We start from the raw sequence: 55,703 nt of genomic DNA on the forward strand, positions 1-55,703 counted from the left end.
CCCCGCGCCTTCAGCGCCGCGTTGTAGGCCTTCCAGTTCGTCGTGCGGTACTTCGTCCGCTTCTTCTTGGCTTCGCTCACCGCGTCAGTCTACGAGCGCTCGGACGCTCGCTTTGTGCAACAGAGCCGTTCACGACCTGGGACAAGCCCCGCTGCTACTGGCGCCTTTCTGAGCTGCCTACCCGGCAGTTCACCTTGACTTGGGCTTTCTTGCCGTCCGGCGTCATTTCTGAGCTGCCTACCCGGCAGTTCACGCAACCGTGCCGCACGTCAATCCTGATCGTCTGTTTCTGAGCTGCCTACCCGGCAGTTCACGCATGTGCTGCGCGCCCCCGGGGCCGCCGAATTTTCTGAGCTGCCTACCCGGCAGTTCACGCCGAGACGATGCCTCGCTGGCAGGCGCTGCTTTTCTGAGCTGCCTACCCGGCAGTTCACATCCTGGAAGACCTCGAGCTCCTTCTTGTACTTTTCTGAGCTGCCTACCCGGCAGTTCACTAGAGCTGGCAGACGCCCAAGTGCTTGTCGCGCTTGAACATTCTGCCAGAGTCTGGCGCGAGACCCTCTTTCGGGGGCCTGCGCTAAGTGCTTGATTTTTAAGGAGCGGAGGCTGCCGCCCCAAAAAAGGGTCGTCGTCAGAACCAGGGCACGGTGGCGCTGGTGCTGAGGCCGTAGGCGTTGAAGGCGCCGGGCACCGGGGCGTCCTGCAGCGGGCCGTGCTGGATGAACAGCCGGAAATGCTGGCCGGTGCTGCTGCTGCGCACCTGCAGGCTCGGCAGCCTCAGGAAGGTGGCGGCCTGGTCGGGAATGCGCTCGCGGGCCGTGGCCTCGTCGATCTGCTGGCGACGCATCAGGCGGCGGCGCATCCGCTCAGGGCTGCTGTGGGACTGCCGCCGCGACACGCAGCAATGCCGCGTCTGCGTCGGCACCGCACCGATTTCGCCGACCGTCAGGTGATCGCGCATGCCGCGCAGCCACGCCGTGCCCATCAGCGCCGCCAGCGCCTCGCGCGAGCCGTGCAGCCGCAGGCACAGCCCCAGCTCCAGCGCTTTCACCTCCGGAAAGCTCACGCCGATGTCGGTGCAGCCGCCTGCGGCCAGCGCCCGGTGCAGCTTGGCGTAGAGCGCCTCCATCAGCGCCAGCGGACCGAACTCGGGGTCCGGCAGCAGCCGGAGATCGAGGTGGTGATCCATCGTCATCCCCGCTCAGTCAGTCCTTGCTGGCGTCGCCGAAGACGCCGCCGCGCACCAGCGTGGCCATCACGAAGTGCTGGTTGTCCACGCTCGGCGCCTGGTCCTTCAGCAGCCAGCTGTCCAGCAGCGTGTAGAAGTCGACCTTCTTGACGGGCGGGCGGCAGGCACTGCCCAGCGTCGTCACCGAACCATACGGCTCGACGGCGATCGGCCCGATCTGGTCCGGCGCGAAGTCCGGGTACCAGGTGTCGATCGTGCGCAGCGCATTGCCGATCTTCTGCGAGTGCATGCCGGCGATGCCGCCCACCGTGTACAGCGTCTTGCTCTTGCCGGCCTTCTCCTTGTCGAGGATGAGTTCCTGCGACGGAAACACCTCCTGCCCGGCCCCGATGCGCACGAAGGCGGTCACCTGCAGCAGCACATGCCGGCTGCCCGCCAGCCCTTCGGCGATCAGCGCCCCGACGGCTTCGAGCGCTGCGGCCTGATCGGCCGGCACCGCATCGAAGCTGCGCAGCGACAGCGACAGCGCATCGAAGGTCCACGTGGCCGGCTGCCCGCCGACCAGATGCGCCACCTGCACCTCCACCTGCTCGGCCCCGACGCGGTTGCGCCACAGGAAGCGGCCGTTGGCCAGATTGGCCGCATAGCGCCGCGCCAGCACGCCGAAGCCCTGCGCCTCGACATAGCCCTTCACGGTCGCCAGCAGCCTGGCCTGGTAGTCGGCGCTGTTGCAGGCCGAGGGCGTACCGGCCCCGCCCAGCACCCGCAGCGTGAAGGTCACCTTCAGCGTGTCGGCCTCGGCCGGCAGCGCAGCCACGTCGACGGTCTGCAGGTTGGGGTTCTGGATCGCCGCATCCAGCTTGGCCGGATCGGCATCCTTGGTCTTGAGCCGGTTGGAGATGGTGCCGCGCACCGATTTCGCGCGCACCTCCACCGCCGGCCAGCCCGCGCTGTCGCCCCGCGCCTCCCAGGCGCCGGCGAAGAACAGCGCGTCCGACGGATCGAGCTTGCGCTCGAACGCCAGGACGGAGGCGGTGACCAGGCCGGTCGCGTCTTTCTTGGTTGCCATGATGGAAATCTCTCCTTGAATTCAGACGTAGTGGAACGGGGAATCGGGGTCGTCCAGCGTGTCGACGAGATCGGTAGGCGCCGATTCCGGAGGCGGCGCGGGAGGCCGGTAAGCGTTGCGGCAGCGGTAGAGGCCGGTGGCCGGGTCGTGATCAGGCCACCACATCAACTCGGTAGCGTCCCGCAGCCTGTGCGGGCTGATCCACTGCCCCAGGCTGTACACGCTCTCGACAAAGCGCAGCGATGTGCCGCCGTCTCGCGCGCGCGCCACGGCGCCGGCCTCATGCAACGCCGACAGCGCGGCATAGCCCACCGGAATCGGAACGATCCAGCCGGGCGGGCGTTCGATCTGCCATTCGATCTGTTCGGTGTCATCAGGCGTCTTGATACGCCGCGCCCGCTGAGTCAGCGCGGCCGTGTCGAGCCAGGCGTCCAGCAGCGTGGCCTCGGGCGCTTCAGCACGCAGATCGGCCAGCCGGCTGGCCAGCAGCTCGTCGCGCGCCACCAAAGCAAAGCCCGGCAGCCAGCGGCGGCTCAGGCGCCGCCAAGCCCGAGCCTGTTCGTCAAGCTGGTAATGCAAGGGCCAGGGCAAGAGGGCCGGCTCGGTCTGACGCGGCGACAGCGACAAGGCAGGCATCACGCTGCCGCCGGCCACGCGCATGCCGGCCAAGACCTCGGCCATGTGGCGGGCCTGCTGCTGCAGGGCGACAGGATCGGCATGGGCCATCCCGGCCACACGCAACCCAAACACCAGCGTGAGGTCCAGATGGACCCGGCCTTCCTCGACGATGGCCGATGTGCTGCCATCCTTGTCCACCGGGTTGCGCGTCTGGTTGAAACTGATCTCGTGCTTCTGGTCCGCCACCTGGGCCTGCAGGTCGTGGCAGATGACGCCCACCGACCTGAACTCGAACGGCGTCTGATCGCCCAGACGGCGCTGGAGTGCATGCATCAGCCCGGTGAACGCCGTGATCGACGGGAAGCCCCACGTCAGCGGGCTGGAGATGGCGTTGGCGTTCTGGATGCGCAGCCGGGGCAACACCAGCAGATGGTTGAAGTCGGGCGACTCATTCGGCATGGATCAGCTCCTGCTTGTGGTCGGCTAGCGCTTCCAGCAGGTCGCGCCGCCAGTGGGCATGCTCGGCATCCCCCATCTTCAAGGCGTCGGTGGTACCGAGCTGGGCGTTGAGCCAGTTGGCATAGCGACCGGCCAGTTCTTCCGGCCAATCACCGGGGATCTGCGTCGGTCGGCGGTCCAGAAAGGCACGCTCGCAGTCAGGCAGCCGGCATTCGGGCACATCGCTCCAGCCCGGAGGCAGCTCGCGCACCTCGGCCGCGAACAGCAGGAACTGATCGGTCAGCGCTTCGGCCAGATCGTCTCGGGCATCGCGGGTGTCCTTGCTTTGCGAAGGCTGAGTGGCCAGAAAACGGCGCAGCGCCCTGACCCCACTGCGCACCTCCGGCCGCCAGCCAAAGCGGTGGAACAGCGTCTCGGTCTGCAGCAGTGGAACCACATCGGCGCTGCGCCATTGCGGTGGCCGCGAAGCCAGCAGAAAGTTGCTGCCGCGCCGCTCGCTGTTGAGCTGGCTGATGTTCTGAGGCTTGGTGCCGCCCAGGTTCTGCTCGGCCATGCCCGGCCAGGAACGGAGCGGCCTTTCGTGGAACTGCCCAGCCTTGCGGGCCTCCTGGGCCTGCCGAGCGGCATCGCCAAAACGCTCGGCACGCAGCCGCTTGAACACGCGGTGCGCCAGCGAAGTCGCATAGAGTGGTGCCAGCAGGTGATAGTCACCATCCTGCCGTGGGTCAGCGCCGGTCAACCAGTAGAGCTGCTTGAGCTTGCGATGCGAGGCGGGTGTCGGGCAGCGCTGGCCGGCGATGTCAGCCAGCAGCGCAGCTGGCTCAGCCTCCAGCCCCAGCGCGGCCACGATATCCGCGTCATTCGCCTGAAGGCGAGCCAGCAGCGACTGGCCCTCGAAGCGCGTCTCCATCAGCACAGCCGCCAGATCGGCGACCTTCTTGTTGACCGCCCCATTGCCGGTGGCATCGAGGTCGAAGTCCTCGCCCAGCACATGCGAGCCCACCTCCTGCAGCACCGGCATGTCCTGCGGCCGCACCAGCAGGTTGGTGGCCGAGCGCACCGGCGGGTCCGGATGCACCGCCTTGACCAGATGCGTGGCCAGTTGCACCTGCCCGAGGTACTTCAACCCCTCGTGCAACAACTGCGGCCATCGCCACGTCTCACGCAGGGCCGCCCGGCGGGTTTCCGCCGCCGCATCGCTGCCCTTGACCTGATCCAGCAGCGCGGCCAGCCGTTGCTGCACCGCGTGATGAATGTGCTGCCGGATGTCTGCCGGCCTCCCTGAAAGATTCGGCACTGTCGGCCCTCCTTTGCTCATGATTCAGATGCGCCGCACGAACCCCAATACAGGGTGCGAATGCCAGCCCTGCGGGCTGTCCGGCAGACTCAGCGTGCCGAACCGTTCGGCGCAGCGCTGCAGCGACATGTCCAGGGTGTCGGCCAGGGTCTGCAGCGCTTCGGCATAGTGCGTCTCAGCCCAAGGCACGATGCCGACGCCCTGCACGGCGGCATCAGGCCACGGGACATGGCGGGCCTGAATGGGCACATAGCGCAGACGGCCGGTCTTCTGGTCGATGACCTCGGTCAGTTCGACGCGTTCGGGATCCTCGTCACTCGGCCGCAGGCACAGATCAATCTGCTGCCGGCGGTCATCGCGGAATGGCTGGTGCTGCGGCAGCAGTGCGGTCTGCAGCGCGTCACGAACTGGTCGATCCCACCACCACCAGGCGGCCTCACCGGGCGGCAATCCCCGATCGACAGCAGCTCCGGCCTGAGACGGAAGCAACGCCCGCTGCAGGCGATGGTGCTCCAGATCGACCCAGCGCCGTGTCGGCTCCAGCGGCTCAGGCTGCCGGATGCGCGGCCGCGCATCAACCACACCGAACTCCTCGCGGCGTAGCAACTGCGGCAGTAGGTGCTGGTCCAGCAGGGCCGTCTTGTCCTCGAAACCGGGCTTGCAATACACCGGCTCACTTGGCCGACGACCGAAGCTGCGCAGATTGGTATTCCAGACACGCACGTTGGGAGTGCTGCACGCCCCTTCGCGATGGCGCCGCACTCTACCGACCAACTGAATCAGCGAACGCATCGACGAGGGCTCGACGATGGCCCAGTCATAGTCGTGATCCCGCCCGACCTCGGTCACAGGCGAGCCGAGCACGATGAACATCTGCTGCAGCACCTGGGGGTGGGCATCCAGCCGGGCGCGGATATCGGGCAGATCGAACACGGCATCGGGCCGCCGGCGGTCCAAGGCCGCGTCGAGTCGCCGTTCGATGTTCGAGCGCACCAGCAGCGGAAACTGCGAGTGATAGACGCAGAGGTGGATCAGGTGGCCTTCAGGCACACCCGCATCGAACAGCTTGCGCGCCACCTGCACCAGCGGCTCGATGTTGGCCATGCGGATCAAGCCGAAACTGACCCGCCGCTGTGGATGCCGGGGATCGGGCACCGCATGCAGCGTGTGCAATTCAACGGCATGCCGGCGCAGCAGCAACGCCAGTGCGGCGTATCGATCCTCGTCGCGGTTGGATTGTTGCAGGTCGCGCACATCGATCAGAACACAACGGCGCCGGGCCTGCGTGGCCGCTTGGTCAGCCAGTTTGGCACTGCGCTGCACGACGAACTTCTCGTGGGCCTGCCGGAAATGCTCCGGCGTCGAACAGGTGGCCGCCTGCCGCTCAAATTCGTCCACCCACAGGCACACCACTTCGGGCGGCACGCCTTTGCTCCCCGGCTCAGCGCCACGATGGCGTTGAAATGCGGTCCTACCAGCCCGGTACGCCATGAACAGCCCCTGCACCAGCGCTGGTGTCAGCGTGGCAGACGACAGCAACACCCGACTGCCCAGCAGCCCTGCCCAGTGCACCAGCCGGGTCAGCGCCGGCAGATCGGCCAAATCGAAATCATCCGGCTCGTCAATCACCAGATCTCCGGTGAGCAGACGCAGCATCGGGGCGATCTGCCGGCCACCACGCAGGCTTTCAGTGGCAGGAACCAAGTGATCGATGGTGCAGACCAGGATCGGGGCCACGAGCAGACTCTTCACCTTCGGATCGTGCAGCGCGCGCGCCAGCAACGGGTGATGGGTGTCGGTCGCGGCATCACCACCGAACTCGACCGAGCCCTCTTCTTCCGGCTCCAGCAGCAATGCTTGCTGAGAGGAGGACCCGGTCGCCTCTGCTCGCCGCTCAAAATGATCGAAGAGCGCCCGACTTGCACTGCCACCGACTCGGATGGCCAGTTGCTCGTCCTTGAGCTTCAACTGCTGCTGAAACGCACGCCCTGTCTGCAGCGTCAGCGTCCGCAGCCCCATTGCGAAGGCGCAACGCAGACCCTGGCCTGGCTCGGCCAGCGCATCCATGATGCGGGCATTTGCCAGTGTCTTGCCGCAACCTGTGCTGGCCATGTTGACAATAAACGCCCCATGCTGTGCCGCCTGAACACGTTGCTCGGCGGCCAGATCAGCCGCCTTGTCCTGCCAGCGGAAGCGTTCATCGGCACTGCGCTGGCGCAGCAGCCGGTGCCGTCCCAGCCCAGGCAGGCTGCGGCCCAGGCTGGGCAGCGCATGCGTGATGGCACGGCTGTCGGCCGCCACTCCCAGCAGGTGCTCATCCAGGGTCTGTTTGCCTACGGTGCGACCATGCGAATCCTTGCGGGTATTGGCCAACAGCGTGCAGCCGACCGGCACGCTCAGACGGCCGTCAGCCTTGCGCTCGTCGGCCCCCTGCACGCCCAGGCTGGAATAGTGATGGTCAGCCAGCATCAGCGCCATCCGGCTCAGATGCATGACCCACGGCTCATCCAGCCACGCAAACCCGGCACGCCGGTCTGGCCGCTGGACCAGAGCAAGCAGTCTTGTGGCCAGCCGGCGCGCTTGGGTCTGCCAGTGCGGCAGCTTCACCGGCAAGGCATTCGGGTCGAACGTCCAGTACGGCAGCACCTGTTCAGCAGGCGCACTGGCCACGACCTCATTCCAGTCAGCCTGCATATGCAGCAAGGCGTCGCACAGGCTGTCAGATCCGAAACGACCACTCGGGCAGCCTGCAAAGCGCTGCCGTCCGTGTTCATCATGGGCCGGCAGCACCGGCAACCGATGGTGCGTCACCACCAGCCACCCGACCGCCTGCGCCAGCGGCGCGTGCCGGAGCGCCGCGAACGGTGTCGGCAACGCACCGCTGTCCACACCGTCACGCCTGAGGCGGTCGATCCAGGTGGCGTCGTCCGCCGGAGTCGGCGCGATCAGCCGCTTCAGCCAGGTGGCATCGTCATCGGTGCCCACAAAGGCCTCGAACAGCCGCAGCGACACCCATTCATGCCGGTACTGGTTGCGCTCGATCAGCCGGCCGGCCAGCCGGTCCTGGAAGGCCTCGCTCGCCTTGCCCAGGTCGTGCAGCAGCGCGGCCAGCGCGGTCAGCAGGTGGATGTCCTCCCCGGTGTGCCAGTCGTTCTCGTCGTTCGCACGCAGCACGTTGCGGGAGGTCGTCTCCGTCGGCACGGCGCCCTGCGCGTTGAAGCGACTGGCATCGCCGACGATCCACAGCAGCTCGCTGTGGTCCAGGCCGCGGATCCAGTGACAGGCCACCGCCGTGTTTCTGCGTGCCGTCTTGCGCAGCAGGCGTCGCAGCGTGTCCAGACCGTCCTGCGTGATCGGTGTCTGCCAGGTCCGGTCGCCGCGCCGCTCGGCGAACTGGTCGAGGATGCGACGGGTTTCCACCAGCGCGCGCTTGTCGCACTGCGAGATCAGCAGGATGTTCATCAGGACACCGTCGAGGAAGGATCGGGCACGCGCGCCTGCGCCCCAAGACGCAAGGCGACCGCCTTGAGCGTGTCGATCATGAAATCGAGCGACTCGCTGCGGGTCAGGGTCTCGATGCAGGCCTGGCGGAACTCCTGCTCGGTGTCCCCTCGCATGGCGGAGATGAAGGCCTGAGGCAGGATCACCGCATCCTTGACCAGATCGGCGACATCGAACACCAGCCCGCCCCGCCGGGTCTTGCCATGCAGCACCGCCAGACCATGCGGCAGGCCCAGCACCCAGGTGGCCGTGGCCCCCAGGCCATAGGCGAGATAGTTGCCATGGTCAAGAAACCGGTTGGCCGTGTCGGTGCTGTCGCCCCGCTGGCTGCGGGTGAACTCGCCATAGCGTGTGGCCTGCGCAGCCAGCCGGTAGAGCTGCTTGGACAGGCGCGCCTCCTCGGTCAGCAGCGCCGTGTGGTCGGCCGCGCTGTCGATCGCCTGAGAGGAGGCATCCAGCAGCGCATCCAGCGTCGCCAGATCAGGACTCCAGCGTTCTCGATTCAGCGTGCGACTGTCGCGCCAGGCTTGGCGAACACGGCGCAAGCGGACCTGCTGGAACTCCCGTGCGGCCTGCAGCCGCAGGCGGTCGTCGAACCAGAAGCGAACCCAGCCCTGGAGATATTCCGTGGGCCGGTATTCGCTCTGCGGTGACATCCATGCGATGTCGAGCCCCCCGTCCGTGGCGGCGAACAGTGGCGTGCCACCTCCGCCGCAGAACCCCACCATGACGCCCGCCTTGGCCAGCTCGCGCATCGCGGCCTGGGTCAGCGATGTGCCGGTGCCCAGAAGGAGGGTCGTCGTGTTGGCGATCGGGATGTTCCAGTACAGCGAGCGCGCGCCCTGCTCGGTGACGTACTCGACCCGCCCGCCGTTGACGAGCACGCGGCAATGCTCGAGATAGTAGAGATTGGCGCGTTTCGAGTGAAGAATGGTCTTGAGGTCTGCGGCCCCGATGTCCTGCATTGACGATGACTCCCTTGCATCCGCGGCTTGTGCCGTTTGTGTTTCTGCAAGGATCGTCGCACCGAATTGGTGAACAACATCGGCGGTTTTTCACAGATCAGGTGGCCGATACATCTGGCAGACCTGCGGCCGCTCGTCATCCAGAACGCCCCGGGCGCCGGCCCGCCCCGATCACGGCACCGCCGGCAGATACCCGATCACCCCGAACACCGCCCCCTGCGGGTCCTGCAGCATCGCGAAGCGGCCGATCTCGGGAATGTCGGTCGGGGGCAGCAGCACCCGGCCGCCGAGCGCGGCGCATTCGCCGGCGGTCTCGTCGACGTTGTCGACCGTCACATAGCTGCCCCAGTGCGGCGGCATCGCCGGCGGGGCGTCGGGCGGCATCGGCATGATGCCGGCGACCGGCTCGCCCTCGAGATGGGCAACGCGGTAGCCCTCGGGCAGGTCCGGCATGGCGCGGGTCTGGAAGGTCCAGCCGAAGAGCTGGTGGTAGAAGTCGGCGGCACGCGCCGGGTCGGACGTCATCAGCTCGTTCCAGCTGAACGCGCCGTGGGTGTTGACGGGATCCATCAAGCTGCTCCTTTGGCGAGAGAGTCGGAGGAACGCAGCGATCGTGTGACGCGAGGTGCAGCGCGTCAACCGGCTCCGACCCCGATCGGCCTGCTCGGGCACAATGCCGCTCACCATGAGTCTCGTCTTCCCGCACACCTTCGTCCCCTGGTTCCGTTCGGTCGCGCCGCACATCCATGCGTACCACGGCAAGACCTTCGTCGTCGGCATGGCGGGCGAGCTGATCGCCGCCGGCAAGCTCAACGCCTTCGCGCAGGACCTGTCGCTGCTGCATGCGATGGGCATCCGCCTGGTGCTGGTGCACGGCTTCCGGCCGCAGGTCGACGAGCAGCTGCGCGCCAAGGGCCAGACCTCGCGCTACAGCCACGGCAAGCGCATCACCGATCCGGTCGCGCTCGACTGCGCCCAGGAAGCCGCCGGCCAGCTGCGCTTCGAGATCGAGGCTGCCTTCTCGCAGGGCCTGCCCAACACCCCGATGGCCAACTCGACCGTGCGGGTGGTCTCGGGCAACTTCCTGACCGCGCGCCCGGTGGGCATCGTCGACGGCGTCGACTTCATGCACAGCGGCCTGGTGCGCAAGGTCGACTCGGGCCTGATCCGCCGCGCCATCGACATCGGCGCGCTGGTGCTGCTGTCGCCCTTCGGCTTCTCGCCGACCGGCGAGGCCTTCAACCTGACGATGGAGGATGTGGCCACCGCCACCGCGGTTGCGCTGCAGGCCGACAAGCTGCTGTTCCTGACCGAGATCGCCGGCATCCGCGAAGACCTCGACGACCCGGAAAGCGCCATCGACACCGAGCTGTCGCTGGCCGAGGCGCGCCGGCTGCTCGAGCGCCTGCCCGCCCCCACCCGCCCGACCGATCCGGCCTTCTACCTGCAGCACTGCGTCAAGGCCTGCGAGGGCGGCGTGGAGCGCTCGCACATCCTGCCGTTTGCCGCCGACGGCTCCATCCTGATGGAGATCTTCACCCACGACGGCGTGGGCACGATGGTGGTCGACGAGAAGCTCGAGAGCCTGCGCGAGGCCACCTCCGACGATGTCGGCGGCATCCTGCAGCTGATCGAGCCCTTCGAGCGCGACGGCACGCTGGTCAAGCGCAGCCGCACCGAGATCGAGCGCGACATCGGCGCCTACACCATCATCGAGCACGACGGCATCATCTTCGGCTGCGCCGCGCTCTACCCCTACCCCGAGGCGCGCACCGGCGAGATGGCCGCGGTGACGATCTCGCCGCAGGTCCAGGGCCAGGGCGACGGCGAACGCATCCTCAAGCGCATCGAGCAGCGCGCCCGCGCGATGAAGCTCGACAGCATCTTCGTGCTGACCACCCGCACCATGCACTGGTTCGTCAAGCGCGGCTTCCAGCAGGTCGACCCCGACTGGCTGCCCGAGGCCCGCAAGCGCAAGTACAACTGGGACCGGCGCTCGCAGGTGCTGGTCAAGAAGCTGAACTGATCCCTCTCCACGACAAGAAAGGAAGAATCCCCATGGCACGTACCGTCCAATGCGTCCTGCTGAAGAAGGAAGGCGACGGCCTCGACTTCGCGCCCTATCCCGGCGAGCTGGGCAAGCGCATCTACCTGAACGTCTGCAAGGAAGCCTGGCAGCAGTGGCTCAAGCACCAGACCATGCTGGTCAACGAGAACCGCCTGAACCTGGCCGATGCGCGCGCACGCCAGTATCTGGCCCGCCAGATGGAGAACTACTTCTTCGGCGCCGGCGCCGACCAGCCGACCGGCTACGTGCCGCCGTCGGCCTGATTTCCCGGGCACCGACCTCGCCCCGAACCGAGCCGGCCGCGTGCCGGCTTTTTTGCGTGCGTGCGCGCCACGCCATGCCGCGGCAAACCAGACCGTCATCCGTGGACAAAAGAACACAATTGCGAATGATTCACGTTAACTGATATCATGTCCTGGCTCACCAACCTGCCGGCGCTGGCCGGACTGCCATGACTGCAAAGAACACCCTGAAGACGCTCGCCGGACTGATTTCCTGCCTCGGCGCCCTGGCGGCCACCCCGGCCCTGGCCCAGGAACAGGTGCTGAACCTGTATTCGGCGCGGCATTACCAGACCGACGAGGCGCTGTTCTCGAATTTCACCAAGGCCACCGGCATCAAGATCAACATCGTCAGCGCCGACGATGCCGGCATTCTGCAGCGACTGAAAAGCGAAGGCGCCGCCAGCCCGGCCGACGTGATCCTGCTGGTCGATGCGGCGCGGCTGTGGTTCGCGCAAACCAATGACCTGTTCGCGCCGGTCAAGTCGAGCTATCTGGAGCAGCGCATTCCGGCGCAGCTGCGCGGCAAGGACGCCGGCCAGGGTTCGGAATGGTTCGGCTATTCGACCCGCGCCCGGGTGGTCGTCTACAACAAGCTGAAGGTCAAGCGCGAGGATGTGGACAGCTACGCCAAGCTGGCCGATCCGAAGCTCAAGGGCCAGTTCTGCTCGCGCAGCGGCTCGCATCCCTACAACCTGTCGCTGTTCGGCTCGTATCTGGAGCATGCCGGCCCGGCCGCGACCGAAGCCTGGCTGAAGGGCCTGGTGGCCAATCAGGCGCGCGACCCCAAGGGCGGCGACACCGACCAGATCAAGGCCACCGCCTCGGGTGAATGCGGTGTGGCGCTGAGCAACACCTATTACATCGCCCGGATGATGCGCTCGAACAAGCCCGACGAGCGTGCCGCGATGGAGCAGGTCGGCGTGGTCTTCCCCAACCAGCAGAGCTGGGGCACGCATGTGAACGTGGCCGGCGGCGCGATGGCCCGCCATGCCAGGAATCGTGTCGCCGCGGTCAAGTTCCTCGAATATCTGGCCACCGATGAGGCCCAGCGCTACTTCGCCGACGGCAACAACGAATATCCGGCAGTCAGCACGGTCAAGATCTCGAATCCAGCGCTGGACACGCTGGGCCCTTTCAAGCAGGAACTGATTCCGCTGTCGGCCGTGGGCCAGAACACCCCGAAGGTGCAGCAGATGCTGGACCGCGCCGGCTACAAGTGACACCACGCGAAGTGGCACGCTTCAGGATAACTTCCTGATTTTCCCGACAGGGATGGACAGCACGGGCGGATTGTTTCTAGAATCCGCCCGCACATCCATCCACCCTTCCGTTGGGAAAACAACATGAGCACCTATCAGGAACTCCTTGCCCGCCAGCAGGAACTCGCCCGCGAGCAGGCAGAACTCGAACGCCAGATCCAGGAAACCCTGCGCGCCGAGCGCGCCGGCGTGATCCAGCAGATCAAGGCCATGATGGCCGAACACGGTCTGACGGTCGCCGACCTGAGCAGCGGAAAACCCGGCCGGCCGGCCCGCGCCGCTTCGTCCGGAGATACCACGCCGGCCCGCAAGGTCGCGCCGAAATACCGCGACCCGGAGACCGGCGAGACCTGGTCGGGCCGCGGCCTGAAGCCGAAGTGGCTGTCGCACGCGATCGAGAATGGCCGCACGCTCGAGGAATTCACCATCGCCCAGTGATTCGTCCGAGTCACGAACGCAGCGGTCGCTGCACATGGCCGGGCTCGGCCAGTGCGACCGGTGCTGCAAGGCTGCCTGCGGGCAGCCTTTTTGTTGGTGCTCGCGCGACGCCCGTGTCCGCAAATGTTTCTGATACATTTTCGGACTTTTGCAGATGCCGGAAGTGGCACTGAACGAAAAACCAACCCGTACCCCATCAGATCAGACTTTGGCGAGTCTTAAACCTTGCGCAGCCGTTCGGCATTGACATCTGCACACACCATCCCTATCCTCGCCGGTGACTTTTCTCACACTTCCTCACCCATGACAGGCTTGCGCACAAAGACTCGCTCGAAGATGCTGATCGGTTCGGTGCTGCTGGCCCTGTCGATGAGCAGCACGGGGGTCCGGGCTGCCCCGGAAGATGCGGCGGATCCGATCCTGCGCTTTCTGGGTCAACAGACCCAGAAAGCCTCCGAAACCGCCTCCGACCTGATCATGTCGGCGATGAACTTCCTGGGCGTGCGCTACCGCTTCGGCGGCACCAGCGAGGAAACCGGTTTCGACTGCAGCGGCTTCACCCGTCATGTGTTCGAGAACAGCGTCGGCCTGCTGCTGCCGCGCCGTGCCTCCGAACAGGCCGAGGCCGCAGGCCTGCTGACGGTGCGCAAGGAAGATCTGAAACCCGGCGATCTGGTGTTCTTCAACACCATGCGCCGCGCCTTCTCGCATGTGGGCATCTATGTCGGCGACGGCAAGTTCATCCATGCGCCGCGCACCGGCAGTTCCATCCGGGTCGACGACATGAACCAGTCCTACTGGACCACCCGTTTCGACGGCGCACGCCGCGCGCCGCAGGTCAATCCCGACGCGCCGGTGGTGCTGCGCTGAAGCGCTGAAGCCCTGACGCCGCGCAGATGTACGGCCTGCCCTTCGGGCACAATCGCGCCTCATGTCCGAACGCAACATCATCGCGATCCATGACCTGCGCAGCCCGGCGACAGGCGCGGGAATCCCGGAAATACCCGCGCTGCCTGCAGGCACCGAACTCTCGCCCGGCCTGCTGTCGGATTCCCTCGGACGCACGCTGCACGACCTGAGAATCTCGGTCACCGACCGCTGCAATTTCCGCTGCAGCTACTGCATGCCGAAGGAAGTCTTCGACAAGGACTATCGCTTCCTGCCGCAGACCGCCCTGCTGAGCTTCGAGGAAATGCTGCGCATCGCGCGCATCTTCGTGGCCTGCGGCGTGCGCAAGATCCGGCTGACCGGCGGCGAGCCGCTGCTGCGCCGCCATCTCGAGCATCTGGTGGCGATGCTGGCGGATCTGCGCACCCCGGACGGCGATCCGCTCGACCTGACGCTGACCACCAACGGCTCGCTGCTGGCGCGCAAGGCCGCTGCGCTGCGCCAGGCGGGTCTGCGCCGGGTCACCGTCAGCCTGGACGCGATGGACGACCGCATCTTCCGGGCGATGAACGATGTGGACTTTCCGGTGGCCGACGTGCTGGCGGGCATCGACGCGGCGGTGGCGGCCGGCCTGGGACCGGTCAAGGTCAACATGGTGGTCAAGCGCGGCACCAACGAGAACGAGATCGTTCCGATGGCGCGCCATTTCCGCGAGCGCCATGGCGGCCAGGTGGTGCTGCGCTTCATCGAATACATGGATGTGGGCGCCACCAATGGCTGGCGCATGGACCAGGTGCTGCCTTCGGCCGAGGTGCGCGCGCGGCTGCATGCGGCCTTTCCTCTGGTGCCGCTGGACGCCGCCCAGCCCGGCGAGACGGCCGAGCGCTGGGCCTATGCCGACGGACGCGGCGAGGTGGGCTTCATCTCCAGCGTCACCCAGGCCTTCTGCGGCGACTGCAACCGCGCGCGGCTGTCGACCGAAGGCCAGCTCTATCTGTGCCTGTTCGCCGAACGCGGCCATGATCTGCGCTCCCTGCTGCGCGGCGCACACCCCTCAGGCCGACCGTGGAGCGATGCGGAGATCGCCGCGGCGATCGGCCTGATCTGGCAGCGCCGCGACGACCGCTACTCGCAGCTGCGCGCCAGCCGGCCGGCCGAGACCGACACGCCAGAGAGCGGCGGCCGGCGCCGCATCGAGATGAGCTACATCGGCGGCTGAACGCCGCCGGAGTTCAGACCCGGGCCAGCAGACAGACCGCGCGGGCCTCGATCGACTCGCCGCGGCCGACCGGCCCGAGCTTCTCGGCGGTCTTGGCCTTGACATTGACGCAGGCCACATCGATGCCGACGCAGCGGGCGATCGACTCGCGCATCGCGCCGATGTGCGGCGCCATCTTCGGCGCCTGCGCGACGATGGTGCTGTCGATGTTGAGGATCTGCCAGCCCTCGGCGCGCACCCGGCGCGCCGCCTCGGCCAGCAGCCGGACGCTGTCGGCGCCCTTGAACTCGAGCGCGGTGTCGGGGAAATGCCGGCCGATGTCGCCCAGCGCAGCCGCGCCGAACAGCGCATCGGTGATCGCGTGCAGCAGCGCGTCGGCGTCCGAGTGGCCCAGCAGACCGCGGTCATGCGGGATGGTCACGCCGCCCAGGATCAGCGGCCGGCCGGCGACCAGCGCATGCACATCCCAGCCCTCGCCGACGCGCAGCGCCGGCATCGTCATCACAGCAGTCGTCGTCGTGCTCATGGGGCCGGTCGCACTCATGCGTGCGCGTGGTGGTGGGCGCCCGCCATCGCCGGCTTGTCTTTGTCGATCGCCGGGTGCATGTCGTCCATCCACAGCACCTGGTCGGCATAGCACTGCAGATCGGTGGAGAGGTTGGACATCGCGCCGTGCAGCCAGAACTCCTTGTGCAGCTCGGACTTGATGTAGGTGATCGCCTCCTGGAAGTCGCCGTCGCCGGCCGACAGGATCAGGCGGTCATAGACGCCCTGGGCCGCCAGCTTGACGATCAGCGTGGCGATGCCGACATCGACGCCCTTCTGCACCGAGCGGTGGAACTGGTGCGAGCAGTTCGGGCAGGTGGTGTTGAGGTCCTTGATGGTGTAGAGCTGCACGCGCATCTTCGGGCCGCGCGGCGGCGCCGACTTCAGCCAGCTGTGGAAGGCGTTCTGGCTCTCGGTGGCCGCATCCGGCGTCGAGTTCAGGTAATAGCACTCGTGCAGCGGGCCACCGTTGGCGCGGGTGATCTCGGCCTTGAGCTTCAGGTAGTCGAAGGGCCGGTTGCGGCCGTAGTTGAAAAGATAGGCTCCATCAACGATCCAGACAGTTTTCATGTGTTTTGTCTAAGTGAATCAGTAAAAACCAGATACGGTTGCGCATCATGCCACGATGGGCACAGGCGGAAATTAGACCGCGCCGAGCAGCCGTTCGGCGAGGGCAAAGTCCTCGGGCCAGGTGACTTTCAGATTGAGCAGATCGCCGCGCACCAGACGCGGGTCGTGGCCGAGGGCCTCGACCGCGCTGGACTCGTCGGTGATGTGCTCGCCGGCCTGGCGCAGCGCCGGCTGCAGCAGGCCCAGGCGGAACATCTGCGGCGTCTGCGCCGCCCACTTGCCGGCACGGTCGACGGTGGCGGCCACCCGCGCGTGCGGCGCCTGCGCGGCCTGCTGCTTCAGGGTGTCGGCCACCGGCAGCGCCAGCAGGCCGCCGACCTCGTCGTCCCTGCAGGCGTCGATCAGCCGGTCGACCCAGGCCGGCTCGACCAGGCAGCGCGCGGCGTCATGCACCAGCACCCAGTCATGCGGCATCACGCCATGCTCGAGCAGCGCCTGCAGGCCGCCGGCGACGCTCTCGGCACGGCTGGCGCCGCCGCAGCGAGCCACCCGCAGCCGGGGATCGTGCGCCAGCTCGCCCACCGCGGCCTCGAAGGCGGTGTCGTCCGGCGACAGCACCACCAGCACCGAGGCCAGCCGCTCGACCTTCAGCAGCGCGCGCAGCGTGTGCACCACCATCGCCTCGCCGGCGATCGCGCGGTACTGCTTGGGCGCGCCGGCACCGGCACGCTGGCCGACACCGGCACAGGGCACCAGCGCATGACAACAGGGGGACATTCCGATCAGCATCCCGCGATTGTCGCCGCTGCGGCGATATAGAGTGATCGCAGCCTGCCATTGCAGCCACAGCCACAGCCACGAGCGACTCCCCATGAGCGACTTTCCTCAGGACATCTACACCGAACCGTCCGGCTACAGCCTCGACACCCTCGCCTGCCTGGGCCCGCTGCGGCGCATGGCCGGCGTCTGGACCGGCCGGCGCGGCCTGGACGTCAAGCCCAAGGCCGACGGCCCGCGCAAGCAGGCCTATGTCGAGCGGCTGGAGCTGCAGCCGGTCGATCCGGTCACCAACGGCCCGCAGCTGCTCTACGGCCTGCGCTATCACACCCACATCACCAAGCCCGAGCAGGTCAAGACCTATCACGAGCAGGTCGGCTACTGGCTGTGGGAACCGGCCACCGGCTGCGTCATCCACACGCTGACCATTCCGCGCGGCCAGGTGGCGATGGCCGCCGGCCAGGCCAGCGCCGAGGCCGACCACTTCGAGCTGCACGCCACCCAGGGCCTCGACACCTGGGGCATCTGCTCCTCGCCCTTCCTGGACCATGCGTTCAAGACCACCGCGTTCCGCATCCGCGTCGACTTCCATGACGACGGCAGCTGGTCCTACGAGGAGGACACGGTGCTGCAGATCCGCGGCCGCGACGAGCCCTTCCACCATGTCGACCGCAACCACCTCGAGCGCGTCGCCGAAGCGACGCCCAATCCGCTGGCGCGGGTGAAGGCCGGCTGAGCGGCCGGCCGGCAGGCCCGGGGCGGCGCGCCTAGAATCGCCGCCCATGCAGCTGCCCCAGATCGCCCCCGGAAAACGCTTTACCGTTCCCCGCCCGACCGGCTCGGCCGACGCGCTGCTGCTGGCGCGCTTCGCCGAGCGGCAGGCCGGGCAGAAGAAGGTGCTGGCCGTCATCACCGCCGAGCCCGCCGACGTGCAGCGCCTGCCCGACGAGCTGGCCTTCTTCGCACCCGGCCTGCGGGTGGCCGTCTTTCCCGACTGGGAGACGCTGCCCTGGGACAGCTTCAGCCCGCACCAGGACCTGATCTCCGAGCGTCTGGCCACGCTGTGGCGCATCCACTCCGGCGAGGTCGACGTGGTGCTGCTGCCGGCCACCACCGCCCTCACCCGGCTGGCGCCGCCGGCCTTCCTCGCCGGCTACACCTTCCATTTCAAGAAGGGCCAGAAGCTCGACGAGGCGGGCCTGAAGGCGCAGCTCACGCTGGCGGGCTACCAGCATGTCAGCCAGGTGGTGTCGCCGGGCGAGTACGCGGTGCGCGGCGGCCTGATCGACCTCTACCCGATGGGCTCGGCCGTGCCCTACCGGGTCGACCTGTTCGACGACGAGGTCGACTCGATCCGTGTCTTCGACCCCGACAGCCAGCGCAGCCTCTACCCGGTGCCGGAGGTGCGGCTGCTGCCCGGGCGCGAGTTCCCGATGGACGAGCGCGCCCGCCAGGACTTCCGCGCCCGCTGGCGCGAGCGCATGGACGGCGACCCGAGCAAGGCGCGGCTGTACAAGGACATCGCGCAAGGCATCGCCGGCGGCGGCATCGAGTACTTCCTGACGCTGTTTTTCGACGAGCCGGGGACGATCTTCGACTACCTGGGCGACGGCGCGGTGCTGGCCCTGCACGGCGAGGTGGGCGAGGCGATCGAGCGCTTCCATGCCGAGACGCGCGAGCGCCACCGGCTGATGCAGCTCGACCCCGAGCGGCCGATCCTGCCGCCCGAGGAGGTCTTCCTGCGTCAGGAGGACTTCTTCCAGCACTGCAACCGCCACGCGCAGCTCTCGGTGCGCGGCGCCGAGCCGGTCGAGTGGGCGCGGCCCCTGCCGGACCTGAGCATCGACCGCAAGGGCCAGGACCCGCTGCACCGGCTGGAGGCGCACCTGGCGCGGCTGAGGAACGAGACCGGCGGCGCGCGCCTGCTGCTGGTGGCCGAGTCGGCCGGCCGGCGCGAGAGCCTGCTGGAGCTGCTGCGCGACCACCGGCTGGAGCCGCCGGCGGTGGACTCGCTCGCCGCCTTCCTGGCCAGCGACCACCGCTACGCAATCACCACCGCGCCGCTGTCGTCCGGCTTCATCTGGACCGACGCCGGCCCCGGCGGCGCGGTGCAGATCGTCACCGAGACCGAACTCTTCGACAGCGCGCCCACCACCCGGCGCCGGCGCCGCCAGGAGGCCACCAGCGATGTCGACGCGCTGATCAAGGACCTCTCCGAGCTGAAGATCGGCGATCCGGTGGTGCATTCCAGCCACGGCATCGGCCGCTACCAGGGGCTGGTCAGCATCGATCTGGGCGAGGGCCCGACCGAGTTCCTCTTCCTGGAATACGCCGACAAGGCCACGCTCTATGTGCCGGTCTCGCAGCTGCAGCTGATCAGCCGCTACACCGGCGTGAGCGCCGACGAGGCGCCGCTGCACAGGCTCGGCTCCGGCCAGTGGGAGAAGGCCCGGCGCAAGGCCGCCGAGCAGGTGCGCGACGCCGCCGCCGAGCTGCTCAACCTCTACGCCCGCCGCGCCGCGCGCGAGGGCTTCGCCTTCCGCTACTCGCCGCAGGACTACGAGGCCTTCGCCACCAGCTTCGGCTTCGAGGAGACGCCCGACCAGGCTGCGGCCATCCACGCGGTCATCCAGGACATGATCAGCCCGCGGCCGATGGACCGGCTGGTGTGCGGCGACGTCGGCTTCGGCAAGACCGAGGTGGCGCTGCGCGCGGCCTTCGTGGCCGTCACCGGCGGCAAGCAGGTCGCACTGCTGGCGCCGACCACGCTGCTGGCCGAGCAGCACTACCAGACGATCGCCGACCGCTTCGCGCCCTGGCCGGTCAAGGTGGCCGAGATGAGCCGCTTCCGCTCGCCCAAGGAGGTCAAGGCGGCGATGGAGGGGCTGGCCGCCGGCACCATCGACATCGTCGTGGGCACCCACAAGCTGCTCAGCCCGGAGACGAAGTTCAAGAACCTGGGCCTGCTGATCATCGACGAGGAGCACCGCTTCGGGGTGCGCCACAAGGAGCAGATGAAGGCGCTGCGCGCCGAGGTCGACGTGCTGACGCTGACCGCCACCCCGATTCCGCGCACGCTGGGCATGGCGCTGGAGGGCCTGCGCGACCTGTCGGTGATCGCCACCGCGCCGCAGCGCCGGCTGGCGATCAAGACCTTCGTGCGCAACGAGAACAAGGGCACCATCCGCGAGGCGGTGCTGCGCGAATTGAAGCGCGGCGGCCAGGTCTATTTCCTGCACAACGAGGTCGAGACGATCGAGAACCGGCGCCAGGCGCTGCAGGAGCTGATTCCCGAGGCGCGCATCGGCGTCGCGCACGGCCAGATGCCCGAGCGCGAGCTGGAGAAGGTCATGCGCGACTTCGTCGCCCAGCGCCACAACCTGCTGCTGTGCTCGACCATCATCGAGACCGGCATCGACGTGCCCACCGCCAACACCATCGTGATGAGCCGCGCCGACAAGTTCGGCCTGGCGCAGCTGCACCAGCTGCGTGGCCGGGTCGGCCGCAGCCACCACCAGGCCTACGCCTACCTGCTGGTGCCCGACATCGAGGGCCTGACCAAGCAGGCGCAGCAGCGGCTGGACGCGATCCAGAGCATGGAGGAGCTGGGCTCGGGCTTCTACCTGGCCATGCACGACCTGGAGATCCGCGGCGCCGGCGAGGTGCTGGGCGACAGCCAGAGCGGCAACATGATGGAGGTCGGCTTCCAGCTCTACAACGAGATGCTGGCCGAGGCGGTGCGTGCGCTGAAGGCCGGCAAGGAGCCCGACCTGCTCTCACCCACCGGCTTCTTCGGTGGCACCACCGAGGTCAACCTGCACGCGCCGGCGCTGCTGCCCGACAGCTACTGCCCGGACGTGCAGGTGCGGCTGAACCTCTACAAGCGCCTGGCCACCGCCGACCGGCTGGACAAGATCGACGCGATGCTCGAGGAATGCGTCGACCGCTTCGGCAAGCTGCCGGCGCAGGGCCAGGCGCTGTTCGACCTGCACCGGCTGCGGGTGCAGGCGCGGCCCTATGGCATCCAGAAGATCGACGCCGGCCCGGCAGTGATGAACATCCACTTCCGCCCCAACCCGCCGATCGACCCGATGCGCATCATCGAGCTGGTGCAGAAGAACCGCAGCGTCAAGCTCGCCGGCAACGACAAGCTGCGCATCGAGCGGGCCTACCCGGACGCGAAGGACCGCGCGCAGTATGTGCGCGACGTGCTGCGGGCGCTGGGGCAGCCGCTCGGCGCGTGATCGAAGCCCACCGCAGCACGCCCGCTGCGCCCCGCCCGCCATCCCGCGTGGGTGCCCGCCTGCGCGGGCGTGACGGCAGGGGCGGGCCGCAGCCTCTACGCCATCCGCATCCGCCCGGTCGTCGAGGCCGAGGCGGTCGGGAAGACCAGCCGCGAGCGCAGTTCCCGGTAGTCCTCCCAGTCGAAACCCTCGAGAAAGTCCACCGCCCGGGCGGCGCCTTCGCGGAACAGCTCGGCGCGGGTGCGGTCGTCCATGCTGAAGTCCAGCCAGTTCACGTCGCGGCAGGCGATGTGCTGCACCAGCTGGCGGTAGTCGTGGTTGTTCGACAGGAAGTCGTAGTCCAGCGCATGGCGGGCCGAGTCGAAGACCGCGCCGAACAGGCTCAGCGGCCCGTCGATGCGGCGCCGGCGCTCATCCTGCTGCAGCTTCACGCCGAAGGTCGGCCGGGTCGGAATGCGGCTGTAGTTGTGGAAGAGATGGATCGGGAAGTTCGAGATCACCCCGCCGTCGACGAAGATGCCCTGCGCCGGCAGCCCTCCCTCCTGAGCGGCGTCATAGCCGACCGCGTCGCGCCAGCGCCGCACCGCACCGTCGTCCTGCGGCACGCTCAGGCGCAGCGGCTCGAAGAAGAAGGGAATCGACATCGACGCCCGCGCGAACAGCGCCGGATCGGCCCGCGCCGGGTCGGCGAAGTACAGCGCCGCATGGTCGGGAAAGACCACCTTGCTCTCGGAGGCCACATCGGCGGCGACGATCGCCAGCCGCCCGCGCGCCTCGTGCGGCTCGAGCAGCCGGTTCTGGCGCCGGTTCCACAGCCCCGGCGGCGACTCGGCCAGGCGCGCCTGCAACGCCTCGAGCGTGCTCACGCCCTCGCGCGCCAGCACGCCGTGGATCCAGTCCTGGAAGACCGCGCCCGGGTTGAGCCCGAGCCGCGCCTTCAGCAGGCGGCGCACCCGCCAGGCCCGCCAGGCCAGCCGCCAGGGGCTGGGGTCGGGCTCCAGCGCCGCATCGATCAGCCGGCGGCTGCGGCGCCCGCCGTCGACGAAGCCGCGAAAGTCCAGCGCCGCCAGATCCTGCAGCAGCTGCGGCCCCTTGGCCTGGGCCGGCGGCCCCAGCGCCGCCAGCAGCAGCGCGTTGATCGAGCCGGCCGAGGTGCCGCCCAGCCCCAGGAAGCGCAGCCCCGCCTGCTCCAGCGCCCAGGTGTAGCCCACCAGCGCGATGCCGAGCATGCCGCCGCCCTCCATCACCAGATCCACATACTGGTGGCCTTGCCCGTCGACCAGATCGCTGAAGCGCCTGTCGCGCAGGCGCTCCAGCCGCGGCATCAGCGCCTGCAGCGACGGATGACGGATCAGCGCATCGATGTTCATGGCCTGTTTCTCCCCCCGGAGATGGCACGGAGTGCCTCAGGCGCGCAGTATCGCCCGCGGACAGGGCTGGCACATCCTCGGGATGGAGGATGCGGGGAACGACTGCCGCCCCGCCCGCCGCGCCCTCACCCCCGCTTGGCCACCAGCGTCAGGATGTCGTAGCTGGCCACCAGCTCGCCGTGCTGGTTGCGGACCTCGACATCCCAGGCCACCACGCCCTGGCCGACGCCGCTGGGATCGACCCGGTTGCGGTCGATCTTGCGCTTGCAGGTCAGCCGCGCGCGGATGGTGTCGCCGATGGCCACCGGCTTGACGAAGCGCAGCGTGTCCAGCCCGTAGTTGGCCAGCACCGGCCCCGGCGCCGGCGACACGAACAGGCCCGCAGCCGCCGACAGCACGAAGTAGCCATGCGCGATGCGCTGGCCGAACTGCGTCTGCCGGGCCGCGACCTCGTCGAAGTGCATGTAGAAGAAGTCGCCCGAGATGCCGCCGAAGGCGACGATGTCGGCCTCGGTCACGGTGCGCCGGTGCGTCAGCAGCGATTCGCCGACCTGCAGATCCTCGAAGTGGCGCCGGAACGGGTGCACCTCGGTCTCGATGAGGTCGGCGCCGCGCACATGCTCGCCGGTGACGGCCGCCAGCATCGTCGGCGAGCCCTGCACCGCAGTGCGCTGCAGCAGGTGCCTGACCGCACGGATGCCGCCCAGCTCCTCGCCGCCGCCGGCGCGCCCCGGCCCGCCATGCTTGAGCGACGGCAGCGGCGAGCCGTGGCCGGTCGACTCCTTGGCGGAAACGCGGTCCAGCACATGCACCCGCCCGTGCAGCGCCGCCATCGCCGGCACCACCTGCGCGGCGATCCGGGGCGAGCGGGTCACCAGCGAGGCCACCAGCGAGCCGCGCCCGCGCGCGGCCAGCTCGACCGCCTCGTCCATCGAGTCGAAGGGCATCAGCGTGCTGACCGGGCCGAAGGCCTCGACGTCGTGCACCGCCGCATCGCGCCACGGGTCGCGGCTGAGCAGCAGCGTCGGCGCGAAGAAGGCGCCGTGATCGGTGCCGGCGCCGAGCGGGATCACATCGGTGCCGCCACCGCAGACCAGCTCGGCATGCTCGCGCAGCAGCGCCACCCGCTCGGCCACGTCGGCCTGCTGCGCGTGCGAGGCCAGCGGACCCATCTTCACGCCCTCCAGCGCCGGGTCGCCCACGACGATGCGGCCCAGGCGCGCCTTGAGCCGCTCGGCCACCGCGTCGAGATGGCGCCGCGGCACCAGCGCGCGGCGGATCGCGGTGCATTTCTGCCCGGCCTTGACCGTCATCTCGCGCGCGACCTCGCGCACGAAGAGATCGAACTCCTCGTCGTCCGGCGTCACGTCGTCGGCCAGCACCGCGCCGTTGAGCGAATCGGCCTCGGCGTTGAAGGGCACCGACTGGCGCACCAGGTTCGGATGGACCCGCAGCTTCGCCGCGGTGTCGGCCGAGCCGGTGAAGGTGACCACGTCGCGGCCGTCGAGCCGGTCGAGCAGGTCGCCGGTGGCGCCGATCACCAGCTGCAGGCTGCCCGCCGGCAGCAGGCCGCTGGCGTCGATCAGCCGCACCAGCGCCTCGGTCAGGTAGCTGGTGGCGGTCGCCGGCTTGCCGATGCACGGCAGCCCGGCCAGGAAGCTGGGCGCGAACTTCTCCAGCAGGCCCCAGACCGGGAAGTTGAAGGCGTTGATGTGCACCGCCAGGCCCCGGCGCGGCACCAGGATGTGCGTGCCGGCAAAGCCGCCGCCCTTGCCCAGCGGCATGACCGGGCCCTCATGCAGCACGTTGCCCGAGGGCAGCTCGCCCGCGCCCAGGCTGGCGTACGCGAACAGCGTGCCGATGCCGCCCTCGATGTCGATCCAGGCATCGCTGCGGGTGGCCCCGGTGGGCACGGAGGCGGCGTAGAGCGTCTCCTTGTGCTCGAGCAGGTATTTCGCCAGCGCCTTCAGCCGCTGCGCGCGCTGCTGGAAGTCCAGCGCCAGCAGCCCGCGCAGGCCGGCCGCCCGGGCGAAGTCGACCGCCTCGCCGAAGTCGATCGCATCGGCGTGGGTGTGCGCGACGACGCGGCCGTCGATCGCGCTGCGCAGCGCCGCGGCCGGCTCGGCGCCGATCCAGCGCCCGGCGATGAAGCTCTGCAGGTTCATGGTGGTGCTCATGGTCGGCCCCGGCTCACGGTGCGTACTTCCAGGTGCCCTTGTCGATCCTGACCATCACGCGCGCGCGCTGGTCCAGGCCGAGATGATCGGCCGCCGACAGGCTGAAGATGCCGTGCGCGCCGGGCAGCTCGCGCACCTGCTCGATCGCGTCGCGCAGCGCGGCGCGGAATTCCGGCGTGCCCGGCCTGGCCTTCTTCAGCGCCACCGGGGCGGCGGCGCTCATCAGCAGGCCGGCATCCCAGGCATGGCCGCCGAAGGTCGAGACGCTGCCCTTGCCGTGCGCGGCCTCGTAGGCGGCGACATAGGCCAGCGCCGACTTGCGCACCGGGTGGCTGGCGGGCAGCTGATCGGCCACCAGCACCGGGCCGGCCGGCAGGAAGGTGCCCTCGACATCCTTGCCGCCCACCCGCAGGAAGTCGGCATTGGCCACGCCGTGGGTCTGGTAGAGCTTGCCCGCATAGCCGCGCTCCTTCAGGGTGCGCTGCGGCAGCACCGCCGGCGTGCCCGAGCCGGCGATCAGGATCGCGTCGGGCTGCGCCGACATCAGCTTCAGGATCTGGCCGGTGACCGAGGTGTCGGTGCGCGCATAGCGCTCGCTGGCCACCACACGCAGCTTCTTCAGCTCGACCGCCTTGGTGAATTCCTGGAACCAGCCCTCGCCGTAGGCGTCGGCGAAGCCGATGAAGCCCACCGTGCGCACGCCGGCGGCGGCCATGTGCTCGGCGATCGCCAGCGACATCTGGATGTCGTTCTGCGGCGTCTTGAAGACCCAGCGCTTCTTGGCGTCCTGCGGCTCGACGATGCGCGCCGAGGCCGCCATCGAGATCATCGGCGTCTGCGCCTCGGCCACCGCGTCGATCATCGCCAGAGAGTTGGGCGTGGTGGTCGAGCCGATGAGGATGTCGACCTTGTGCTCGGTCAGCAGCTTGCGGGTGTTGGCCACCGCGGTGGTGGTGTCGGAGGCATCGTCCAGGACGATGTAGTTCACCTTCTCGCCGCCGATCGTCTTGGGCATCAGCGCGATGGTGTTCTTCTCCGGAATGCCCAGCGAGGCGGCCGGGCCGGTGGCCGAGACGGTCACGCCGACGTTGATGTCGGCCAGCGCGGCGGTGCTGAGCAGCGCGGCAGCCAGCGCCAGCAAGGTGCGGGGGGTGCGGGGGGCGGGGGTCTTCTTCACGGTGTGTCTCCTCTGGGGGGTGGGGCGGGCACGCTCACATGCGGCAGCCCGCCAAGAAAGAGATCGGCGACGATCGGGGCCATCGCCTCGTGGTCCAGCGAGCCGTCGGGCCGCAGCCAGGTGAACATCCAGTTGATCATCCCGAACAGCAGCATCGACACCGGCACCGCCAGCCGCGCCGCGTCCAGGTCCGGGCGCAGTTCGCCCAGCGCGCGCGCGAAGCCGTCGACCACCCGGCGCTCGGTCACCAGGATGCGCTCGCGGTCGGCTTCTTCCAGGAAGCGCACATCCTCGGTCAGCACCCGGTGCGCGTTCTGCGCGCCGGCATATTCCTGCACGAAGCGGATGATCAGCCGGTGCAGGCGCGGCCGCGCCGGCAGGCCCTCGGCCTCGATCTCGGCCACCAGCTCGGCCAGCCGGCCGACATGGCCCTCGGCGATCTGCACCAGCAGCGCGTACTTGTCGCGGTAGTAGTGGTAGAGCGTCGGCTTGGACAGGCCGCAGGCCTCGGCCAGCTGGTTCATCGAGGTGGCGGGATAGCCGCGCCGCGCGAACAGGTCGGCGGCATGGGCGAGGATCATCTCGCGCTGGTCGTCATAGGCGGGGGAGCGGGTACGGGCCACGGGATCAGGATGCGTCGGGGGTCGGGCGTCGGTCGGGGCGCGTCGCGGCGGGGCTCAGCGCTCGTCGAAGGACAGCACGACCCGGGGGGTCAGCGGATGCGACTGGCAGGTCAGCACGAAGCCGGCGGCCACCTCGTGGGCCTCGAGCGAGAAGTTGCGATCCATGCGCACCTGCCCCTCGAGCACGCGGGCCCGGCAGGTGCAGCATACCCCGGACTTGCAGGAATACGGCACGTCCAGCCCGGCGCGCGCGGCCGCCTCCAGCAGGCTGGCGTCGCCGGCGCGGAACTCGATCTCGCGGCGCAGGCCGTCGCGCACGATGCTCACCGTCGCCTGCGGCGCGTCGCCCGGCAGCACCGGATGCAGCTGCGCCGGCGACTGGCCGCGCTGCGCCTCCGGCACGCCGAAGCGCTCGACATGCAGACGCTCGGGCGCCACGCCGGCGGCCTTCAGCCCGGCCTCGACGGTGTCGTTGAAGCTGTGCGGGCCGCAGACGAAGGCCTGATCGATCCGGTCCGCCGGCACCACGGTGCGCAGCAGCAGCGCCAGCTTGGCCTCGTCCAGCCGGCCGGCGTTGAGCGGCGTGTCCACCGGCTCGACCGAGAAGACGGGGTGCAGCGCCAGCCGGGTCAGGAAGCGGTTCTTCAGGTCCTCGAGTTCCTCGCGGAACATCGTCGAGCGCAGCGAGCGGTTGGCATAGACCAGCGTGAAGCGGCTGGCCGGCTCGGTCTCCAGCACCGTCTTCAGGATCGACAGGATCGGCGTGATGCCGCTGCCGGCCGCAAAGCCGACGACATGGCGCGCCGCGCCCTCGGCCGCCGGCGCGGGCAGCGTGAAATGGCCCTGCGGCGGAAAGACCTGCAGCGTGTCGCCGGCCTTCAGCCGCGTGCCGATCCAGTTCGAGAAGCGCCCGCCGGGCACCCGGCGCACGCCCACCCGCAGCACGCCGTCCCGCGGCGCGGCGCAGATCGAGTAGGAGCGGCGCAGGTCCTCGCCGCCCACCTCGGCACGCAGCGTCAGGTACTGGCCGGCCTGGAAGCGGAAGGTCTCGGCCAGCGTCTCGGGCAGCTCGAAGCTCAGCAGCACCGCCTCGTCGGTGTCGGGGCGGACCTCGCGGACGGTGAGTTCGTGGAAATGCAGGCTCATGATGTCGGGATCCGGTTCGGATTCAGATCGGCTTGAAGTGCTCGAAGGGCTCGCGGCAGGCCAGGCAGCGCCACAGCGACTTGCAGGCGGTCGAGCCGAAGGCCGACAGCCTCTCGGTGCGCGGGCTGTCGCAGCGCGGGCAGGACGGATCGGCCGACGCCGCCGGCGCGGACGCGGACGTGCGGCGATGCAGCCGCACCGGCACGCCCTCGCCGGCCGCCACCGGCCCCGGCGGCGCGATGCCGTACTCGCGCAGGCGCTGGCGGCCCTGTTCGCTGATCCAGTCGGTGGTCCAGGCCGGCGCGCGGCGCAGCGTGACCGCGAAGGGCGCCAGGCCCGCGGCCTCCAGCGCCTCGGCGACGCTGGCCGAGATCACCTCGGTGGCCGGGCAGCCGCTGTAGGTGGGCGTGAGCACCACCTCCAGCGCGCCCTCCGCGTCCAGACGCACCTCGCGGACGATGCCGAGATCGCGCAGCGTCAGCACCGGGATCTCCGGATCGGGCACCGGGTCGATCGCCTGCCACGCCGCCTCGATGCGGCCGAGCACCTGCGCGCCGCACATCACCAGGCTCCGCCCGGATAGGCGCGCTGCAGATGCTGCATCTCGGCCAGCAGCCGGCCCATGTGCTCGCTGTGCACGCCGCGCCGGCCGGTGGTGACATGACTGCCCGTGGCCGGCGCACGCACGCCGGCCTCGTCCAGCAGCGCCTGCATCGCCGCATGCCAGTCCTCGCGCAGATCGGCCCAGCGCGGGCCCAGACCGCTGGCCGCCGCCGCCTCGTCGACCGCATCGGCCTCGAACAGCTCCGGCGTGTAGCGCCAGAGCCGGTCGAGCGCGTCCTGCAGCCGGCGGTGCGACTCGGGCGTGCCGTCGCCCAGGCGCACCACCCAGTCGGCCGCATGCTGCTCGTGGTAGCGCGACTCCTTCAGCGCCTTGGCGGCGATCGCGGCCAGCTCGGCGTCGCGGGAAGCCTGTAGCCGCGTCCACATCAGCCGCATCCAGGTGGCGACCGCCGCATTGCGCAGCACGGTGAAGGCGAAGTCGCCGCGCGGCAGCTCCACCAGCGTCGGGTTCAGGTAGTCGCGCTCCTCGCGCAGGAAGGCGAGCTGGTCCTCGTCGAAAGCGGCCGGTGCGCCGCGCTCGTGGCCGACCTGGCCGGCGCGGGTCAGCAGCGCACGCGCCTGGCCGATCAGGTCGAGCGCGAGGTTGGTCAGCGCGATGTCCTCCTCGAGGATGGGCGCGTGGCCGCACCACTCGCCCAGGCGCTGCGCATGGATCAGGCAGAAGTCGCCCAGGCGCAGCAGGTACTGTACCGCCGGATCGCGGCCGGGCTGGATGGAAGGCGTGCTCATCGGTCGGTCGCTCCGCTCACATGTGGTTCACGGACTCGGGCAGCGCGTAGAAGGTCGGGTGGCGGTACACCTTGTCCTCCATCGGATCGAAGTAGATGTCCTTGTCGCCGGGATCGCTGGCGGTGATCTGGCTGGAGGGCACCACCCAGATGCTGGTGCCTTCCTGGCGGCGGGCATAGACCTCGCGGGCCAGCTGGATGGCCATCGCGGCATCCGGCGCATGCAGGCTGCCGCAGTGCTTGTGGTCCAGGCCCGCCTTCGGGCGGACGAAGACCTCCCACAGCGGCCATTCGTTGCGGGCGGCTTCGTGGCCGGTCGGTGCGTTCGGGGTGCTCATGCGGAAACCTTCTCCGGTTCGGTGTGCTTGCGGGCGTGGGCGAGTGCGGCCTCGCGCACCCAGGCGCCCTCTTCCCAGGCGTCGACGCGCATCTGCAGCCGCTCGCGGTTGCAGGGTCCGTCGCCGCCGACGACGCGCCAGAACTCCGCCCAGTCGATCGGGCCGAAGTCCCAGTGCTGGCGCGCCTCGTTCCACTTCAGGTCCGGGTCGGGCAGCGTGACGCCGAGCACCTCGGCCTGCGGCACGGTGGCGTCGACGAACTTCTGGCGCAGGTCGTCGTTGGAGATGCGCTTGATGCCCCAGCGCATCGACTGCGCCGAGTTCGGGCTCTGGTCGTCGGTGGGGCCGAACATCATCAGGCAGGGCCACCACCAGCGGTCCACCGCGTCCTGCACCATCGCGCGCTGCGCCTCGGTGCCCTCCTTCATCATCACCAGCAGGCTGTCGTAGCCCTGGCGCTGGTGAAAGCTCTCCTCGCGGCAGATGCGCACCATCGCGCGCGCATAGGGCGCGTACGAACAGCGGCAGATCGGCACCTGGTTCATGATCGCCGCGCCGTCGACCAGCCAGCCGATCACGCCGATGTCGGCCCAGGTCAGCGTGGGGTAGTTGAAGATCGAGCTGTACTTGGCACGGCCCGAATGCAGCGCGCCCAGCATCTCGTCACGGCTGGAGCCCAGTGTCTCGGCCGCAGCGTAGAGGTAGAGGCCATGGCCGCCCTCGTCCTGCACCTTGGCCATCAGGATGGCCTTGCGCTTGAGCGTGGGCGCGCGGGTGATCCAGTTGCCCTCGGGCAGCATGCCGACGATCTCCGAGTGCGCGTGCTGGCTGATCTGGCGCAGCAGCGTGCGGCGGTAGTTCTCGGGCATCCAGTCCTTGGCCTCGATGAAGCCGCCGTCGTCGATGCGCGCGTCGAAGCGCTCCTGCAGATGGCGCTCGCGCTGCATCTCCTCGACGCTGCGCACCGGGCGTGCGGCGCCCTCGCCGGGGCCGTCGCGGCCCATCGTGTCCATGGCTTGCGTGTACATGCTTGGCTCCTGAATGCGGAAGGGCCGCCTCAGCGCGGGCGGCGGTCGAACACCCGCCGGGCCTTGCCGACCAGCGTGCGCTCGAGCGAATCGCTGGGCAGCACCTCGACCCGGGTCGAGATGCCCACCAGCGTCTTGATGCGCTGCGTCACCCAGTCGGCCGCGGCGCGGGCATCGGCCGGCGACAGCGCCAGCCCCGGCTGGCTCTCGCAGCACACCCGCACCTCGTCGAGGTGGCCGTCGCGCCCGACATGGATCTGGTACTGGCCGGAGAGCTGCGCATGCGCCAGCACGATCTCCTCGATCTGGGTCGGGAAGACATTGACGCCGCGGATGATCAGCATGTCGTCGCTGCGGCCGACGATCTTGCCGATGCGCCGGAAGGCGCGCGAGGTCGGCGGCAGCAGCCGGGTGAGGTCGCGGGTGCGGTAGCGGATCACCGGCAGCGCCTCCTTGGTCAGCGTGGTGAAGACCAGCTCGCCTTCCGATCCGTCGGGCAGCACCTCGCCGGTCTCCGGGTCGATGATCTCGGGGTAGAAATGGTCCTCCCAGATCACCGGGCCGTCCTTGCTCTCGACGCATTCGCTGGCCACGCCCGGGCCCATCACCTCCGACAGGCCGTAGATGTCGACCGCGTCGATCGCGGCTTTCTCCTCGATCTCGCGGCGCATCGCCTCGGTCCAGGGCTCGGCGCCGAAGATGCCGACCTTCACCGACATCTCGCGCGGGTCCAGCCCCTGGCGCGCGAACTCCTCGACGATCACCTGCATGTAGCTCGGCGTGACCATGATGAGGTCGGGCTGGAAGTCGCGGATCAGCTGCACCTGCTTCTCGGTCTGGCCGCCCGACATCGGGATCACGGTGCAGCCCAGGCGCTCGGCGCCGTAGTGCGCCCCGAGGCCGCCGGTGAACAGGCCGTAGCCGTAGGCGATGTGCACGATGTCGCCGGCACGGCCTCCGGCGGCGCGGATCGAGCGCGCCACCAGATCGGCCCAGCGGTCGATGTCGCCGGCGGTGTAGCCGACCACGGTGGGCTTGCCGGTGGTGCCCGACGAGGCATGGATGCGCGCCACCTGCGTGCGCGGCACCGCGAACAGCCCGAAGGGATAGTTGTCGCGCAGATCCTTCTTGGTGGTGAACGGAAACTTCGCCAGGTCGGCGAGCGTCTTCAGGTCGTCCGGATGCACGCCGCGCGCGTCGAACGCCTGGCGGTAGTGCGGCACGTTGTCGTAGGCATGGCGCAGCGTCTGGCGCAGGCGCTGGAGCTGCAGCGCGGCGATCTCGTCGCGGCTGGCGGTCTCGATCGGCTCCAGGTCGCCGGGGGCGGGTTGGCGCACGGGCATGGGGCGAAATCTCCTCACTCAGACGGCGGGCGGCACGGTCGGCCGGCCCTTCATGCGGTAGGAGCGCCCGCGGAAGACCGCGATGCGCTCGCCGCGCTGGTTGGTGACAGTCACGTCGTACACGCCGGTGCGCCCGGCCAGCGAGACTTCCTCGGCCGCAGCGGTGAGCCGGTCGCCCTCGCGGCCCGGCGCCAGGAAATCCACCGACAGGCCGGAGGCCACCGTCAGCTCGTTGTACGCGTTGCAGGCATAGGCGAAGGCCGAGTCCGCCAGCGTGGCGATCAGCCCGCCGTGGCAGATGCCGAAGCCGTTGAGCATGTCGGGGCGCACCGTCATCGTCATCACCGCGCGGCCCGGCGCGATCGACGCCACTGCGATGCCCAGCGCCTGGCAGGCGCGGTCCTCGCGCATCATCGCGACGGCCACATGGTCGGCGGTGGCCTGGGGGTTCATGTCGTGTCCGTTCATGGCGCTCGCTCAGCGGTCGGAAAAGCTCGGCGCGCGCCGGGCCATGAAGGCGGCCACGCCTTCCTGATAGTCGTGCGCGAAGCCCAGCTCGCGCTGCAGCGCCTGCTCGTGGTCGAGCGCGCCGGCCAGGTCGGTCTGCTGCGCGGCATCCAGCGCGCGGCGGGTCTCGACCAGCGCACGCGTCGGCATCGCGGCCAGCCGCGCGGCCAGCGTGCCGACCTCGCCCGCCAGCTCGGCATCATCCACGCAGCGCCAGATCAGGCCGATGCGCTCGGCCTCCACGGCGGGCAGGCGGTCCCCCAGCATCGCCAGGCCCAGCGCCCGCGCCCGGCCGACCGCGCGCGGCAGCAGCCAGGTGCCGCCGCAGTCCGGCACCAGGCCGATCTTCGAGAAAGCCTGGATGAAGCTGGCCGAGTGCGCCGCCACCACCAGATCGCAGGCCAGCGCCAGATTGGCGCCCGCGCCGGCGGCCACGCCGTTGACCGCCGCGATCACCGGCACCGGCATCGAGCGCAGCCGCAGCAGCATCGGCCGGTAGAAATGCGCCAGCAGATGACCGATGTCCTTCGGCGCGGCGCCGCTGGCGCGCGCGGCCTCGTCCGGCGGCGAGATCGCCGGATCGGCCAGATCCTGCCCGGCGCAGAAGGCCCGGCCCGCGCCGGTCAGCACCACGCAGCGCACGCTGCGGTCCTCGGCCGCCGCGTCCAGCGCCAGGAAGAGCGCGCGCAGCAGCTCGGTGGTCAGGCTGTTGAGCACCGCCGGGCGGTCCAGCGTCAGCGTCAGCACCGCGCCGGCGCGCTCCAGGCGCAGCGGAGATTCAGGGGCCGCAGAGGGTTCGGAGGGTTCGGGCGTCACGTCAGGCATCAGGGTGTCTCCTGGGGTCTCGTCAATTGACCGACCGTTCGGTAGATATTAGGCTCCCAGCTTGATCCCGGACAATCAAGGAGAACCCCGATGCCCTGCTACAGCCTCGAAGGCGTCATCCCGGTCGTGCATCCGAGCGCGCATGTGCATCCGACCGCGGTGCTGATCGGCGACGTGCATGTCGGCCCGGACTGCTATGTGGGCCCGTGCGCGAGCCTGCGCGGCGACTTCGGCCGCATCGTGCTGGAGGAAGGCGCCAATCTGCAGGACACCTGCGTGGTGCACGGCTTTCCCGAGCAGGTCACGCTGATCGAGCGCAACGGCCACATCGGCCACGGTGCGGTGCTGCACGGCTGCACCGTGCGCCGCGACGCGCTGGTTGGCATGAACGCGGTGGTGATGGACGAGGCGGAGATCGGCGCGGAGGCGATCGTCGCGGCCTGCGCCTTCGTGCCGGCGGGCGCACGGGTGGCGCCGCGCACGCTGGTGGCGGGCACGCCCGCGAAGCGGATGCGCGAACTCAGCGAGGCCGAGGTGGCCTGGAAGCTCGAGGGCACGCGCACCTACCACGACCTGACCCGGCGCTGCCTGGCCACGCTGGTCGAGGTGCAGCCGCTGGCCGAGGCCGAGGCGGTGCGCCCGGTGCTGCAGGCGCCGCAGGTGAAGTCGCTGATCGCGACGCGGCGGGGGTAGGTCCTCGCCTGCGCGAGGATGACGGCGTCACGGTGTCACGGTGTCACGGTGTCAGTCGTGGTCGTGGTCGTGGTCGTGGTCGTGGTCATGGTCGTGGTCGCAGGCCCAGGACAGCAGCACGTCGCGGCGCAGCACCTGCAGCTCGACGCAGCGGCCCACCGGCAGCGTCACCTTGGTCGGCACATGGCCGAAGGGCAGACCGGTCAGGATCGGCACCGGGCAGACCGAGCGCAGCTGCGCCACCATGGTCTTGAGCGTGTAGCCGCGGTCCAGCGGCGACTTGCGCCAGCCGCCGAAGTCGCCCAGCAGCACCGCCTTCTGCGCCGCCAGCACCCCGGCCTGGTGCAGCTGCAGCAGCATGCGCTCGACCCGATAGGGATGCTCGTTGATGTCCTCGACGAACAGGATGCCGCCCTCGATGCGCGGCCAGTGCGGCGTGCCCAGCAGCGAGCACAGCACCGTCAGGTTGCCGCCCCACAGCACGCCGTGGCCGTGCAGGCCGTCGAAGCCCGCCTCGGTGCGAAAGCCGACCGCCTCCAGCTCGCCGCTCATCGCCTCGATGAAGCAGTCGGGCGTGAGGTCGTCCAGACCGCCGGGGCCGTCGCCGTCGGTGCGGCCGAAGTCCTCGATGCCCAGCGGGCCGTGCCAGCTGCTGCGCCCGGTGTGCGCCAGCAGCGCCAGCTGCAGCGCGGTCTGGTCGCTGTAGCCGACCCAGCGGGTGCCGCGGTCGACCGCCGCGGCCAGCCGGTCCCACTCGATGCGGTCGAGCAGCCGGGTCAGGCCGTAGCCGCCGCGGGTGGCCAGCGCGATCGAAGGCGCCGCATCGGCGACACGGTGCAGCGCCGCCAGCCGGGTGTCGTCGTCGCCGGCGAAGCGCTGGAACTTGGCGGTCGCGCTGGCGTCGACCGTCACCGCGAAGCCCAGCCGCTCCAGCCGGGAGGCGGCGCGGCGCAGGTCGGGCGCGCGCATCACCACGCCGGAGGGGCTGTAGAGGGTCAGCGTCGGCCGGGCCGCGCTGACAACGGATTCGCTCAGGCTCATCGCTTGAATCCCGGTTGGTTCAGATCACTGAGATCACTCAGATCGTTCAGATCGCTCAGGCCGGCCAGCTGGGCGGCATCGAGTTCGAGCGCCTCGCCGGCCGGGATGGCGGGCAGCTCGGCCGCCGGCGCCTGCAGGCCGGCCAGCGCCTCGCGCTCGCGCTGGCGCTGCGCCTTCTGCTCGGCGCGGCGCCGGGCGAAGAACTCGCGCAGCAGATCGCCGCAGGGCTCGGCCAGCAGCCCGCCCTGCACCGTGGTGTGGTGATTGAGCTGCGGCTGGGCGAACAGGTCGACCACCGAGCCGGCCGAGCCGGTCTTCGGGTCCCAGGCACCGAACACCACCCGCTTGAAGCGCGCGTGCATCAGCGCCATCGCGCACATCGCGCAGGGCTCCAGCGTCACGAACAGCTCGCAGTCGGGCAGGCGGTAGTTCTCGAGCAGCTCGGCGGCATGGCGCAGCGCCACCATCTCGGCATGCGCCGTCGGGTCGTGGGTAGTGATCGGGCGGTTGTAGCCGGTGGCGATGAGCTGGCCGTCGCGCAGGATCACCGCGCCGACCGGCACCTCGCCGACCAGCGCGGCATTGAGGGCCTGGTCGAGCGCCAGGCGCATCGCGCGCTCGTCGGCGGGCGTGAAGAGGGAATCGGACATGCGCCGATCATAAGGAAGCCCGGCCTGGCCCGTTTCGGATCACAGGGGATGGCTTCAGGCGATCGCGCCCTCGCTGAAGCGGTAGCCGATGCCGCGCACCGTGCGGATCAGCTCGCCTGCATCGGCCTCGCCCAGCTCGCGGCGCAGCCGGCGGATGTTCTGGTCGACGGTGCGCAGATCGACCGCCGCACCCTCGCCCCAGACCTGGCTGCGCAGCATCTCGCGGGTCAGCACCCGGCCAGGCTGCTCGACCAGACAGCGCAGCAGCCGCAGCTCCACCGGCGACAGGTCAAGCTCGACCCGCCGGCCCTGGCGCCGCACGGTGATCAGGTGGCGGTCCAGATCGATCTCGAGCCCCCCCTGCCGGCTCAGGTCGGGCGAATCATCGCGGTCCGGCAGGCCCTGCAGCCGCTCGACCAGATCACGGGGCGCATAGGGCTTGTGCAGGCACAGCGCGACCCGGGGCACCCGGCTGCAGCAGGCCGGCGAGCCCGACAGCACCACGATGCGCACCGTCTCCGACAGGCGGGCGCAGAAGGCCAGATCGGCGCATTCGGGCGCATCGGGATCGATCAGCAGCACATCGGGCAGCACCTCGCCGGCCAGGCGGCAGGCCTCGGCCGAGGTGGCGGCGGTGACCGCAAAGAAGCCGGCCTCGCGCAGATGCAGCGCCAGCAGCTCGCGGATCACCGGGTCGGCCACGACGGTCAGCACGGTACGGCGGACGGCTCCGGCAGCGGATCGGGCGACATCGGACATGGCAGACGGACTCCGGCGAATGTGAAACAGGATCTGACCCGCGATGCTGTCGCCCTCCCGTGACAACCGTTTGACAATGGATTTGACGGAGCTCAGTCGATCATGACGGTCCAGTCGGCGCGCTCGCGGGTGGCGGCGATGCGCCGGGCATTGGGCTCGTCGGTCGACTCGGCCCAGGCCTCGGCCTCGGCGGGAGTGCGGCCGAAGCGGACATGGCGCTCGACCAGCCGGCGCCGGCGCAGCGCGTCGTCGACGCCGACATACCAGGACGCGTCCAGCAGCCCGCGCACCGGCGCCCAGCCATGCTCGTCCAGCAGCAGATAGTTGCCCTCGGTGATGACCAGGCGCACGGTGTCGGGCACGCCGATCGCGCCGGCCACCGGCTCCTCGATCTCGCGGCGGAAGACCGGCGCGTAGACCGTCTCGCCCGCGACCGGCGCCCGCAGCCGGCGCAGCAGCGCCACGAAGCCCGCGCTGTCGAAGGTGTCGGGCGCGCCCTTGCGCGCGGCGCGGCCCAGGCGCTCGAGTTCGGCCTGCGCCAGATGGAAGCCGTCCATCGGCACCAGGCAGGCCAGGCCGGGCTGCAGGCGCTCGCAGTGCTGCAGCAGCGCCTCGGCCAGCGTCGACTTGCCGGCGCCCGGCGCCCCGACCAGGCCGAGCACCCGCCGCCCGCCGGTGCCGGCCGCGCCGGCCGGACAGGACAGCAGCGCCTCGAGCCGCTCGAGGGCGCCTGCAGGCAGGGCGGGAGACGGCACGCCGGAAGACGGGCAGAGAGAAGACATGGGCAAGCTCCGTGCGATCGAAACGGTCAGGAAAATGGTCAGGGAATCAGGGAGGCGATTGTTCCACTGCGCGCATGAGTGCGCGACCGGACGGGATCGATTCCAGGTCGTGACAGGCTTCACGCGCCGCAGCGCCTGCAGCACAATCAGTGCGAACCCGGCAGCCGCCGGACAGGGAGAGACGACGCGCGCATGCTGCTGCAGACCGACCGATCGCTGGCCCGCCATTCCTGGTACGCCGAGACGGCATCACGCCGACAGGACCACCGCGCGCTGCAAGGCGAGGTCCGCGCCGAGGTGGCGATCGTCGGCGGCGGCCTGGCCGGACTGTCGGCCGCGCTGGAGCTGGCGCAGCGTGGCCGGCAGGTGGTGCTGCTGGAGGCGCAGCAGCTCGGCTGGGCGGCGTCGGGGCGCAACGGCGGCCAGGCGCTGGGCGGTCTGGCCTGCGGCATGGACGAGATCGAGGCCCAGCTCGGCCTGGCCGATGCGCGCCGCCTGTGGGCGATGACGCTGGAGGCCCTGACGCTGATCCATGCCCGGCGTGACCGCTACCGCATCGCCTGCGACTGGCAGTCGGGCGCGCTGACGGTGGCCACCAGCGCGCGCAAGGCCGCCGCGCTGCGCCGCGATGCCGAGCGCATGGCCAGCGCCTACGATCATCCGACCCAGTGGCTGGACCGCGCGGCGCTGGGCCTGCACATCCGCAGCCCGCGCTACCACGGCGGCTGCTACGACCGCCGCGGCGGCCATCTGCATCCGCTCAAGTACGCGCTCGGCCTGGCCGACGCCGCCTGGCGCGAGGGCGCGCGGCTGCATGAGCACAGCCCGGTGCAGCGCGTCGAGCGCCACCGCAGCGTCACGCTGCTGCGCACGCCGCAGGGCCAGGTGGTCGCCGACCAGGTGCTGCTGGCCGGCAATGTGCACCTGCCGGCGCTGGCCGGCGTCGGCGCGCTGCCGCCGGGCACCGGCGCGCGCATCATGCCGGTGGGCACCTATGTCGGCGTGACCGAGCCGCTCGATCCCAGCGAGATGGACGGTCTGCTGCCCACCCGCGCGGCGGTCTGCGACAGCAACTTCGTGCTCGACTATTTCCGCCCGACCGCCGACCAGCGCCTTCTCTTCGGCGGCAAGGTCAGCTACAGCACGCTGACCCCGCCGAACCTGGCCGGCAGCCTGCAGGCGCGCCTCGCCCGGGTCTTCCCGCGTCTGGCCTGGCGGCCGCTGACCCATGTCTGGGGCGGATTCGTCGACATCACGATGAACCGTGCACCCGATTTCAGCCGCCTGCCCCCGGATGGGGCGGCCGGTGCACCGATCTATCTGCTGCAGGGCTTCTCGGGCCACGGTCTGGCGTTGTCCGGGCTGGCCGGCAAGCTGGTGGCCGAGGCGATCTGCGAGGACGCCAGCCGCTTCGACCTGTTCGCGCGGCTGCGGCACCGCCCCTTTCCCGGCGGCGAGCGCCTGCGCACCCCGACGCTGGTGCTGGGCATGCTGTGGCACCGGCTGCGCGACCTCACCGGCTGAAGACCGCAGCCCGGCCATTGCCATCGGGGGAACCCGGTGGACGCACCCGATTGGTGCTGGCACACTCCATGCAACACCTCGGTGCCCCTTGTCCGACCCGCAGTGAGGTCAGTAAGCCCAGCGCCTCCAGGCCAATAACCTGGTCGCGGCAAGCCCAATGAACAGCTCGATCCCGTCCCGCCGGCCCCCTGTGGTGCTGGTCCCGGCCTGCAACCGGATGCTCGGACAGCATCCCTTCCATGTCGCAGGCCAGAAATATGTCGATGCGGTGCGCCTGGCCGGCGCGCTGCCGCTGGTGGTGCCTTCCGCCTCGCGCGAGGAACTCGACGCCCTGCTCGACCTGGCCGATGGCGTGCTGCTGACCGGCTCGCCCTCCAATGTGCACCCGAGCCATTTCGGCCAGGCGGTGCATGACGACACCCTGCCGCTCGATCCGGCGCGCGACGACTGGACGCTGCCGCTGATCCCGAAGCTGGTCGCACGCGGCATGCCGCTGCTGGCGATCTGCCGCGGCTTCCAGGAGGTCAATGTCGCGCTCGGCGGCACGCTGCACCAGGCGGTGCAGGAAGTCGACGGCCTGGCCGACCACCGCTCGCGCAGCGAGGATCCGGTCGAGGTGCAGTACGGTCCGGCCCATCCGGTCCACCTGGCGCCCGAGGGCCTGATGGCGCGCGCGCTGGGCACCCTGGGCCGACCGGCCGACATCGTCGTCAACAGCGTGCATGGCCAGGGCGTGAGCCGTCTGGCCGAGGGCCTGAACATCGAGGCCCGCGCGCCTGATGGCCTGGTCGAGGCCTTCTCGATCGGCGGCCACCCGCAGGGACCGGTCTTCCAGCTCGCGGTGCAGTGGCATCCCGAGTGGCAGGCCGCCTCCAACCCGGTGTCGATGGCGCTGCTGCGTGCCTTCGGTCTCGCCTGTCAGGACTACCGGGACCTGCACCGCCCACCCAGTCGCTGAGTCCGCGCGCCCTGCCCCGACCGAGCCCGATGCCGCATGCGAGCCACCCCTGGCGCGCCATGCCGGTGCGGCTCGCCTGCATGTGAACGAGACTCCCCATGAACAGCGACAGAAAGCATTTCAACTTCAACGACCTCGAGCAGTGGCTCGACCGGCACCGCGTCACCGAGATCGAATGCCTGGTGCCCGACCTGACCGGTGTGGCGCGCGGCAAGATCCTGCCGCGCCAGAAGTTCACCGAGGACCGCGGCATGCGCCTGCCGGAAGCGGTGGTGGCGATGGGCGTGACCGGTGAGTTCCCGTCCGAGGGGCCCTACTACGACGTCATCAGCCCGACCGACCACGACATGCACCTGCGCCCGGACCCGCGCACCGTGCGCATCGTGCCGTGGGCCAGCGACCCGACCGCGCAGGTGGTGCACGACTGCTATGACAAGGCCGGCAACATCGTGCCCTTCGCGCCGCGCTCGGTGCTGCGCCGGGTCTGCGAGCTGTTCGAGGCCGAAGGCTGGAACCCGATCGTCGCGCCGGAGCTGGAGTTCTATCTGGTGGCGCGCAACACCGATCCGGACATGCCGCTCAAGCCGCCGATCGGCCGCTCGGGCCGCGCCGAGACCAGCCGCCAGGCCTACTCGATCGACGCGGTCAACGAGTTCGACCCGCTGTTCGAGGACGTCTACTCCTACTGCGAGCAGATGGAGCTGAATGTCGACACGCTGATCCACGAGATCGGCGCCGGCCAGATGGAGATCAACTTCTTCCACGACCACCCGCTCGGGCTGGCCGACGAGGTGTTCTTCTTCAAGCGCACGGTGCGGGAAGCCGCGATGCGCCACAACATGTTCGCCACCTTCATGGCCAAGCCGATCGCCGGCGAGCCGGGCAGCGCGATGCACATCCACCAGAGCATCGTCGATGCGCAGGGGCGCAACATCTTCAGCAACGCCGACGGCAGCGCCAGCGACATGTTCCGCTGGTACATCGGCGGGCTGCAGAAGTACATCCCGGCGGCGATGGCGCTGTTCGCGCCCTATGTCAACAGCTACCGCCGCCTGGCGCGCTTCACCGCCGCGCCGATCAACATCCAGTGGGGCACCGACAACCGCACGGTGGGCATCCGCTCGCCGGTGGCCTCGCCTGCGGCGCGGCGCATCGAGAACCGCGTCATCGGCGCCGACGCCAACCCGTATGTGGCGCTGGCGGCGACGCTGGCCTGCGGCTATCTGGGCATGAAGAACCGCGTCGAGCCCACGCCCGAGTGCAAGGGCGACGCCTACCTCGGCGACTACCAGCTGCCGCGCAGCCTCGGCGAGGCGCTGGAGAAGCTGCGCGCCGAGCGCGACCTGGCCAGCGTGCTGGGCGAGTCCTTCATCACCGTCTACACCGAGGTCAAGGAAATCGAGTACGCCGAGTTCATGAAAGTGATCTCGCCGTGGGAGCGCGAGCACCTGCTGCTGCACGTCTGAGCGCCCGCGGAACGACCGATCTCCTCGAACATCGACCGCTGTTTTTCACCGTCATGCCCGCGAAGGCGGGGCACCCACGCAGGCCCCCACACCGTGCGCAGCGTGGCTCCCCGCCTTCGCGGGGATGACGGAGATCCCCCCAAACACTCAGGACATCGACCATGACCACCACCCCCACCCGCACCACCGCCGACTGGCAGGCCCTGGACGCCGCCCACTTCCTGCATCCCTTCACCGACTTCCAGGCGCTGGCGAAGAAGGGCTCGCGCATCATCGAGCGCGGCGAGAACGTCTACCTCTGGGACTCCGACGGCCACCGGCTCTTCGACGCGATGAGCGGCCTGTGGTGCGTCAACGTCGGCTACGGCCAGCAGGCGCTGATCGACGCCGCCACCGCGCAGATGGCCAAGCTGCCCTTCTACAACAGCTTCTTCCAGACCACGACGCCACCGGCGGTCGAACTGGCCGAGCTGCTGGCCGAGGTGACGCCGCCGCAGTTCAGGCATGTCTTCTTCGCCGGCTCGGGCTCGGAGGGCAACGACACCGTGGTGCGCATGGTGCGCCGCTACTGGGATCTCAAGGGCCAGCCCGAGCGCCAGGTCATCCTCAGCCGCTGGAACGGCTACCACGGCTCGACGATGGCGGGCGCCTCGCTGGGCGGCATGAAGTACATGCACGCGCAGGGCGGCCTGCCGATTCCCGGCATCGACCACATCGACCAGCCGCACTGGCTGGAGCACGGCGCCGGCATGACGCGCGACGAGTTCGGCCTGAAGGCGGCCGGCTGGCTGGAGCAGAAGATCCTGGAGGTCGGCCCCGACAAGGTGGCCGCCTTCATCGGCGAGCCGGTGCAGGGCGCCGGCGGCGTGATCGTGCCACCCGCGACCTACTGGCCGGAGATCCAGCGCATCTGCGACAAGTACGACATCCTGCTGGTCAGCGACGAGGTGATCTGCGGCTTCGGGCGCACCGGAAACTGGTTCGGCTGCGAGACGATGGGCACGAAGCCCGACCTGATGACGTTTGCCAAGGGCGTGACCTCGGGCTATGTGCCGCTGGGCGGCGTGATGGTGGGCGAGCGCGTCGCCAAGGTGCTGATCGAGCAGGGCGGCGAGTTCGAGCACGGCTACACCTACAGCGGCCACCCGGTGGCCTGCGCGGTGGCGCTGGCCAACATCCGGCTGATCCAGGAACTGAAGCTGGTCGAGCGGGTGCGCGACGAGACCGGCCCGCGCCTGGCCGCCGTCTTCGAGTCGCTGCGCGATCACCCGCTGGTCGGCGAGACGCAGAGCTGCGGCCTGATGGCGGCGCTGCAGCTGGTGCGCGCCAAGGACGGCACGCAGGACGGCCGCGGCACGCCCTTCGACCCGGCGCTGGAAGTCGGCATGGTCTGCCGCAGTCACTGCTTCGGCAACGGCCTGATCATGCGCGCGGTCGGCGACCGCATGATCATCGCCCCGCCACTGGTGATGACTGTCGAGCAGGTCGACGAACTCGCCGGCCTGATCCGGCTCTGCCTGGATCTGACGCTGGCGGATCTGCAGGCGCGGGGGTGGGTGTGAACGCTGGCAACTGACCGGCCGGCGTTTATTCTGCGAGGATAGAACACAGGCACTGCAGGCGGCCCCTACAGTGCAGGGTTTGGTGGTCAATTTAGGATGAAGTTATGCATCACGCAGCAATCAAAGGCCAACGATGACAAGGACTTGGGCATGTTTTTGACACCAAGTTAGATGTCAAGGGCCGCGTTAGGCGGCAAGGCCGTAACGCCTAAATTACTCAAGGGCATCCCCGCGAAGTCAACAAAACCTCTCCGAGCGAGTTTTCCTGAAACCCGCCTGAGCAGCGTTCAAACGATCTGACTACGCACACGAAACCAGCGACTGACAGGGAGAACAAGGTGCGGACTGCAAAACTACAACCGGTCTTTGTTGCGGCTGTCTGTGCCGCTGACCCTGATGAAAGACGCGCGTGGGGGCTCCATTCGTTAGCCGAGGTTGCTCTTGCGAGCTTGCCTCCGAAATATAGCCGAGCACTCCCCACGCAGGTCTGACCTTGTTCCATCAACGCAGGCATCACGCGGTGGCAGATTCTTCCTTCTTCACGGTATCGGATGAGAGATTCGAGAGCGGTTCGACGGGCCGGATCGGCTCACGTCGTCACGGGTTTGAAGTCTTCGCCCTTGGCGAGCATCGCCCAGGCCATGCGGGCATTCTTGGCCGCGACCGCGACGACCGCCTTCCAGTAGCCGCGCCGCTCGGACAGCGCCACCGCCCAGCGGCTGAGCCGGTCCTTCTTCTTGGTCGCGGCCGCCAGCGTGGCCCGCGCACCCAGGATCAGCAGTGTTCGCAGGTAACTGTCTCCGGCCTTGGTGATGCGACCCAGCCGCTGTTTGCCACCGGAGCTGTATTGCCCGGGCACCAGCCCGAGCCAGGCGGCGAGTTGGCGGCCATTAGCGAAGTCGTGACCGTGACCGATGCTGGCCAGCAGTGCGCTGGCGGTGGTCGCGCCGATGCCGGGCATCTGCATCAGGCGGCGCGAGCGGTCGTCGGCACAGGCCATGACCTGGATGTGCTCGTCGTAGGCGGCCACGCGCTCATCGAGCCGGCGCAGTTCGTCGAGCAAATCCATGCAGGCCGTCCTGGCCCAGTGGGGCAAGGTTTCGGCCTGCTCGGCAGCCAGCTGGCGCACGGTCTGGGCCTTGAGCGGCAGCACGATGCCGAACTCGCTCATCAGGCCGCGCAGGCGGTTGATGGTGGCGGTGCGGGCCTTGACCCAGCCTTGGCGCACGGTGTGGATGGCGAGCCGACACTGAGAGAGTTCGGACTTGATCGGCACGAAGCGCATGGCCGGGCGCTGCACCGCCTCGCAGATGGCGGCGGCATCAGCGGCATCGTTCTTGCCGCGCCGGCCGCTCATGCGGTACGGGGCGACGAACTTCGGGGCCATCAGCCGCACGGTGTGGCCGAAGTCGGCGAACTGGCGCGCCCAGTGGTGCGCGCCCGAACACGCCTCCATGCCGATGGTGCAGGGCGGCAGTTTGGCCACCGACTCCAGCAACTGATCGCGCCGCACGCTCGGGCGCACCAGACAGGCCCGGCCGGTGGCATCGACGCCGTGCAGGGCAAACACGTTCTTGGCGAGATCGATGCCGAGAAAGGCAATGGTCATGGACATCTCCTTGCGTCGGTTGGATCGGGATTGAGATTGAGCAACCCCATCGTCGATCCGGCTCGCCGTCAGCGCATGAGGAAAAACCTCGGGTGGCTGGCGGGGCGGCTTGGGGATGTCCCTTTCATTCGTTAGGCCACTATGAGCAACACTGAGCGCTTTGTAGACACTGGCAAGTTGCTTACAGCATTCGCGGATGAAGTGCTGGTGACCTGTATTGGCTGTGGGGCACCTGGAGTTGTCCGGGCCACTTGGTCTCCTTACAAGTGGAACGCGAAATTCGAGTGCAGCAACTGCAACTTGGTTCTGTCTTCTGAGGCAGGGCACTGGGTGGGCGCCGTTCGCGCAGCTGGTCGTCAACCTTGCGGCTATTGCGGGCACAAGTGGCTTACTCCAACCGTTGCATACGAAGCACTTCCGCCAGAACCTCCAACTCAACTTGCAGCGGAGTGTCCCGAGTGCGGCCGTCAAACTTTCGTCACGGCCACATTGACCCGAGCCTTGCCTGAAGACAGGAGCTGCGATCCACACTTTGGTCTTTCCTTGAGGCTAGCCACAAGCACACGGCACGGAACCGTGTGGGCATACAACTTGAGGCACCTAAACGAACTGTCTGGCTATGTCACGGCTAAGCTTCGCGTGCGCCAGAACTCCGGCAACAGAGCAATGTTCTCAAGACTTCCAAAGTGGATGAAGCTTGCCAAACATCGTGACGAGATTGCGAAAGCATTATGCAAACTCAACGCTATGGCCTAACAAATCAATCCAGCGGACGCCGTGCTGGCGCCGCTGATTTCCAACGTTAGGCCTCACGAAAAATGTCCCGGCTGGTCCTAGGCGATGAATACGACGACGCGGTCTTCCAGCGTCTGTGCAAGGCCGTCGCACGCCTCGGCGGCACGATCAAGCGCAGAGAGTGGGCGCTTGGCGGCTCGCAGGAGGTCACCACCTTCGACATTGAACTACCCGAAGGCAAGCTGGAGGCAATCGCCGAGACGTACATCGGTCTGTCGCTTTGCGGTCCAGGAACCCTTGTAGCGCGGGTCGCCCTTGAGACCCAGCCTTAGTTCAGCTCCGTGCTCGGCCGTGCCCGTAGCGCAGGCCGCATCAGTCGGACCACATCGCAAGAGCAGTGCAAAGAGCGTGGCCAACCGGCGCAAATGGCAAACAGTGAGTTCGAGCCGCGTGTACACCATGGCACGCACCGGCACAGTGAGGCCTAACCCCTCGTTCAACCCTGACCCGCTACGGCAGGCGCTGTAAGGCCAGGCAACGCCAGTGTGTACCATCGTCGTTGCCTGGCCTTACAGCGCCCGCCTCCGCGGTCAGGGTTAACTCGAACGTCAGACATATATTTCGGCTCACATCGCGCCGATCAAAAATCGAACCACGCGCCGCGCTGAATAAATATTCAAAGCCCAGCCAGCACCCCAACAAATAACCCCGCTAACCCCAAACGCACGGAGCCCCCATGACCCCCTCCCCCACCTGGCACGACCGTGCCGCCGCCCTCACCCTCGACGGCCGCGCTTTCATCAATGGGCAGCGCGTGGCCAGCGCCAGCGGTGAGACGTTTGACAAGCATTCGCCGATCGACGGGCGGCGGCTGGGCGCGATGGCGCGCGGGCAGGCGGCGGATATCGATGCGGCCGTATTGGCCGCCCGCGCGGCCTTCGACGACGGGCGCTGGGCGCGCCAGCCGCCGGCGGCGCGCAAGAAGGTGCTGCAGCGCTTTGCCGAAGCGATCCTGGCGCACCGCGACGAACTCGCGCTGCTCGAAACCCTCGACATGGGCAAGCCGATCCGCTTCGCCCGCACGGTCGACGTGCCGGCCACCGCGCGCACCATCGCCTGGTATGCCGAGGCGATCGACAAGGTGTATGACGAGATCGCGCCGACCGGGCCGAACGCGCTGGCGATGATCACCCGCGAGCCGATGGGCGTGATCGGCTGCATCGTGCCGTGGAACTACCCGATGATCATGGCGGCCTGGAAACTCGGGCCCGCGCTGGCCACCGGCAATTCGGTCGTCATGAAACCGAGCGAGAAATCGCCGCTGACCGCCCTGCGCCTGGCCGAGATCGCGGTGGAAGCCGGCCTGCCACCGGGCGTCTTCAATGTGGTGCCCGGCTTCGGCCACGAGGCCGGCGAGGCGCTGGCGCTGCACATGGAGGTCGACGCGATCGGCTTCACCGGCTCGACCCGCACCGGCCGGCGCATGCTCGACTACGCCGGGCGCTCCAACCTCAAGCGCGTCTACAACGAGCTGGGCGGCAAGTCGGCCTTCCTGGTGTTTCCCGACCACAAGGATCCGGCGCGCGCGGCGCGCACCGTCGCGCAGAGCCTGTTCTTCAACCAGGGCGAGTCGTGCAACGCGCCCTCCAGGGTGCTGGTGCACGAATCAATAGCCGACGACTTCGTCGCCGAGGTGCGCGCGCAGATGCCCGCCTGGCAGCCGGCCGATCCGCTGGACGAGCGCACCACGATGGGCGCGCTGGTCGACGAGGGCCAGTTGCGCACCGTGCTGGGCTACATCGACGCCGGCCGCGCCGAGGGCGCCACCTGCCACGGCGGCGCGCAGGCCCGCGCCGAGACCGGCGGCTTCTATGTCGAGCCGACCGTCTTCGACCACGCCACGAACGCCATGCGCATCGCCCGCGAGGAGATCTTCGGCCCGGTGATGGCAGTGATACGCTTCGGAACCGAGGAGGACGCCGTGCGCATCGCCAACGACTCGCCCTACGGTCTGCAGGCCAGCGTCTGGAGCCACGACCTGGACCGCGCGCACCGCGTGGCACGCGCCTTGCGTGCCGGCACGGTGCATGTGAACCAGTACGACGAGGACGACATCACCGTGCCCTTCGGCGGCTTCAAGCAGAGCGGCAACGGCCGCGACAAGTCGCTGCATGCGCTGGAGAAGTACACCGAGCTGAAGACCACCTGGCTGCGCATCGACGGGGCCTGAGCGGCGTGATGAAATGACGTGCGCTCACGCCATAATCGCGGCCGCGCGCCGGCAGCCATGCAGCCTGTCACGCCGGCGCACCGGTTCACGGCCCTGCCCATCCAACGACCCATCCCTACGACTGTCCTGACTGGAGTGTTCATGAAGCTGTTCTCGTCGCGGCCCGCCAAGGCCCTCAATGTCGTGGTCGCCGCCGTCGCGGCGCTGTGCGCGACCGGCGCCCAGGCGCAGGAATCCAAGGTCCTGAACATCTACAACTGGGCCGACTACATCGCCGAGGACACGATCAAGAACTTCGAGAAGGAGACCGGCATCAAGGTCCGGTACGACAACTTCGACTCGAACGAGGCGCTGCACGCCAAGCTGATCGCCGGCAAGACCGGCTACGACATCGTCGTGCCCGGCTCGAACTGGGCCAAGCAGCAGATCGAGGCCGGCCTGCTGATGAAGCTCGACAAGAGCAAGATCCCCAACCTGGCCAACCTCGACCCCGCCATCCAGGCGCAGCTCGCCAAGATGGACCCGGGCAACGAGCACATCGTCGACTGGCTGTGGGGCTACACCACGGTCGGCATCAACGTCGACAAGGTCAAGGCCGCGCTGGGCGACAAGCCGATGCCCGACAACGCCTGGGATCTGGTCTTCAACCCGGACTATGTGAGCAAGCTCAAGGGCTGCGGCGTGGCGGTGCTCGACACCCCGTCGGAGATCATGCCGCTGGCGCTGAACTACATCGGCAAGGATCCGCACAGCAAGAACGCCGACGACTACAAGGCGGTGGCCGAGATGCTGAAGAAGGTGCGCCCGTCGGTGACCCGCTTCGTGGGCTCGGGCTCGGACTACATCGACCAGATGGCCAAGGGCCAGCTCTGCGCGGTGGTGGGCTGGTCGGGCGACATCATGATCGCCAAGGACAAGTCGGCCAAGGCCAAGAAGCCGCAGAACCTCGAGGTGCTGCTGCCCAAGAACGGCGGCCTGCTGTTCTTCGACACCATGGCGATCCCGAAGGACGCCAAGAACGTCGACAACGCCCACAAGTTCATCAACTACATCCTGAAGCCCGAGGTGCATGCGTCGCTGACCAATGCGGTCTTCTACGCCAACCCGAACAAGGCCTCGCTGAAGTTCGTCAAGCCGGAGCTGGCCAAGAACCCGGCCGTCTTCCCGGACGAGGCGGCGCTGGCCAGGATGATCGCCCCGGGCGTGCCTGACCAGGCCACCCGCAAGCTCATCACCCGCACCTTCACCAACTTCAAGGCCGGTCGCTGACCCAGGCTCCCAGAGAAGAGGACACAGACTCATGGCCAAGCCCCAGGCGGACGGCGCCTTCCTGCGGATCGACTCCGTGGTGAAGGAGTTCGGCGACTTCCGCGCGGTCGACCAGGTCAGCCTGGACATCGCCAAGGGAGAGATCTTCGCGCTGCTCGGCTCGTCGGGCTGCGGCAAGTCGACCCTGCTGCGCATGCTCGCCGGCTTCGAGACGCCGACCTCGGGGCGGATCATCCTCAATGGCCAGGACCTCGCGGGCAAGCCGCCCTACGAGCGTCCGGTCAACATGATGTTCCAGTCCTATGCGCTGTTTCCTCACATGACGGTGGCCGACAACATCGCCTTCGGCCTGCGCCGCGACGGCCTGCCCAAGGCCGAGATCGCGCAGCGGGTCGAGGAGATGCTGCGCCTGGTGCAGCTGACCAAGCTGGCGGCGCGCAAGCCGCACCAGCTCTCGGGCGGCCAGCAGCAGCGGGTGGCGCTGGCGCGCAGCCTGGCCAAGCGCCCGCAGCTGCTGCTGCTCGACGAGCCGCTGGGCGCGCTCGACAAGAAGCTGCGCGAGGCCACCCAGATCGAGCTGGTCAACATCATCGAGCAGGTCGGCGTGACCTGCGTGATGGTGACGCACGACCAGGAGGAGGCGATGACGATGGCTTCCCGCATCGCGGTGATGAGCGAGGGCCGCTTCCTGCAGGTCGGCAGCCCGGCCGACATCTACGAGACGCCGACCACCCGATTCGTCGCCGACTTCATCGGCAACGTCAACCTGACCGACGGCCGCATCGTCGTCGACGAGGCCGACCATGTGCAGATCGAGTGCGCCGACTTCATGCACCACATCGGCCACGGCATCACCGGCTACCTGGGCCAGCAGGTCACGGTGGCGGTGCGCCCGGAGAAGATCTCGCTGAGCGCCGAGCAGCCTGAGGGCCGCTTCAACCAGGTGCCCGGCACGGTCAAGGAAATGTCCTACTTCGGCGACACCACGCTCTACCACCTGGAGCTGGCCAGCGGCGCGCGGCTGAAGGTGACGGTCGAGAACGACAGCCGCGACCGCAGCAACGCGCCCACCTGGGGCGACCGGGTCTGGGCGCACTGGCAGCCCAATGCCCAGGTCGTGCTGACCCAGTGAGGAGCTGAAGGCATGGCCCGACCCTCTTCCGTCGCGACACGGCTGCGCTCGCTGTTCAGCGGCCGCACGCTGCTGATCGGCACGCCCTTCCTGTGGCTGCTGGTGTTCTTCCTGCTGCCCTTCCTGATCGTGCTGCGCATCAGCCTGGCCGAGATGGACGGCGCGATGGTGAGCGACCTGTTCACCTACGCGAACAACGAGCTTTTCATGAAGCTCAAGCTGCAGAACTACCTGACCATTCTCGAGGACGACCTCTACCTCAGCACCTACGCACAGTCGCTGAAGTACGCCGGCATCACCACCGTGGTCTGTCTGGCCATCGGCTACCCCTTCGCCTATTTCATGGCGCGTTCGCCCTCCACCGTGCAGCCGCTGCTGCTGATGGGCGTGATGCTGCCGTTCTGGACCAGCTTCCTGCTGCGCGTCTATGCCTGGAAGGGTCTGCTGGACGCCGACACCGGCTGGGTCGGCACCTTCCTGAACACCATCGGCGCCGACAAGCTGCTGTTGCCGCTCGGGCTGATCTCGGCCGAGGGGCAGTACATGTACACGCCCTTCTCGCTGATCCTGGGCATGGTCTACACCTACCTGCCCTTCATGATCCTGCCGCTGTACGGCACGCTGTCCAAGCTGGACCTGCGCCTGCTCGAGGCCGCGCAGGACCTGGGCGCCACGCCCTGGCAGGCCTTCTGGCGCATCACCGTGCCGCTGTCCAAGGGCGGCATCATCGCCGGCGCGATGCTGGTGTTCATCCCGTGCGTGGGCGAGTACGTGATCCCCGAGCTGCTCGGCGGCCCGGAGACGCTGATGATCGGCCGGGTGCTCTGGGACGAGTTCTTCTCCAACAACGACTGGCCGATGGCCTCGAGCGTGGCCGTCACCATGGTGCTGCTGATCATCGTGCCGCTGGCGATCTTCAACCGCAACCAGGCGCAGGAGGCGCGCAAGTGATCATCACCCCCGCCGCCCGCTGGACCAGCCGCATCTGGCTGGCTGCCGGCTTCCTGTTCCTGTACCTGCCGATCATCGCGCTGGTGGTCTACAGCTTCACCGACTCGCCGGTGCCCAATGTCTGGGCCGGCTTCTCGCTGCGCTGGTACGAGAAGCTCGTCGGCGACGAGGACATCCGCCATGCGCTGTTCCTGTCGCTGCAGATCGCCGCGGCCAGCGCCACCGGCTCGGTGGTGCTGGGCACGCTGGCGGCGCTGACGCTGGAGCGCCATCCGCGCTTCCGGGGCCGCACCCTCTTCTCCGGCATGATCAACGCGCCGCTGGTGATGCCCGAGGTGATCGTCGGCCTGTCGCTGCTGCTGATGCTGGTGTCGATGCAGCGCCTGTTCGGCGTGCCCGAGCGGGGCCTGACCACCATCTGGCTCGGCCACATGCTGGTCGGCATGGCCTATGCGACGGTGGTGATCGCCGCGCGGCTGCGCGACCTCAATCCGCAGTTCGAGGAGGCCGCGCAGGACCTGGGTGCGCGCCCGCTGCAGGTCTTCTTCCTGGTGACGCTGCCGATGATCGCGCAGTCGCTGCTGGCGGCCTGGCTGCTGACCTTCACGCTCTCGCTCGACGATGTGGTGATGTCGGCCTTCCTGTCGGGCCCGGGCTCGACCACGCTGCCGCTGGTGATCTTCAGCCGTGCCCGCCTGGGGCTGGACCCGACGGTCAATGCGCTGGCCACGGTGGTCATCGTGGTGGTGGCGATCTTCGTCGTGGTCTCGAGCTACATGATCGCGCTGCGGGAGAAGCGTCTGCAGCAGGAGCAGAAGGCGGCGATGAAAGCCGCCGGATGAGCGCCGCAGCGGGCGGCGTGCTGACGGCCACGAACCGCATGCCCTGGCGCGCCTGGGCCTGCCTGGCCGCCAGCATGGCGCTGGTCGGCAGCTATGTCGGCCTGTCGAAATGGCTGGTCGCGGTCTTTCCGGTCTTCCTGCTGGCGGGCCTGCGCTTCGGCATCGCCGCGGTGGCGATGGGCGGCTGGACCCGCCGCCCCGCCGACGAACCCGAGCAGACCCGGCAGGACCGCGGGCTGCTCTTCCTGCTGAGCCTGCTGGGCAATTTCCTGTTCTCGATCTGCATGCTCTTCGGCGTGCAGCTCAGCACCGCGCTGGCCGCCGGGGTGATCATGGCGGCGCTGCCCGGCGTGGTGGCGCTGCTCTCGCGCGTCTTCCTGGGCGAGCGGCTGTCGCGCCAGGTGCTGGCGGGCATCGCCTGCGCGGTCAGCGGCATCGCGCTGGTGACACTGAGCAAGACCGGCGCCGCGGCCGATGCGGGCACCTCGTCGCTGCTGGGCAATCTGCTGCTGCTCGCGGCGGTGGTCTGCGAGGCCAGCTATGTGGTGATCGGCAAGAAGCTCTCCGGGCGGCTGGGCCCCAAGCGCATCAGCGCGCTGGTCAACCTCTGGGGCCTGGCGCTGGTGGCGCCGCTGGCGCTGTGGCAGGCACGGCAGTTCGACTTCTCGCAGGTGGCGCTGCCGATCTGGGGCCTGCTGGTGTTCTACGCGCTGGCCGCCAGCATGATCACCGTCTGGCTGTGGATGACCGGGCTGCGCCATGTGCCGGCCTCGCAGGCAGGCGTGTTCACCGTGATGCTGCCAGTGTCGGCCGCCGCGGTCGGCGTGCTGCTGCTGGGCGAGCCCTTCAGTGCCGCGCAGGCCGGCGCCTTCGCGCTGGCGCTGCTGGGCGTGGTGCTGGCCACCTGGCCGGGGCGCGGCAACATCGCAAGCACATCCGCGCACTGATCGCCGGCAGGTTCGGCTGCGGCCCTGCCGGGCACAGGGGCAGAGGCCTCTGCCCGGCGAATTCAATTGCACACAACTAGACTGTGTACATCATGAATTCCGGCTCCGCAGACTCCCCCCTCCCGGCAGACGCCTGGCTGGCCCTGGACCAGCAGCTGTGCTTCGCGCTGTATTCCGCCTCGCTGGCGATGACGAAGCGCTACCGCCCGCTGCTCGACGCGCTCGGCCTGACCTATCCGCAGTACCTGGTGATGCTGGTGCTGTGGGAGCGTGACGGCCAGGGCGTGGGCGAGCTCGGCGAGCGGCTCTCGCTCGACTCCGGCACGCTCACGCCGCTGCTGCGCCGGCTCGAGGAAGCCGGTCTGCTCGAGCGCCGCCGCAGCCGCGACGACGAGCGCCGCGTCACGGTCGTGCTGAGCACCGCCGGCCAGGCGCTGAAGGCCCGCGCGGGCGAGATTCCGCGCCAGATCGCCGCCTCCACCGGCTGCTCGCTCGACGAACTGGCCGCGCTGCGCGGCCAGCTCGCCCGGCTGCGTGCGGCCCTGCTCCAGTCTCCTCCCGGCCCCTGAGCCGCCCCTTGACCGCCCCTTGACCTGTTCCCCCTGAAAGGAAAGACCATGTCCCTGCAGCAAGTCCTCTACACCGCCCGCGCCACCGCCACCGGAGGCCGCGACGGCGCCGCCACCAGCGACGACGGCCGCCTGGACGTCAAGCTCTCGGTGCCCAAGGGCCTGGGCGGCGACGACGGCGCCGGCACCAATCCCGAGCAGCTCTTCGCCGCCGGCTACGCCGCCTGCTTCATGGGCGCGATGAAGTTCGTCGCCGGCCAGAAGAAGATCGCGCTGCCGGCCGGCCTGAAGATCGACTCGGAAGTCGGCATCGGCCCGATCCCGAACGGCTTCGGCATCCAGGTGACGCTCAACATCCATGTGCCCGGCGTCGAGCGCGCGGTCGCCGACGAGGTGGTGCAGGCCGCCCACATCGTCTGCCCCTACTCGAACGCGACCCGCGGCAACATCGAGGTGACGCTGAACCTGGTCTGATCCCGGTCCGATCCCGGTCTGACCTCGGTCGGGGCCCGGCCCGAGGCGGCCGGACCTCAGCCGCCGCGGCGCGCCAGCAGCCGCAGCAGCACCTCGATGCGCGCCTGCGCCGAGGTCAGCGCGCCGGCATCCGGCAGCAGATCGGTCGACGAGGGCACGATGCAGCCGGCGCCGCCGCGCAGCGCGCGCAGCACCAGCACGCCGGCGGCCTGCGCCCGCAGCAGCGCCGCCATCAGGTCCTGATGCACCGAGCCGTTGCCGGTGGCGGCCACCACCAGGCCCTGCACCCCGACCTGCACCAGCAGATCGACCAGCCGGCCGTCGGCACCGGCATGGCTGGTGACGATCTGCACATCCGGCCAGATGTCGGCCGCCAGCACCTTCAGGCCCAGCGGCTGCTCCACCGGCCATTCGCGCAGCCGGCGCAGCTGGCCGGCCTCGACATGCGCGAGCGGGCCGGCGTCGCCCGCGCTGAAGGCGTCGAGCCGGTAGGGATGGACCTTGCGGACCTCCGCACCCGGCCAGACCTGCCCGCCCAGCACCGCCATCACCCCGCGCGCGCCGGGCCAGCCCACCACCGTCAGTGCGTCGTCCAGGTTCTGCGGCCCGTCAGGCTGCGGCGCACTGGCCGGACGCATCGCCGCGGCCAGCACCACCGGGCGCGACGGCGCCAGCACCCGGTGCAGCAGGTAGGCGGTCTCTTCCAGCGTGTCGGTGCCGTGGGTCACGATGATGCCGTCGACCTCCGGCCGGTCCAGATGGTGCTGCACCCGCTCGGCCAGCCGGCGCCAGATCGCGTGGCTCATGTCCTTGCTGTCGACCTGCGAGACCTGCTCGGACTCGATGCGCCAGCCCGCGTCGATGCGCCGGCGCAGGCCCAGCACCCCCTCGATCAGATCCTGGACCGCGACCTGGCCGGCCTTGTAGCCGACCACATCGGTGCTCTGCTCGGCCCGGCCGGCAATCGTGCCGCCGGTGCCCAGAATGACGATATGACGGCCGTCGTGCGAGGGCCGACGGGAGAGCACATCGCTGCTTGTCATCTGCATAGAACTGGATAAAAATACAGTCACTGGATATCTGAACAGCCCCAAGGACATCCCATGGACGCGAGCCCGAAGCTCACCCCTCGCCAGCAGGACATCATGGCGCTGATCCTGCGCACGATCGAGACGACCGGCGCACCGCCCACACGGGCCGAGATCGCCACCGAATTCGGTTTCCGCTCGCACAACGCCGCCGAGGAGCACCTGCGCGCACTGGCCCGCAAGGGCGTGATCGAACTGGTCGGAGGCACCTCGCGGGGCATCCGGCTCAAGTCTGACATATTGCGCAGCCTGAGGCCGGGCACCACCGACAGCGCCGACGCCGCTTCGCCCGACACGATGAGCGTGCCGCTGGTCGGCCGGGTCGCCGCCGGCAGCCCGATCCTGGCGCAGGAACACATCGAACGCAGCTACACGATCGAGCCCCATCTCTTCACCCGCCGCCCCGACTACCTGCTGAAGGTGCGCGGCATGAGCATGCGCGATGCCGGCATTCTCGACGGCGACCTGCTGGCGGTGCAGCGCAGTGCCCGGGCCCAGGCCGGTCAGATCGTCGTTGCCCGGCTGGGGGACGAGGTCACCGTCAAGCGCCTGCGCCACGGCTCGGCGGGCATCGAACTGCATCCGGAAAACCCGGATTTCCCGGTCATCCATGTGCAGCCGGATGATCCGGACTTCTGCATCGAGGGCCTGGCGGTCGGTCTGATCCGCAACAGTCCGATGCTGTAGCCCGCGGCGGCCACGCCGCCTGCGGGCTGACGGCTGCTGCACTGTCCTCTCGTCCCGGCCCGGACTCGCGGGTCCCCTGTCGCGCCATGCGGCCCTTCCGGCCGGGCGGGCTGACGCTCGCCTGCACCGGTACCCTCAAGATCCAGGAGGTTCCGATGTTTCCGATGCTCGCCCGCTGGCTGCGCCGTGCTCCGCGCCCGGTCCTGTCGCCGAATCTCGCAGCAGACATCGCTGCGGACCTCGCACCCGATCTCGATCTGGCAGCGGTCGCGGCGATGTCCGACCGGCCGCTGCCCCGGCCCTCGCTCTCGCCCCTCTCGCCCCGTTCGACGACATCGCCCATCGCGCCACAACGGCCCGTGCATCCGCAGGGCATCGTGCTTTCGCGCAGCATGCCGACCTCGGTGCGCCATGCCGACTCCCGTCGTCTGTGGCCCGCGCAGGCCCTCGCCGCCGGC

At 69.0% G+C, this 55,703-nt stretch carries 52 protein-coding genes and 1 CRISPR repeat array (1 of these 53 running past the window's edge); of the genes, 24 read left to right on the forward strand and 28 right to left on the reverse strand.

Annotation, left to right across the window (positions count from 1 at the left end; translation table 11 throughout):
* Positions 1 to 165 precede the first annotated feature (165 nt).
* Positions 166 to 494: direct repeats of the CRISPR family, unit length 28 nt; unit sequence TTTCTGAGCTGCCTACCCGGCAGTTCAC.
* 137 nt (positions 495 to 631) lie between these two features.
* The 7 genes from cas6f to HZU84_RS12635 all read right to left on the reverse strand — a co-directional run bounded on the left by cas6f (position 632) and on the right by HZU84_RS12635 (position 9,668).
* The gene (gene cas6f, locus HZU84_RS12605) at positions 632 to 1,195 is read right to left on the reverse strand and encodes a type I-F CRISPR-associated endoribonuclease Cas6/Csy4 (protein ID WP_219340934.1); all 564 of its coding nucleotides are present in this window, start codon (positions 1,193 to 1,195) and stop codon (positions 632 to 634) included.
* A gap of 10 nt (positions 1,196 to 1,205) precedes the next feature.
* Positions 1,206 to 2,258 carry a type I-F CRISPR-associated protein Csy3 gene (gene csy3, locus HZU84_RS12610; RefSeq protein WP_149503662.1) on the reverse strand — a complete coding sequence of 351 codons (1,053 nt, stop codon included), beginning with the start codon at positions 2,256 to 2,258 and terminating at the stop codon, positions 1,206 to 1,208.
* 21 nt (positions 2,259 to 2,279) lie between these two features.
* Positions 2,280 to 3,335: a type I-F CRISPR-associated protein Csy2 gene (csy2, locus tag HZU84_RS12615; protein ID WP_149503663.1), complete on the reverse strand. Its 1,056-nt coding sequence runs from the start codon at positions 3,333 to 3,335 to the stop codon at positions 2,280 to 2,282.
* On the reverse strand, positions 3,325 to 4,632 hold the full coding sequence (gene csy1 / locus HZU84_RS12620; RefSeq protein WP_180692939.1) for a type I-F CRISPR-associated protein Csy1: 1,308 nt from the start codon (positions 4,630 to 4,632) through the stop codon (positions 3,325 to 3,327). The genes csy2 and csy1 overlap by 11 nt, the downstream gene beginning before the upstream one ends.
* 24 nt (positions 4,633 to 4,656) lie before the next feature.
* Positions 4,657 to 8,094, reverse strand: a complete 3,438-nt coding sequence (gene cas3f / locus HZU84_RS12625) for a type I-F CRISPR-associated helicase Cas3f (RefSeq protein WP_149503665.1) — start codon at positions 8,092 to 8,094, stop codon at positions 4,657 to 4,659.
* On the reverse strand, positions 8,094 to 9,098 hold the full coding sequence (cas1f, locus tag HZU84_RS12630; protein ID WP_149503666.1) for a type I-F CRISPR-associated endonuclease Cas1f: 1,005 nt from the start codon (positions 9,096 to 9,098) through the stop codon (positions 8,094 to 8,096). The genes cas3f and cas1f overlap by 1 nt, the downstream gene beginning before the upstream one ends.
* Before the next feature lie 171 nt (positions 9,099 to 9,269).
* On the reverse strand, positions 9,270 to 9,668 hold the full coding sequence (locus tag HZU84_RS12635) for a VOC family protein (RefSeq protein WP_149503667.1): 399 nt from the start codon (positions 9,666 to 9,668) through the stop codon (positions 9,270 to 9,272).
* A gap of 115 nt (positions 9,669 to 9,783) precedes the next feature.
* Between HZU84_RS12635 and argA the strand changes: the two genes are divergently transcribed.
* The 6 genes from argA (at position 9,784) to moaA (ending at position 15,254) form a co-directional block, all read left to right on the forward strand.
* Positions 9,784 to 11,124 (forward strand): amino-acid N-acetyltransferase, encoded by a 1,341-nt coding sequence (argA, locus tag HZU84_RS12640; RefSeq protein ID WP_149503668.1) that lies wholly within the window; start codon positions 9,784 to 9,786, stop codon positions 11,122 to 11,124.
* 32 nt (positions 11,125 to 11,156) lie between these two features.
* Positions 11,157 to 11,429, forward strand: coding sequence for an oxidative damage protection protein (locus HZU84_RS12645; protein ID WP_037477070.1), 273 nt, complete (start codon positions 11,157 to 11,159; stop codon positions 11,427 to 11,429).
* 188 nt (positions 11,430 to 11,617) lie between these two features.
* Positions 11,618 to 12,670 (forward strand): extracellular solute-binding protein, encoded by a 1,053-nt coding sequence (locus HZU84_RS12650; RefSeq protein ID WP_149503669.1) that lies wholly within the window; start codon positions 11,618 to 11,620, stop codon positions 12,668 to 12,670.
* Between the two features lie 123 nt (positions 12,671 to 12,793).
* Positions 12,794 to 13,147 carry an H-NS histone family protein gene (locus HZU84_RS12655; protein ID WP_149503670.1) on the forward strand — a complete coding sequence of 118 codons (354 nt, stop codon included), beginning with the start codon at positions 12,794 to 12,796 and terminating at the stop codon, positions 13,145 to 13,147.
* A 336-nt stretch (positions 13,148 to 13,483) separates the two neighbouring features.
* A complete protein-coding gene (locus HZU84_RS12660; RefSeq protein ID WP_180692943.1) occupies positions 13,484 to 14,017 on the forward strand; it encodes a C40 family peptidase in 534 nt (177 codons plus the stop codon).
* Between the two features lie 61 nt (positions 14,018 to 14,078).
* Positions 14,079 to 15,254, forward strand: a complete 1,176-nt coding sequence (moaA, locus tag HZU84_RS12665; RefSeq protein ID WP_149503671.1) for a GTP 3',8-cyclase MoaA — start codon at positions 14,079 to 14,081, stop codon at positions 15,252 to 15,254.
* A gap of 13 nt (positions 15,255 to 15,267) precedes the next feature.
* Here the strand turns inward: moaA and ispF are convergent, their stop codons facing one another.
* From ispF to ispD, 3 genes are all read right to left on the reverse strand, one after another.
* Entirely contained in the window at positions 15,268 to 15,780 is a 513-nt protein-coding gene (gene ispF / locus HZU84_RS12670; protein WP_244954269.1) for a 2-C-methyl-D-erythritol 2,4-cyclodiphosphate synthase, read from the reverse strand.
* Between the two features lie 14 nt (positions 15,781 to 15,794).
* Positions 15,795 to 16,370: an NYN domain-containing protein gene (locus HZU84_RS12675; RefSeq protein WP_149503672.1), complete on the reverse strand. Its 576-nt coding sequence runs from the start codon at positions 16,368 to 16,370 to the stop codon at positions 15,795 to 15,797.
* 72 nt (positions 16,371 to 16,442) lie between these two features.
* The gene (ispD, locus tag HZU84_RS12680; protein ID WP_244954270.1) at positions 16,443 to 17,147 is read right to left on the reverse strand and encodes a 2-C-methyl-D-erythritol 4-phosphate cytidylyltransferase; all 705 of its coding nucleotides are present in this window, start codon (positions 17,145 to 17,147) and stop codon (positions 16,443 to 16,445) included.
* A 94-nt stretch (positions 17,148 to 17,241) separates the two neighbouring features.
* On the opposite strand from ispD, the gene HZU84_RS12685 reads away from it, so the two are divergent.
* Entirely contained in the window at positions 17,242 to 17,883 is a 642-nt protein-coding gene (locus HZU84_RS12685) for an FABP family protein (RefSeq protein WP_149503673.1), read from the forward strand.
* Positions 17,884 to 17,929: 46 nt separating this feature from the next.
* A complete protein-coding gene (gene mfd, locus HZU84_RS12690; protein ID WP_149503674.1) occupies positions 17,930 to 21,391 on the forward strand; it encodes a transcription-repair coupling factor in 3,462 nt (1,153 codons plus the stop codon).
* A gap of 95 nt (positions 21,392 to 21,486) precedes the next feature.
* Here mfd and HZU84_RS12695 read toward each other — a convergent pair whose 3' ends face one another.
* The 12 genes from HZU84_RS12695 to HZU84_RS12750 all read right to left on the reverse strand — a co-directional run bounded on the left by HZU84_RS12695 (position 21,487) and on the right by HZU84_RS12750 (position 33,277).
* Positions 21,487 to 22,761: a patatin-like phospholipase family protein gene (locus HZU84_RS12695; RefSeq protein WP_149503675.1), complete on the reverse strand. Its 1,275-nt coding sequence runs from the start codon at positions 22,759 to 22,761 to the stop codon at positions 21,487 to 21,489.
* A gap of 125 nt (positions 22,762 to 22,886) precedes the next feature.
* Positions 22,887 to 24,938, reverse strand: a complete 2,052-nt coding sequence (paaZ, locus tag HZU84_RS12700; RefSeq protein WP_149503676.1) for a phenylacetic acid degradation bifunctional protein PaaZ — start codon at positions 24,936 to 24,938, stop codon at positions 22,887 to 22,889.
* Between the two features lie 13 nt (positions 24,939 to 24,951).
* Positions 24,952 to 26,115 carry an ABC transporter substrate-binding protein gene (locus HZU84_RS12705; RefSeq protein ID WP_149503677.1) on the reverse strand — a complete coding sequence of 388 codons (1,164 nt, stop codon included), beginning with the start codon at positions 26,113 to 26,115 and terminating at the stop codon, positions 24,952 to 24,954.
* Complete coding sequence (locus HZU84_RS12710) at positions 26,112 to 26,738, reverse strand: TetR/AcrR family transcriptional regulator (protein WP_180692940.1); 627 nt, start codon at positions 26,736 to 26,738, stop codon at positions 26,112 to 26,114. The genes HZU84_RS12705 and HZU84_RS12710 overlap by 4 nt, the downstream gene beginning before the upstream one ends.
* 54 nt (positions 26,739 to 26,792) lie before the next feature.
* Positions 26,793 to 27,884, reverse strand: coding sequence for a 1,2-phenylacetyl-CoA epoxidase subunit PaaE (paaE, locus tag HZU84_RS12715; protein WP_149503678.1), 1,092 nt, complete (start codon positions 27,882 to 27,884; stop codon positions 26,793 to 26,795).
* Between the two features lie 22 nt (positions 27,885 to 27,906).
* Positions 27,907 to 28,446 (reverse strand): 1,2-phenylacetyl-CoA epoxidase subunit PaaD, encoded by a 540-nt coding sequence (gene paaD / locus HZU84_RS12720; RefSeq protein ID WP_149503679.1) that lies wholly within the window; start codon positions 28,444 to 28,446, stop codon positions 27,907 to 27,909.
* A complete protein-coding gene (paaC, locus tag HZU84_RS12725; protein ID WP_149503680.1) occupies positions 28,446 to 29,237 on the reverse strand; it encodes a 1,2-phenylacetyl-CoA epoxidase subunit PaaC in 792 nt (263 codons plus the stop codon). The genes paaD and paaC overlap by 1 nt, the downstream gene beginning before the upstream one ends.
* A gap of 16 nt (positions 29,238 to 29,253) precedes the next feature.
* Positions 29,254 to 29,574 (reverse strand): 1,2-phenylacetyl-CoA epoxidase subunit PaaB, encoded by a 321-nt coding sequence (gene paaB, locus HZU84_RS12730; protein WP_149503681.1) that lies wholly within the window; start codon positions 29,572 to 29,574, stop codon positions 29,254 to 29,256.
* The gene (gene paaA / locus HZU84_RS12735; RefSeq protein WP_149503682.1) at positions 29,571 to 30,602 is read right to left on the reverse strand and encodes a 1,2-phenylacetyl-CoA epoxidase subunit PaaA; all 1,032 of its coding nucleotides are present in this window, start codon (positions 30,600 to 30,602) and stop codon (positions 29,571 to 29,573) included. Before paaA ends, paaB begins: the two co-directional genes overlap by 4 nt.
* A 29-nt stretch (positions 30,603 to 30,631) precedes the next feature.
* Positions 30,632 to 31,945, reverse strand: a complete 1,314-nt coding sequence (gene paaK, locus HZU84_RS12740) for a phenylacetate--CoA ligase PaaK (RefSeq protein WP_149503683.1) — start codon at positions 31,943 to 31,945, stop codon at positions 30,632 to 30,634.
* A gap of 18 nt (positions 31,946 to 31,963) precedes the next feature.
* Positions 31,964 to 32,413, reverse strand: a complete 450-nt coding sequence (gene paaI, locus HZU84_RS12745) for a hydroxyphenylacetyl-CoA thioesterase PaaI (protein ID WP_244954271.1) — start codon at positions 32,411 to 32,413, stop codon at positions 31,964 to 31,966.
* A 9-nt stretch (positions 32,414 to 32,422) separates the two neighbouring features.
* Positions 32,423 to 33,277: an enoyl-CoA hydratase-related protein gene (locus HZU84_RS12750; protein ID WP_149503684.1), complete on the reverse strand. Its 855-nt coding sequence runs from the start codon at positions 33,275 to 33,277 to the stop codon at positions 32,423 to 32,425.
* A gap of 90 nt (positions 33,278 to 33,367) precedes the next feature.
* Between HZU84_RS12750 and HZU84_RS12755 the strand changes: the two genes are divergently transcribed.
* On the forward strand, positions 33,368 to 33,970 hold the full coding sequence (locus tag HZU84_RS12755) for a phenylacetic acid degradation protein PaaY (RefSeq protein ID WP_149503685.1): 603 nt from the start codon (positions 33,368 to 33,370) through the stop codon (positions 33,968 to 33,970).
* Positions 33,971 to 34,021: 51 nt separating this feature from the next.
* Here the strand turns inward: HZU84_RS12755 and HZU84_RS12760 are convergent, their stop codons facing one another.
* From HZU84_RS12760 to HZU84_RS12775, 4 genes are all read right to left on the reverse strand, one after another.
* The gene (locus HZU84_RS12760; RefSeq protein ID WP_149503686.1) at positions 34,022 to 35,011 is read right to left on the reverse strand and encodes an LD-carboxypeptidase; all 990 of its coding nucleotides are present in this window, start codon (positions 35,009 to 35,011) and stop codon (positions 34,022 to 34,024) included.
* Positions 35,008 to 35,661, reverse strand: coding sequence for a tRNA adenosine(34) deaminase TadA (gene tadA / locus HZU84_RS12765; protein ID WP_149503687.1), 654 nt, complete (start codon positions 35,659 to 35,661; stop codon positions 35,008 to 35,010). Before tadA ends, HZU84_RS12760 begins: the two co-directional genes overlap by 4 nt.
* A 54-nt stretch (positions 35,662 to 35,715) precedes the next feature.
* The gene (locus tag HZU84_RS12770; protein ID WP_149503688.1) at positions 35,716 to 36,420 is read right to left on the reverse strand and encodes a winged helix-turn-helix transcriptional regulator; all 705 of its coding nucleotides are present in this window, start codon (positions 36,418 to 36,420) and stop codon (positions 35,716 to 35,718) included.
* A 92-nt stretch (positions 36,421 to 36,512) separates the two neighbouring features.
* On the reverse strand, positions 36,513 to 37,202 hold the full coding sequence (locus tag HZU84_RS12775; protein WP_149503689.1) for a nucleoside/nucleotide kinase family protein: 690 nt from the start codon (positions 37,200 to 37,202) through the stop codon (positions 36,513 to 36,515).
* Positions 37,203 to 37,394: 192 nt separating this feature from the next.
* Between HZU84_RS12775 and HZU84_RS12780 the strand changes: the two genes are divergently transcribed.
* The 4 genes from HZU84_RS12780 to HZU84_RS12795 all read left to right on the forward strand — a co-directional run bounded on the left by HZU84_RS12780 (position 37,395) and on the right by HZU84_RS12795 (position 42,712).
* On the forward strand, positions 37,395 to 38,726 hold the full coding sequence (locus HZU84_RS12780) for an NAD(P)/FAD-dependent oxidoreductase (RefSeq protein WP_149503690.1): 1,332 nt from the start codon (positions 37,395 to 37,397) through the stop codon (positions 38,724 to 38,726).
* Between the two features lie 157 nt (positions 38,727 to 38,883).
* Positions 38,884 to 39,684, forward strand: coding sequence for a gamma-glutamyl-gamma-aminobutyrate hydrolase family protein (locus HZU84_RS12785; RefSeq protein WP_149503691.1), 801 nt, complete (start codon positions 38,884 to 38,886; stop codon positions 39,682 to 39,684).
* A gap of 98 nt (positions 39,685 to 39,782) precedes the next feature.
* Positions 39,783 to 41,150, forward strand: coding sequence for a glutamine synthetase family protein (locus HZU84_RS12790; protein WP_149503692.1), 1,368 nt, complete (start codon positions 39,783 to 39,785; stop codon positions 41,148 to 41,150).
* A 161-nt stretch (positions 41,151 to 41,311) separates the two neighbouring features.
* Positions 41,312 to 42,712, forward strand: coding sequence for an aspartate aminotransferase family protein (locus tag HZU84_RS12795; protein WP_149503693.1), 1,401 nt, complete (start codon positions 41,312 to 41,314; stop codon positions 42,710 to 42,712).
* A 589-nt stretch (positions 42,713 to 43,301) separates the two neighbouring features.
* On the opposite strand, the gene HZU84_RS12800 is transcribed toward HZU84_RS12795, so the two are convergent.
* Entirely contained in the window at positions 43,302 to 44,321 is a 1,020-nt protein-coding gene (locus tag HZU84_RS12800; protein ID WP_149503694.1) for an IS110 family RNA-guided transposase, read from the reverse strand.
* 818 nt (positions 44,322 to 45,139) lie between these two features.
* Between HZU84_RS12800 and HZU84_RS12805 the strand changes: the two genes are divergently transcribed.
* From HZU84_RS12805 to HZU84_RS12845, 9 genes are all read left to right on the forward strand, one after another.
* On the forward strand, positions 45,140 to 45,388 hold the full coding sequence (locus HZU84_RS12805) for a hypothetical protein (RefSeq protein WP_149503696.1): 249 nt from the start codon (positions 45,140 to 45,142) through the stop codon (positions 45,386 to 45,388).
* Positions 45,389 to 45,792: 404 nt separating this feature from the next.
* Positions 45,793 to 47,286, forward strand: a complete 1,494-nt coding sequence (locus HZU84_RS12810) for an aldehyde dehydrogenase (RefSeq protein ID WP_149503697.1) — start codon at positions 45,793 to 45,795, stop codon at positions 47,284 to 47,286.
* A gap of 141 nt (positions 47,287 to 47,427) precedes the next feature.
* Positions 47,428 to 48,555: a polyamine ABC transporter substrate-binding protein gene (locus tag HZU84_RS12815; RefSeq protein ID WP_149503698.1), complete on the forward strand. Its 1,128-nt coding sequence runs from the start codon at positions 47,428 to 47,430 to the stop codon at positions 48,553 to 48,555.
* A gap of 31 nt (positions 48,556 to 48,586) precedes the next feature.
* Positions 48,587 to 49,687: an ABC transporter ATP-binding protein gene (locus HZU84_RS12820; RefSeq protein WP_149503699.1), complete on the forward strand. Its 1,101-nt coding sequence runs from the start codon at positions 48,587 to 48,589 to the stop codon at positions 49,685 to 49,687.
* 12 nt (positions 49,688 to 49,699) lie between these two features.
* Complete coding sequence (locus HZU84_RS12825; RefSeq protein ID WP_149503700.1) at positions 49,700 to 50,638, forward strand: ABC transporter permease; 939 nt, start codon at positions 49,700 to 49,702, stop codon at positions 50,636 to 50,638.
* Positions 50,635 to 51,480, forward strand: a complete 846-nt coding sequence (locus tag HZU84_RS12830; protein WP_149503701.1) for an ABC transporter permease — start codon at positions 50,635 to 50,637, stop codon at positions 51,478 to 51,480. The genes HZU84_RS12825 and HZU84_RS12830 overlap by 4 nt, the downstream gene beginning before the upstream one ends.
* Positions 51,477 to 52,427 (forward strand): DMT family transporter, encoded by a 951-nt coding sequence (locus tag HZU84_RS12835; protein WP_180692941.1) that lies wholly within the window; start codon positions 51,477 to 51,479, stop codon positions 52,425 to 52,427. The genes HZU84_RS12830 and HZU84_RS12835 overlap by 4 nt, the downstream gene beginning before the upstream one ends.
* Positions 52,428 to 52,519: 92 nt before the next feature.
* Positions 52,520 to 52,996 (forward strand): MarR family winged helix-turn-helix transcriptional regulator, encoded by a 477-nt coding sequence (locus HZU84_RS12840; protein ID WP_149503702.1) that lies wholly within the window; start codon positions 52,520 to 52,522, stop codon positions 52,994 to 52,996.
* Between the two features lie 48 nt (positions 52,997 to 53,044).
* Positions 53,045 to 53,470, forward strand: a complete 426-nt coding sequence (locus HZU84_RS12845) for an organic hydroperoxide resistance protein (RefSeq protein WP_149503703.1) — start codon at positions 53,045 to 53,047, stop codon at positions 53,468 to 53,470.
* Positions 53,471 to 53,526: 56 nt separating this feature from the next.
* On the opposite strand, the gene HZU84_RS12850 is transcribed toward HZU84_RS12845, so the two are convergent.
* Complete coding sequence (locus HZU84_RS12850) at positions 53,527 to 54,513, reverse strand: asparaginase (RefSeq protein WP_149503704.1); 987 nt, start codon at positions 54,511 to 54,513, stop codon at positions 53,527 to 53,529.
* A gap of 60 nt (positions 54,514 to 54,573) precedes the next feature.
* Here HZU84_RS12850 and lexA point away from each other — a divergent pair, with 60 nt between their 5' ends.
* Positions 54,574 to 55,245: a transcriptional repressor LexA gene (gene lexA / locus HZU84_RS12855; RefSeq protein WP_149503705.1), complete on the forward strand. Its 672-nt coding sequence runs from the start codon at positions 54,574 to 54,576 to the stop codon at positions 55,243 to 55,245.
* A 155-nt stretch (positions 55,246 to 55,400) separates the two neighbouring features.
* A protein-coding gene (locus tag HZU84_RS12860; protein WP_180692942.1) for a hypothetical protein crosses the window boundary here: on the forward strand, positions 55,401 to 55,703 show its 5' portion. 126 nt of this gene lie beyond the right edge of the window; only the first 303 of its 429 coding nucleotides appear in the window; its start codon is at positions 55,401 to 55,403; its stop codon lies beyond the right edge, outside the window.

Source organism: Sphaerotilus sulfidivorans, assembly GCF_013426975.1.
Taxonomy (GTDB): domain Bacteria; phylum Pseudomonadota; class Gammaproteobacteria; order Burkholderiales; family Burkholderiaceae_C; genus Sphaerotilus; species Sphaerotilus sulfidivorans.

Excerpts from the sequence above, each read along its gene's own strand:
- HZU84_RS12660 (WP_180692943.1), top strand. The coding sequence starts at position 13,484 with ATGCTGATCGGTTCGGTGCTGCTGGCCCTGTCGATGAGCAGCACGGGG.
- ispD (WP_244954270.1), bottom strand. The coding sequence starts at position 17,147 with ATGTCCCCCTGTTGTCATGCGCTGGTGCCCTGTGCCGGTGTCGGCCAG.
- HZU84_RS12635 (WP_149503667.1), bottom strand. The coding sequence starts at position 9,668 with ATGGATCCCGTCAACACCCACGGCGCGTTCAGCTGGAACGAGCTGATG.
- HZU84_RS12675 (WP_149503672.1), bottom strand. The coding sequence starts at position 16,370 with ATGAAAACTGTCTGGATCGTTGATGGAGCCTATCTTTTCAACTACGGC.
- HZU84_RS12825 (WP_149503700.1), top strand. The coding sequence starts at position 49,700 with ATGGCCCGACCCTCTTCCGTCGCGACACGGCTGCGCTCGCTGTTCAGC.
- paaI (WP_244954271.1), bottom strand. The coding sequence starts at position 32,413 with ATGAACGGACACGACATGAACCCCCAGGCCACCGCCGACCATGTGGCC.
- argA (WP_149503668.1), top strand. The coding sequence starts at position 9,784 with ATGAGTCTCGTCTTCCCGCACACCTTCGTCCCCTGGTTCCGTTCGGTC.
- HZU84_RS12785 (WP_149503691.1), top strand. The coding sequence starts at position 38,884 with ATGAACAGCTCGATCCCGTCCCGCCGGCCCCCTGTGGTGCTGGTCCCG.
- paaD (WP_149503679.1), bottom strand. The coding sequence starts at position 28,446 with ATGTGCGGCGCGCAGGTGCTCGGCCGCATCGAGGCGGCGTGGCAGGCG.
- moaA (WP_149503671.1), top strand. The coding sequence starts at position 14,079 with ATGTCCGAACGCAACATCATCGCGATCCATGACCTGCGCAGCCCGGCG.
- HZU84_RS12790 (WP_149503692.1), top strand. The coding sequence starts at position 39,783 with ATGAACAGCGACAGAAAGCATTTCAACTTCAACGACCTCGAGCAGTGG.
- HZU84_RS12685 (WP_149503673.1), top strand. The coding sequence starts at position 17,242 with ATGAGCGACTTTCCTCAGGACATCTACACCGAACCGTCCGGCTACAGC.
- HZU84_RS12820 (WP_149503699.1), top strand. The coding sequence starts at position 48,587 with ATGGCCAAGCCCCAGGCGGACGGCGCCTTCCTGCGGATCGACTCCGTG.
- mfd (WP_149503674.1), top strand. The coding sequence starts at position 17,930 with ATGCAGCTGCCCCAGATCGCCCCCGGAAAACGCTTTACCGTTCCCCGC.
- HZU84_RS12810 (WP_149503697.1), top strand. The coding sequence starts at position 45,793 with ATGACCCCCTCCCCCACCTGGCACGACCGTGCCGCCGCCCTCACCCTC.
- tadA (WP_149503687.1), bottom strand. The coding sequence starts at position 35,661 with ATGTCCGATTCCCTCTTCACGCCCGCCGACGAGCGCGCGATGCGCCTG.
- lexA (WP_149503705.1), top strand. The coding sequence starts at position 54,574 with ATGGACGCGAGCCCGAAGCTCACCCCTCGCCAGCAGGACATCATGGCG.
- HZU84_RS12780 (WP_149503690.1), top strand. The coding sequence starts at position 37,395 with ATGCTGCTGCAGACCGACCGATCGCTGGCCCGCCATTCCTGGTACGCC.
- HZU84_RS12655 (WP_149503670.1), top strand. The coding sequence starts at position 12,794 with ATGAGCACCTATCAGGAACTCCTTGCCCGCCAGCAGGAACTCGCCCGC.
- HZU84_RS12650 (WP_149503669.1), top strand. The coding sequence starts at position 11,618 with ATGACTGCAAAGAACACCCTGAAGACGCTCGCCGGACTGATTTCCTGC.
- ispF (WP_244954269.1), bottom strand. The coding sequence starts at position 15,780 with ATGAGCACGACGACGACTGCTGTGATGACGATGCCGGCGCTGCGCGTC.
- HZU84_RS12815 (WP_149503698.1), top strand. The coding sequence starts at position 47,428 with ATGAAGCTGTTCTCGTCGCGGCCCGCCAAGGCCCTCAATGTCGTGGTC.
- paaE (WP_149503678.1), bottom strand. The coding sequence starts at position 27,884 with ATGAGCCTGCATTTCCACGAACTCACCGTCCGCGAGGTCCGCCCCGAC.
- HZU84_RS12800 (WP_149503694.1), bottom strand. The coding sequence starts at position 44,321 with ATGACCATTGCCTTTCTCGGCATCGATCTCGCCAAGAACGTGTTTGCC.
- paaB (WP_149503681.1), bottom strand. The coding sequence starts at position 29,574 with ATGAGCACCCCGAACGCACCGACCGGCCACGAAGCCGCCCGCAACGAA.
- HZU84_RS12775 (WP_149503689.1), bottom strand. The coding sequence starts at position 37,202 with ATGTCTTCTCTCTGCCCGTCTTCCGGCGTGCCGTCTCCCGCCCTGCCT.
- HZU84_RS12795 (WP_149503693.1), top strand. The coding sequence starts at position 41,312 with ATGACCACCACCCCCACCCGCACCACCGCCGACTGGCAGGCCCTGGAC.
- paaK (WP_149503683.1), bottom strand. The coding sequence starts at position 31,945 with ATGCCCGTGCGCCAACCCGCCCCCGGCGACCTGGAGCCGATCGAGACC.
- csy2 (WP_149503663.1), bottom strand. The coding sequence starts at position 3,335 with ATGCCGAATGAGTCGCCCGACTTCAACCATCTGCTGGTGTTGCCCCGG.
- paaC (WP_149503680.1), bottom strand. The coding sequence starts at position 29,237 with ATGAGCACGCCTTCCATCCAGCCCGGCCGCGATCCGGCGGTACAGTAC.
- cas3f (WP_149503665.1), bottom strand. The coding sequence starts at position 8,094 with ATGAACATCCTGCTGATCTCGCAGTGCGACAAGCGCGCGCTGGTGGAA.
- csy3 (WP_149503662.1), bottom strand. The coding sequence starts at position 2,258 with ATGGCAACCAAGAAAGACGCGACCGGCCTGGTCACCGCCTCCGTCCTG.
- cas1f (WP_149503666.1), bottom strand. The coding sequence starts at position 9,098 with ATGCAGGACATCGGGGCCGCAGACCTCAAGACCATTCTTCACTCGAAA.
- paaA (WP_149503682.1), bottom strand. The coding sequence starts at position 30,602 with ATGTACACGCAAGCCATGGACACGATGGGCCGCGACGGCCCCGGCGAG.
- HZU84_RS12755 (WP_149503685.1), top strand. The coding sequence starts at position 33,368 with ATGCCCTGCTACAGCCTCGAAGGCGTCATCCCGGTCGTGCATCCGAGC.
- HZU84_RS12645 (WP_037477070.1), top strand. The coding sequence starts at position 11,157 with ATGGCACGTACCGTCCAATGCGTCCTGCTGAAGAAGGAAGGCGACGGC.
- HZU84_RS12835 (WP_180692941.1), top strand. The coding sequence starts at position 51,477 with ATGAGCGCCGCAGCGGGCGGCGTGCTGACGGCCACGAACCGCATGCCC.
- HZU84_RS12695 (WP_149503675.1), bottom strand. The coding sequence starts at position 22,761 with ATGAACATCGATGCGCTGATCCGTCATCCGTCGCTGCAGGCGCTGATG.
- HZU84_RS12845 (WP_149503703.1), top strand. The coding sequence starts at position 53,045 with ATGTCCCTGCAGCAAGTCCTCTACACCGCCCGCGCCACCGCCACCGGA.
- HZU84_RS12840 (WP_149503702.1), top strand. The coding sequence starts at position 52,520 with ATGAATTCCGGCTCCGCAGACTCCCCCCTCCCGGCAGACGCCTGGCTG.
- HZU84_RS12770 (WP_149503688.1), bottom strand. The coding sequence starts at position 36,420 with ATGTCCGATGTCGCCCGATCCGCTGCCGGAGCCGTCCGCCGTACCGTG.
- HZU84_RS12760 (WP_149503686.1), bottom strand. The coding sequence starts at position 35,011 with ATGAGCCTGAGCGAATCCGTTGTCAGCGCGGCCCGGCCGACGCTGACC.
- HZU84_RS12850 (WP_149503704.1), bottom strand. The coding sequence starts at position 54,513 with ATGACAAGCAGCGATGTGCTCTCCCGTCGGCCCTCGCACGACGGCCGT.
- HZU84_RS12750 (WP_149503684.1), bottom strand. The coding sequence starts at position 33,277 with ATGCCTGACGTGACGCCCGAACCCTCCGAACCCTCTGCGGCCCCTGAA.
- cas6f (WP_219340934.1), bottom strand. The coding sequence starts at position 1,195 with ATGACGATGGATCACCACCTCGATCTCCGGCTGCTGCCGGACCCCGAG.
- paaZ (WP_149503676.1), bottom strand. The coding sequence starts at position 24,938 with ATGAGCACCACCATGAACCTGCAGAGCTTCATCGCCGGGCGCTGGATC.
- HZU84_RS12805 (WP_149503696.1), top strand. The coding sequence starts at position 45,140 with ATGTCCCGGCTGGTCCTAGGCGATGAATACGACGACGCGGTCTTCCAG.